The sequence below is a fragment of the Streptococcus oralis subsp. tigurinus genome, assembly GCF_002093545.1.
In the GTDB taxonomy this organism is placed as follows: Bacteria; Bacillota; Bacilli; order Lactobacillales; family Streptococcaceae; genus Streptococcus; species Streptococcus oralis_C.
Window position 1 is genome coordinate 1 of record NZ_LNVF01000007.1, and the last position, 57671, is coordinate 57671.

The following is a 57671-nucleotide window of genomic DNA, read 5'->3' on the forward strand; positions in this document are numbered from 1 at the left end:
CTCTACTCTACTCTCAGTGTACTCGCCTTCGGCGACGAATGTCAAGAGTTTTTCTCTAAAATATTCATACTGTTTTTGACGAAGTTCAATCTCCTTGGGTAGTCCGATGTTGAGGTCATTACAAACCGTATCAAAGTTGTCCAGAACTTGAACAATACGAGATTGGATTTCTAGAGAAGGGATTGGGATTTTGAATTTTTCAGTATCATTACTAGAAATTTGTGGCATCTGCATATTATTAGCGATGTTTTGAAAATGTTCTTTATTATGAACTAAGTAATGATAAATATATTTTAAGTTGATATTTTCATTATCTGAACTGTATGACCAAAATTCATTTTTAAAACTAAATGGTTCTGTACAGTATTCAAAATCAATAATTCCACGAGATTTTACAACAATTGCCTCTTCTGTATGAATATCTTTATCGGGAATATCTCCATAGTTCACATCAGCGTAAGTCTTTCCTCCTGCAAAGATACGGATTGGTGCACCTTCTTTGTGAAGTAATTTCATCTGACTAGCTGTAATTTTAGTTCCTTTCCCTTTTTTAAGAAACTCATTTAACCTCTTCCACTCAACCTGATAGACTTCATCCTCAAATGATAAGAGTTTATCTCGATAATAAGAATATTGCTTTTTACGTGAGGTCAATTCTGAGGTCAATTCTGTAACATACTCAGTCATTTTGTCAAGTTTTTGCACGATTTTTTCTTGAATTTTTTGAGGAAGTAACGGAACTTTTATTTTCTTAAATGCTACTTTAGAAATATTATACCTAGTTACACCACTTGCAGTTTTCTCAATCTGTTTTCTGAATTCAATACTTCTAAACAAATACTTAGTAAATTCTGGTAAAAGTTCAACATCTTCATTAAATCGTATTCCAAAGCTAAAACTATTTAGATAAATAGGTTCCTCAGGTACAAAAGTAACTACAGAAGACATGCCTACTTCTTCTTTGCTCTCTGAAGAACCTGTTATTAACACGTCTCCGTATTCTATAGAATTTTGCTTCTCATTTTCATCTACCTGAACATACTCCAATATATTTAATTCAACTCGTATATTATTAAAAATATTTTTATAAGTTACATACTTAGCATTTCCATTTTCAAAATCAGATTTTGTTTTTCCAGTTAAACCACCGTAAAAATGACTAACTTTCCCCAACTCTTTCCACTCAACGGGACAGTTTTGGATTTCTTCTAGGATGTTCATCAGTTCCCTCCTTCCTTGGCTAGATTTTCAATACCTTTGATTTCCTTGAGGTAATCTTTTTCAACTTGACTGAGGGTCTTGGCTTGGTAGCTCTTATATTCCTTATCTACCTTCTGCTTCATCTGTTCACGAGAGATCGAACCACTGTTAGCCAGCAAGTCTTCCCCCGTAGCCTGAAGGATACGATCCACATGCGTCACCCAGTCCGCCATAGTCATGACTTCCTCTCTCTCTGCCTGTCTTTCAGCAAAGTCTAGATATCCTGATACAAGCTGATTAAGCCCACGGAGTTCCTTTTCTGTCAGATAGTTCTTAGCAACTTTTGCTTCAGATAGAGTAGGAAGGTCTCCCTTAAAAGTGGTCAAGCCCATAAACTCCTTTTCGCTATCGACACGATGATAAATGAGTTCACTGGCAGTATTGTGGTGAATAGCATAATGCATCTTGTTTTGAACCGTCGCAAAGAATTTCTTTGCCTCTGGTGAGTTTGCATTGTAGTCACTTGATGTCGCAAAAAGATCCAAGACCTGACGGTAAAAGACTTTTTCACTTGAGCGAATGTCTCGGATTCTTTCCAGGAGTTCTTTAAAGTAAGAGCCTCCACCCAAGTTTTTCAAGCGCTCATCATCCATAGCGAAGCCCTTGATCAGGTACTCTTTCAAGACTGTCGAAGCATAGTGTCTAAACTGGACTCCACGAGGGGAGCGCACACGATAGCCAATCGCCAAAATCATATCCAGATTATAGTAGGCGACTTTTTTTGACTGAGTTTTACCAGCTATTGCACCGTGACGAGTGGTTGTCAACTGATAGTTGACAACCACTGTTTCATCCAACTCACCATCTTCAAAAATCGCCTTGATATGTTTACTAATGTTTTGCTTGGAAGTCTGAAAAAGCTCAGCTAGTTCCTGTTGGGTCAGCCAGACCGTTCCATTATCCAAGTGGAGTTCAATAGCGGACTCTCCGTCATCTGTTCTATAGAGAATCACATCATTTGCCATGGCTCAATTCCTCTACAATCTTATCTATCTCTGCACGCAAGTGGTCAATCTTGGCAACAGTCTCAGCGATTTCTTTATTGAGCACATCAATATCAATCTTCTCACGGGTATCTTCTTTTTCTACATAAGTGGACACTGAAAGATTATAATCTGCTTCTGCTACTTTTTCTTGTACCACCATACAAGAAAAGTAATCTTCATTTTCTTTCTTTTCAACACCGGCTAAGATTTTTTCGATATTCTCTTCTGTTAAGACGTTATTATTAATTTCTTTCTTGAACTGCTTACTTGCATCAACAAAGAGGATATCCGTCGTTGGCTTATTCTTTGCCAAAATAAGAATACAGGTCGCAATGGAGGTCCCAAAAAAGAGATTGTCTGGTAGCTGAATAACCGCTTCAACAAAGTTATTGTCTACTAGATATTGACGGATCTTTTGCTCAGCACCTCCCCGATAGAAAATACCTGGGAAAGTTACGATTGCAGCTCGTCCCTTATTCGACAAGTATGACAGGCTATGCATAATAAAAGCAAAATCAGCCTTAGATTTAGGCGCTAATACACCCGCAGGGGCAAAGCGGTCATCGTTGATGAGCGTCGGATCATCGCTTCCTATCCATTTGATAGAGTATGGTGGATTTGACACAATAGCATCAAAAGGCTTATCGTTTACATGCTTGGGATCAAGCAAGGTATTGCCACGCTCAATGCTAAACTTATCATAATTGATATTGTGTAAAAACATATTCATCCGAGCTAGATTATAGGTGGTCATATTAATTTCCTGACCATAAAATCCATCTTCAATTATGTGCTCATTAAACTGCTTTTTAGCTTGTAGGAGCAACGAACCCGAACCACAGGCAGGATCGTAAATTTTATTGATTTTATTTTTTTCATTCTTGCCCAGCATAACAATTCGCGCCAAGAGTCTCGATACACTTTGCGGTGTAAAAAATTCTCCACCAGATTTCCCAGCGTTAGAAGCATAATTAGAGATTAGATACTCATAAGCATCCCCAAAGAGATCAATATGGTTATCTTCAAAGTTTCCAAAATCAAGACTTGCAATTCCTTCAAGAATCAGAACCAAGCGCTGATTCCTCTCCGGAACTGTACTACCTAACTTGTTACTTCTGGTATCTACATCATCAAAAAGACCCTTAATGTCATGTTCACTCGCATAACCAATCGCACTAGACTCAATATCATCAAAGATATCTTTTAAATTTGTATTTAAGTGCTCATTTTGGCGAGCAGTTTTGACAACACTGGAAAACAACTGCGAAGGCATAATAAAATAACCCTTGGTTTTAATGGCATCATCTCGAACTTCAGGTGTAATTAAATCTTCAGAAATCTCTTCATAGTTAATTGATTCATCGCCGCCTTCGATATAGGTTTTGAAATTTTCACTAATAAAGCGATAAAATAGAATTCCCAAAATATACTGCTTGAAGTCCCAACCATCTACTGCACCACGAACTTCATCAGCAATTTTCCATATCTTTCTATGCAACTCCTGCCTTTGTACCTGTTCTGACATCTTATTTCCTCATTAACTTTTTATTCTTCTTATTATATCATTTTTCTCAACATTTAATTTCGTCAGAGTGAATTTCTCAAGAGTTTTTCCAAGCTAACTATCATCTTATTGATTACCAATCAAAAATCTACTTAGGTCTCGACAACAAAATTGAAACGACTAATCATTAGGTAAACTATCTTAAATCGATTTACAAGCATAAAAAAGAACATCCCGAAGGATGTTCCATGTAAATATAGCAACTCTCTCGAATTAACGTTTACTAAATTGTGATGCCTCTTAAGACCTGATTTTGGGAGATTTCTTCGCCTTCAACCAAGGACTAAATAAAATGGGTGACCAAGCACTTCCTTTTAAAATTCACCCTGAACATTTTGTATTTGCTGGAGTTCACGGTGGACAGGAAGTGAGGAGTTGATTGGAGAGTACGGTCAACCAACTTATCAAAAAATCTTTATCAGTCTAGATGCTGAAAAATCAGTCATTCCTGATGCTGATACAAAAATTTCTATGGCAGGTGATACAGCTACTCTCATGTCCGATCCAAGCCTTGATATCAAGATGTATGGCATGCACCAGTTCAAGATGAAAAAAGGTGGACTCCGCATCAAATTAGGCGTCTTTTCCCCAGAAGCAACCCCAAGCGAGATGGTACTCGGTCACCACGAACACCTAGCAGTTGAATTTTTCAATTCCCTTACAATCGCCTATCAAAACAAAACATTTAAGGGAAAACTACTCAATACCCTCTTAAAATTCAAGAAATTTAGGTAAACAAAAACGGGGAACTTAACAATTTAGTCTTTGAAAGCTACGATTATAAAACCACTCGTAAAATATAAATCTACGATACAAAAAGGATAACATTGCTCTTAGAATGCTATCCTTTTTTTGCTTATCCTTGTCCGCCAGGGGCTGGACCGCCACCTTGAGGGTCTCCATTTGGTCCACCGCCTCCAGGCATAGAGTTGACAATTTCCGTTTGTTTTTCGCCGTTGAGATAGATATCTCCACCTGTGTAGGTCGCTGTTCCATCAAAATCAAAACCTGTTTGCCCAGTCATTTTAATGGTTCCGCCTGTGACCGTGATATTGCCGTTCGAGTCGATTGGATCCGTATCCCCTTGACCAACTTCTACTGTCAGGTTACCACCGTTCATGGTAAAGAAAATCTCACTTTGTTGGGCGTTTTTATTAGCTGCATTGACTCCATCATCTGTCGAATAGATGGTAATGTCCCCACCGTTGATAGTGATGGACTTACCTTCAAGTCCTTCTGTCGAATTCTTGACGGTGTAGGTACCACTATCGATAACCAAATCACCTGATGCGTGGATGCCATCATCTCCTGCTGTGACTGTTATGGTATTGTTAGCCAAATACATATTGCCGACAGTCATATCGTCATCATTGTCGACCTTGACCCCATCCTCTTTGGCATCAATGGTCATGGTCGTACCAGTGATATTGAGTTCATCATTGACATTAAAGGCATCGCCAACTGCTGTGATGTTATAGGTTCCACCCGTAATGTGAAGAGTGTCGTTAGCCTTGATACCATTGTTCTTCTTGCCATCTACATTGAGGGTTCCTTTCCCGTTGATAGTCAAATCCACCTTAGAAAAGAGAGCTGCATCTGCTTTTTCGTCGCTGTTAGAGCTTGAGTCAGAGAGACTGTTGGTGGTTCCCTCTGCTAGAGTCAGGTAGACGTGGCCGGCTGATGTCGCAGATATCGCTGCATTGGTATTGGTCATGGTTGCACCTTTTAGGACTAGGTGAACTTCTGCCGACTCATCTGCCTTGACCTTGATCTGCACTCCTTCAGACTGACCTGAAATCACATAGGTGCCAGATTTTGTGATGGTCACTGTTGAGCCAGAGACTGTTACCCCATCTCCAAAGACATTTGCTGATGAGCCAGATAACTCAATCTTAGAAGCTGTGCTTTCATCATAAGAAGTATCATTGTCCTTCTCTGTAAAATAGGATGATTGATTTGTCTTTGTTGAAGTTGTTGTGGCACTATTTGTCGTTTCATTGGTAGTGGATGTAGTTGTTGACTGGGCACATGCTGCCATCAGCACCATTGCCGTTAAACTCGTTGCGAGTAGGGTCCACTTTTTTGATTTCATACCTTTTTCCTCTCCTTCGTATGATATAGCTAGACAGTCTACAGAAGATTCCTGAAACGAAACTAAAACTTTTCTGAAAGTTTCCTTAAATTCAGTTTGGATTAGATTTCGCCTAGTAATTTTTTAGAAAGGGCTGCTAAAACAATTTTTGAACTCTAGACTACCTTTAATAGATTTTTAAAACCAACATCCCTCAGTGCGATGTTTCCTTGACCAAGAAAGCAAAAAAGAAGAAAAATTTATAAGATTAGAGTTCATAAAAAGAACAGCCCAGGCTGTTCTTTTTAGTTTTCTTTTACTGGTATTTCCTTGATAACACGCGCAGGATTCCCACCTAGGACAACATTGTCTCCAAAGGACTTGGTAATCACGGCCCCTGCTCCCGCCACTACGTTATTGCCCAGTGTCACTCCAGGAAGGACGATGACGCCACCTCCAGCCCAGAAATTGTCTCCAATGGTGATGGGCTTGCCGTATTCGACCCCTGAATTGCGTTCATCCGGATCCAGTGGATGGAGTGGGGTTAAAAACTGACAGTTGGGACCAATCATGGCGTTGTTCCCGATGCGAATCGGACAAACATCCAGCATGGTCAAGTTCCAATTAGAATAAAAATTTTCCCCTAGATGGATATTGACTCCATAATCGACCACCAGGCGTGGATTGACATAGAGATTTTGCCCGGTTGAGCCAAACCAAGTCTTGATAATATCCGCTCCCTTCAAGGGATCTTCTTCCTTGTTAAAGGCAGCCTGTTTTTGGCGAGAAGCCTGAGCCAAGGCCCGTAATTCTGGGTTCGACAGACGGTAAGGCTCCCCTGCTATCATTTTCTGGTATTCGCTAGCCATCTTATCACCTCATACTTACTTTGGACCCATCATATCAAAAAGCCTTTGAAAGGTCAAGAATAGCCTGCTTTCTAAAATCTCAAAACCAAGCCCTCTCCCAAGTCAAAACAACTTGCTTGACAAAAGCTTGACTTCATGGTTTAATATACCCCATAAGGGTATGTTTGGAGGTGCCTATGTTTCACTTATTTACAAAAATTGACAGTATTTCTACCAGCGAGTTAGAAGCTAAACTCAGAGAACCGATTCAGCTACTGGATGTTCGGACGCCTACGGAATTCCATAGAGGTCATATCAAAAATGCCAAGAATGTCCCTCTATCCGAAATCGGATCTTATGCACCAACGACAAAAGAAACACTCTATGTCATTTGTCATTCTGGTGTGCGAAGCAAACTAGCTGCGAAGAAGCTAAAGAAAAAAGGCTACAATGTCATCAATGTCCGAGGCGGTATGAGCGCTTGGACAGGTAAGGTCATCTAAAAGCATAAAGGAGAAAGTCAATGAAAGTTATCATTGTTGGAGGAGTTGCAGGCGGTATGTCAGCAGCAACCCGCCTCAGACGTCTCATGGAAGACGCTGAAATCACTATTTTTGAGAAAGGTCCCTTTGTTTCCTTTGCAAACTGCGGACTTCCTTACTATGTTTCAGGAGAAATTTCAAACCGTGATAGTTTATTAGTCCAAACTCCTGAAAGTCTCAAAGCACGCTTTAATCTCGATGTGCGACCATTTCACGAGGTTATCCAGATTTCGCCAGAAGAACACACTGTGACCGTACGCCATGATGGACAGGAATTCACAGAAAGCTACGACAAGTTGATCCTCTCCCCAGGAGCTAAACCATTTGTTCCTACCATTGAAGGTTTGGCAGAAGCTAAGAATGCCTACACGCTCCGCAATGTTCCCGATCTTGATGAAATTATGGCGGCCTTGGACAATCATCCAAAAGAAGCTGTCGTCATCGGTGCAGGCTTTATCGGGCTTGAAATGGCTGAAAACCTGGCGAAACGTGGATTACAAGTTACCATCGTTGAGAAAGCACCCCATGTCTTGCCACCATTAGATCAGGAAATGGCGGCCTTTGTCCAAGCAGAATTGCTGGCAAATGGTGTCCGCGTTATCACTTCCCAGTCTGCAACTCGATTTGAAGACCAAGGAAAAGTCATCGCTCTCGAAAACGGTCAAAAGATCACTTCTGACCTCACCATCCTTTCTGTCGGTGTTGAACCTGAAAATGGACTAGCTAAGGCTGCAGGGATTGAACTGGGACTTCGTAGTGGGATCCTGGTCGATGAACATTATGAAACCAGTCAAAAAGATATTTTTGCAGTTGGGGATGCCATCGTCGTCAAGCAAGAGATTACGGGCCAAGACGCTCTCATCTCTCTTGCTTCTCCTGCCAATCGTCAGGGACGCCAAGTGGCGGACGTCATCGCAGGACTCGGTCGTACAAACAAGGGCAGCATCGGCACTGCTATCGTTCGTGCCTTTGATATGACAGCCGCTTCGACTGGTCTCAGCGAACGTATCCTTCGCATGAATCAACTCCCTTACAAGGTACTTCATGTCAGTGGAAAAGATCACGCTGGTTATTATCCAGGCGCTACTGATATGACCTTAAAACTCCTCTTTGACCCAACCACTGGAAAAATCTACGGTGCCCAAGGTGTTGGGAAGAAAGGTGTTGACAAGCGAATCGATATCCTGGCAACTGCTATCAAGGGAAATCTCACCGTCTTTGACTTACCAGAATTGGAGTTCACCTATGCGCCACCATTTGGCTCTGCTAAGGATCCCGTCAATATGCTGGGCTATGCAGCCTTGAACCTAATCGAAGGTTTAAGCGACAATATTCAATGGTACCAGCTCGAAGACGAACTGGCTGCTGGTAAGAAATTCTTAGATGTACGGACAAGTGGCGAATTCCAGAGTGGTCGACTCAAAGTCGATACCATTCATATCCCCCTAAACGAACTACGGGAACGCTTGGATGAACTAGACAAGAACCAAGCCTACATCGTTAGCTGCCACAGTGGTTTACGCAGCTATATCGCAGAGCGTATCCTCAAGCAAGCAGGATTTACCGTCCAAAACCTTGACGGCGCTTATTCCCTATACAAAATGGCTAAGCCAGAAGGAGTAGAATATGCTAACTAATATCAGCATGGATGACTTTTATGAAAAATATCAAAATGAGAATTTAGATCTTATTGATGTCCGTGAAGTACATGGATTCAAAGCAGGACATGCACCAGGTGCCAAAAATCTTCCGTTAAGTACCTTGGAGCAAGGCTGCAAAGAACTCAAACCTGACCATGAATACCATGTCATCTGTCAAGGTGGAGTACGTTCCGCCTCTGCCTGTCAATTTCTCAGCGCCCAGGGCCTCACCGTTACCAATGTAGAAGGTGGTATGAACGCTTGGCCCGGTCAAGTAGAATAAGCAAAAGAAGCTGAGCAACAACTCAAATTCAGGAGAAAATGAAATAATACTCAATGAAAATCAAAGTGCAAACTAGGAAACTAGCCGCAGGCTGTACTTGAGTACGGCAAGGTGAAGCTGACGTGGTTTGAATTTGATTTTCGAAGAGTATAAATCTCCCCACAATAAAACGCATACTATCAAGGCTTTTCAACACCTGATAGTATGCGTTTTTTAATTTTAAAGACTTTTTACCCAGCTTCTTTTGATTCAAATTAAACTATTCTATTAATAGTTAGATATGCCTTTGCAACTATCGTTTCAAAAATTTAGTTTATTTCCGTTTAATCAAGTATCGGATGGCCTTTTCTAGGCGTTCCTTTTGAGCCTCAGGGTCATCTAGTGGTTGGTTGATGCAGGCGGTGAGATTTTCCGTAATCATCATCTCAATCACGCGCTCCACACTCGATTTCACTGCTGTCAATTGCGTCACAATATCAGCACAGTCACGATCTTCTTCAATCATCTTTTGAATCCCACGCAACTGGCCCTCTGAACGTTTCAAGCGTGTTATATACTTTGAGTTTGTCATTTCTTTTTCCTTGCTCGATTTTTCTTCATTATATCTCGAATAAGGGGCTTTGTCAAAATTCTCATCCCATCTGTCTTTGTAGGAACTTATCTCATATCTGCGTTTTCATGATATAATAGTAAAAAAACTGTTCAGAATGGACGTTCTTATGAATTCTATCTATGATAGCTGTGAGGCCTATTTACCCACCATCTTGCAAACCTTTATTCAAGACATAGAAGAGGCCGCAGCCAATTACAAAAAAGAAACCAACCTCAAACTATATGAGCATTTGCATGCGCGCATCAAAACAGAAAAAAGCATGCGTGAAAAATGCCAACGCAAGGGCCTTCCTCAGACAAGTCAATCTGCTCTTAAAGAAATACGAGATGCTATTGGCGTTCGAATTATCACAGGCTTTACAGATGATATCTACCGCATCGTAGAGTATATTCGCCAGATGCCAAGCATCCATATTTTCAAAGAGAAAGACTATATCCGTCAGGTCAAACCCAACGGCTACCGTTCCTATCATCTGATTCTAGAGGTGACCACTCCCTACCCAGACTGTCTGGGAAATGACCAGGGTACCTATTTTATCGAGATTCAACTGCGCACAATTGCCATGGACTCCTGGGCTAGCCTCGAACACCAGATGAAATACAAGAAAAACATCCAAAATCCTGAGCGAATCACGCGCGAGCTCAAACGTTGTGCCGATGAGCTTGCTTCTTGTGACTTGACCATGCAGACCATCCGTGATTTGATTCAGCGCTCTGATCAAGACTAAGGAGAACCTATGAAAATCCTACTTGCCGAAGATGAAACCCAACTAAACCGTGTTATCACTGTTGCTTTAGAACGCGAAGGCTACAGCGTTGATTCTGTTTTTAACGGACAAGACGCTGTCGAAAAGGCTGAATCTAACCACTATCACCTCATGATTTTTGACATCATGATGCCAATTAAAACTGGAATCGAAGCCCTCAAAGAAATTCGCCAGGCAGGCAATACGACCCACGTTATCATGCTGACAGCCATGGCCGAAGTAGATGACCGTGTAACCGGACTCGATGCAGGTGCTGACGACTACTTGACTAAACCTTTCTCGCTCAAGGAGCTCTTGGCTAGACTCCGTTCTACTGCACGCCGCCTGGAAGACTATACTCCGGATACAGTCGAATTAGGAAATACCCGCTTGGATATTGATGAACAAGAATTGGCTGCTACAAACAGCATTCGTTTGGGGAAAAAGGAGACCCAACTCTTGACTCTCCTCATCCAGCACGCTAACCAACCCCTCAGTTGTCAACAACTACTAGAGCAGGTCTGGCCAGACGAGCTGGAAGAACAGGATCACGAGCTCGTCTTTCTCTATATCTCCTACCTACGCCAAAAACTCCAAAGTGTCCAGTCTAGTTTACAAATACTTGGGGCTGCAGAAGGCCCCTTCCAATTGACAGGAGGTGACTAGATGTTTCGAAAACTACGCATCAAATTTATCGCAACGGCTACTCTTACCATTGCTCTGATTCTAACCTTCTTTCTAGTCTTGATGAATAGTATCGTCTACACTCAGACGGAGGGTAACATCCACACCGTCCTCTCTATCTTAACCAAGAATGAGGGCGAACTTCCTATTACAGACGAAATCAAAGAAAGTCTGACTGAGAAAAATATCCAAGAAGGGATTGTCTATAATTTTCAATACTTCTCCGTCAGAGAAAAGGAAAATGACTACGCCATCTCCCTTACAAATGTCCAGTCCTTAACTGAGGCTGAAGTCAAAAGTTTTCTCCCAAACATCCTCAAAAAGCAAGAAACTTATGGTTCTATTACTCATAAGGGACGCTATTTTACCTACCAAGTGAGCCAATCTACGACTGGGAAACTACTGGTCTTCTTTGAGACGACTAACTATATCCGAGAACGAGATACCTTACTTCAGGTCTCTATCTGGCTGGCCTTGGCTAGCTTACTCCTCCTCATACTGCTCTTCACCTTGATTTCAGGGATTGTCATTCGTCCTTTTATCAAAAACTATGAAAAACAACGGATGTTTATCACCAATGCAGGACACGAACTCAAAACGCCTCTAGCCATCATTTCGGCCAATACCGAGCTACAGGAGTTAATAGAGGGAGAGACTGAGTGGAGTATTAGCACTAAAGAACAGACGGAACGACTCAACCACCTGATTGGAAGACTCATCCGACTTGCTCGGCTCGAGGAACAAGAGGATATCAAACTAGCTCCTCAAAATATCTCCGTTATCGCTGAAAAGGTTGCCTCAGATTTTGCTCCTCTCTTTACCAAAGAAGATAAAAAATTTGAAAGTTCTATTGAAGCAGACGTTGTAGAAAAAGTAGCCCAAGAAGAATTTTATGAGCTTCTTAGCATCCTTCTTGACAATGCCCGAAAATACTGCGATCCCGCTGGAACGATTCGCTTGACGCTCCAACGCAAAAATTACCTACTACGCAAACGAACTTGCATCACTATTTCTAATGATTATAAGGATGGACAAGCAGTTAATATTAAGCGTTTCTTTGATCGCTTTTATCGTGCAGAGACCTCTCATAACAACCAAACCATATCTGGACACGGAATTGGTCTCTCTATGGCCCAGCATCTCGTCAGTCTATTTAGAGGTAAAATATTTGTCACCTACAAAAAACAGGTGATTACCTTTACAGTCTGGTTATAGCTATAGCTCTTTTACTCTTTATCATTTCATAAAAAGCGAACAAGTCCGCATTCTAAAAACAGAATACGAGCTTGTCCGCCTTTTTCTATGTCTACGATGTGGTTTTCACATCTCATCGTTCCAAGCGAATGCGGGTCACAATGCCGTCTGGGTCTACAAGATCCAACTCACTCAAATTTAACCACTTGATCGGTGCTTCTAGCTCCTGTGCTTGCTTAACGATGGCTAGGAGTTCCTCCTTACTTTCGACCTCAAGGACGTAGTAGGCCAAGCCTGGCAAGCCTTGCTCACGCGGAGCCAGACCTTTTCCAGCCCATTCATTAACAGCCAGGTGGTGATGGTACTGACCAGCCGCTATCCAACTAGCACTAGGAATAGTAAATTTATCCTCTAGCCCCAACACCTTTTGATAAAACTGACTCGCCGCGTGACTATCCTTCACTGATAGGTGGATATGCCCCATTCCCGTCCCTTCAGCTAGGACAAAGGGATCCACCTTTTCCCCTAACTCATAGATATCCTGTGCCGCAAGGGCTTCGGTCACACCGATAATGCGGCCGTCTTCTCGAATATCCCATGAAGACATTGGCTTATCACGGTAGAGTTCAATGCCATTTCCTTCTAAATCCTCTAGATAAATGGCCTCGCTGTATCCATGATCTGCACCCCCGACCAGAGGAATCCGTAAGTCACTTAGGTGTTTCAAGACATCTGCTAAGGCTTTTCGTGTCGGCAACAAAATCGCCAGATGGTAGAGCCCATAATGCTCCCTTACTTCACCATCCTTTTCGGCCTGAATCAAGTGAACCAAGGCTTTTTTACCAAGTCCCAAAATCGCTTCTGTCTCCGTTTGCGATAAAATCTCCAAGCCAATAATCTGGTGATAAAAAGCCGTTTGACTCGTCACATCCTTGACATTTAAAACCGCCTCTGCTAGGTAAATGTGGCTTTTGTAAGCATAAGTCATAGGGTGTCTCCTTTTTGCTGTAACTTCATATATTACATCAATTATACACTGTTGAAATAAAATGTCAACGAAGACAACTCAAAAGAGCTGGAAACCAGCTCCTTATAAATCTAAGATTTCAAAAAATTTTATATTTTTGATTACGAAGAAAAAGACGGAAGAAGATACCCTCAAAAAGGATCTCCCCCTTAACTTTAGAGTATTTTTATATCATCATTTAGAAATTTTCTACTCCAAATGATTTTTAATAGATTACGAAAATTTACATTTTCAATACTAAAAACTATTATAAAACAACATACATTTAACAACTAGCAATAAAAGGCCGTTTTATTTACGGCCTTTGTTTCTACATTATATTTATCTAGCGCCTCTTCGCTTTCCTAGTTGGCGACCCCACCGATTTGACTAGATGAAATTAGTAGAAGACCTGAAAATAATGTCAAGTATATCACCTTATTTCTAATTGATTGATTTTCCCAAAAGAGATATTCAATAACTTTTTGGTATAAAATAGAAGTAATCATAACAATGCCATTAGTAATTAGAGCGAATGATGGGGGTAGGATTCGAACCTACATTACTAATTACTTTATTCAGGTATAAATATTATAGCACAAAACAATAAATTAAGGAAGATTGTTCTAATTGTTAATATAATTACTAACTAAATGTATATGTAATTGTAATATAATGTCTATCTACCGAAGAAGCATTTATTTTTCTAACACATCAGATAGAAAAATCTAATTCTTTTTATTTCACAACAAGCTCGTAACGAGTTTTGCTGGTGAAGGTTTCCCCTGCTTTGAGAATGACTTGGTCTTTGAGGTCGCTATGAATAGCATCTGGTAAAGCCTGCGCTTCAAGGGCAATCCCATTGTGCTGTACCATTGGCTGACCTCCTATGATGACACTCTCATCCACAAAGTTTGCTGTGTAGACCACAAGGCAAGGGGCCTCTGTCTTGAAAAGCAGGAAACGACCTGAGTTTTGATCATAAAGGAAACCAGCATTGTCATGACCTGCAGGGAGAGCAAATGGGTGATCCAAACCAGATACCAACTGGATTTGCTCATCGTTCTCTGCAAAGATGTCCTTCAACAAAGCTCCATTGTAGATGTGTTTCACCACATCGCGATCAGCATCTGGAGTCTTAGCTGGAACACCGTCTGGAGCGATTGGGTAAATGCCCTCCGTATTTAGCTGGAAGACATGGCGGTCAATTGTCTGCGTGAAATCACCAGATAAGTTGAAGTAGCTATGATTAGTTGGATTGACCAGCGTATCCTGATCTGTCGTCACCTTATAGCTGACTTCGTAGGCACCAGTTTCTTCCAAGTGGTAGCTAATCCAAATCTTGAGATTACCAGGAAATCCTCCTGTCCCGTCTGTACGCTCTGTGTAGAGAGTCAATCCATGGTCGCTCACCTCAACCAATTCAAACAAGCTCGAATCCCAACCTGTTGAACCACTATGGTTGCAGTTGCTAGCATTATTAACTTCAAGCTCATAGGTCTGGCCATTGAGTTCAAATGTCGCTCCAGCAATACGGCCTGCTACCGGCCCCACACTAGCTCCATGCTTGGGACTATTCCCCACATAACTCTCAAAATCATCAAAACCCAAGATGACATTAGCAAAATTACCAGCCTTGTCAGGTGTGACATAGCGCAAAATGGTCGCACCATAAGTCATAACTTCAAGCTGGTAACCACCATCAGTTTCAAAGCGATAGGCCAAGACATCCTTGCCCTCATGATTTCCAAATACACGCTCTGTGTATGCTTTCATTTTCATCTCCTTTTTTCTATTTCTATTAAGTAAACAAACCATAGAAAGTGTATGTACCATCTATGGTTGTAGTTTCTATTTTCAGAATCCTTTGTCAGAAAACCTTAAGTATTTTCTTAACAAAAGGGAATTCTTCTATTCTTATTTTATGCTTCTACACGTTCAGTCCATGAAGTCGCTGTTGTTTGAAGAACCTTGTTGAGTTCGTCAATGTTCTCAAATCCAGTTGTGCGAAGCCAGTCGCGAGCTGCTGCTTCACCATCTTTGATGTAAGCTTCAACTGATCCAGCCCATGTAGCACGGCCACAAAGAACACCATTGAAGTTTGCGCCTGATTCATGGGCAAATACAAGAGTATCTTGGAAGAGTTTAGCTGATACACCAGCACTCAAGTAGATGTATGGCAAGTTAGTTGCTTCATCTTGTGCTTTGAAGAAGGCTGCAGCTTCTTCGCGTGTATGGACGATTTCACCATCACCAAAGCCTTCAACGTATTTAATATTGACTGGAACTTCTACTTTCAAGACATCGATGTTAAAGCGTGGGTCTGAGAAGACCTTCATAGCACCGATAACCTTGTGTGGTTTTACTTTTGCGTATTCTGCAGAACCTGCGTCAGCGATTTTTTCATCGTAAGCCAAGATTTCAAGGAAGAATGGAATGTCTTCCGCCACACACTCTGAACCAATGCGTTCGATGTAAGCTTGTTTTTGTTGGTTGAGTTCGTCAGAGCTGTCTACATCGTAGTAAAGCAAGAATTTGACTGCATCCGCACCTTGTTCTTTGATGCGTTTTGCAGACCAAACATCCAAACAGTCAGGCAAGCGTTTGGTGCTTGTTGTGTCGTAGCCAGTTTTCTCATAAGCAAGCAGAAGACCAGCATTTGGAGCAAGCGCTTTTGTAGCTGGAAGTCCATACTCAGGGTCAAGGAGCATAGAGGATGCGTATTTAGTCAATTCATCTGCTACCAAGACTTTAAGTTCTTCCATTTGAGCAACTGTTGGTTCTTCCGTTTGGTATTGAGCCATGAGGCGTTTCAAAGCGCCACGTTGGTCAAAGGCAAGGGCTGAGATAATGCCGTTCTCGTCAGAGAGTTTTTGCAAGCAAGCTACTTTGTTCGGACTTAATTGTAATTTACTCATAGATACTTCCTTATTTTTGATAGTCATGAATGATAACACCTTGTACCACACGGTTTACTGTACCTGTAGGAGATGGTGTATCTGGTTTGTTTTCCACTTTAAGCGAAGTCAAAAGGGCAAAGAGTTGGGCATAAATGATGTAAGGGAAGACACGGTAAATGTCATTCAAGACTCCACCACAGCCAAGAGCTACTTCTTTGACATTTTCAAGACCAAAGGCTTGATCACTCAAAAGCACGACACGACGTGCAATCTGATCACCAGCAACCTCACGAACCAAGTCCAAATCGTACTTGCGAGTGTAGTCTGTCGTTGTACCAAATACCAAAACAACTGTATCTTGGTTAATCAATGATTTTGGACCGTGACGGAAGCCAACTGGGCTTTCATACATGGTCGCCACTTGACCAGCTGTTAATTCCAAAATCTTGAGCTGAGCTTCATGAGCAAGCCCAAAGAAAGGACCAGCGCCCAGGTAGATAACACGGTTAAAGTCAAGGTCAACCAGCTCCTTGACATCTGCTGCATTGTCTAGAACTTTACGCGCAAGGCTAGACACAACTTCAAAACGTTCAGCTTTCACAGCAAATTCTGTAGGATCAAAAACCAAGAGAGCTGTTAGCATCATGGACGTAAAGCTAGAAGTCATGGCAAATCCAGCGTCATTGGAAGCAGCTGGTTGCAAGAGCAAAAGATTGCGCTCATCGCCATGAGCTTGAAGAGCCAATTTACCATCTGCTGCACAAGTAATAGTCACTTGATAAAGCTCATCTACCAAGGCTTTAGCCAAATCAACTGTCGCCACACTTTCAGGTGAATTCCCACTACGAGCAAAGGAAACAAGAACAGTCGCCACATCTTTTTTCAAATAGGTTTCTGGATTGGCAACAATATCTGTTGTCGCAATAGCATTGAAATTCCATTTGCGTTCGTCATAGACTTCCTTAAAGTAAGGCACCAAGGTATCTCCCACATAAGCAGAAGTACCAGCACCCGTCAAGATGACCTTGATATAGTCATGCTTACCAGCGATTTCTTTCAGAAAGGCTGCAATTTCTTCACGTTTTGCTTGATAAGCTTCAAAAGCCTCTTTCCATACATCAGGCTGTTGGTAGATCTCACGAGTCGTGATTTCTGCACCCAGTTCAAGTAATTCTTCTTTTGTGTAATTTAGCATAGAGTTCCTCTAATCTATTGTTGTTTCATTCCTATTGAAAATATGGGAATGGGAGTGACTCCCATTCCCATGTATATTCTATATAAGATGCTCTAAGTCACATCTTATTCGTCTTCGTCATCATCGAAGCCAGCTAACAGGTCATTGACTTTTACGATGCTTTCTGCAGCACGGCTCTTGTAGTCCGCATCTGCACCTGTAAGGCTCGCATTGATAAATTCAATCACCATTGGAAGATTCATCCCTGCGTAGAGTTCAATGTCGCGACCTTCCATAATCAAACGGCTTACCACGTTACAAGGTGTTCCGCCGAGAAGGTCCGCAAAGACTAGGAAATCATCCAATCCTTCGATAGCAGCTTCAAATTTTGCAGTAAATTCTTCTGGACCATCTTCTGGAAGAAGAGCCACTGCATGAATGTTGTCCTGTGGACCCATGATCATTTCTGTGCTACCTTTAAGTTCTTCACAGAAACGACCATGACTCACCAAAATTAATGATTTACTCATAAATTATGCGCCCATTCCAAGCAAGAATTTACCGATGAATGAAAGACCTACTGCAAGAACGATAATGATACCGATCGCTTTAGTAGAGTTCATACCTTTCTTACCAAGCAACCAGAAGATAAAGGCAGTAAAGATTGCTGGAAGCAAGCGTGGGAAGATTGAGTTCAAGATGTCTTGGAAGTCAATCATCTTTTCACCGATTGGCAATTTGTAAGAAATGTCAAAGTTGATCATTGTTGCTACAAGAGCACCCATCATGAAGACACCAAGTACAGATGCAGCGTCAATCAAAGCTGTCAAAGTACTTTGCATGTTGTTGATAAGGTTAACCCCTTCTTTGTAGGCAAATTCCAATTGTTTCCAACGGAAGATGTCATAAGCAACTGCAACTGCGATCCAAAGGAAGATACCCCATGGTTGGCCGGCGATAGCCATAGTTGCTGCGATAGATCCCATGATAGCAGGTACAAGTGAACCAAAGATTGTATCTCCAAGAGGAGCAAATGGTCCCATCAAACCTGTCTTAATACCGTTAACGGCATCTTTTGAACCCACACCATCTTTTTCTTCCATGGCAAGGTCAAAACCAGCGATAATTGTGTGGAAGAATGGTGAAGTATTGAAGAATTGAGTATGAACTTTCATCATTTCTTTCAATTCAGGAGTTCCATCCCCATACATTTTACGCAATTGAGGCAAGATCATGTAAAGGTAACCAGAAGCTTGCATACGTTCGTAGTTCCAACCTAATTGGAAAGTAAACAAGCTACGTTTGTTGATTTGATTAAAATCTTCTTTTGTAAGTTTGTAATTAGAATTCGTCATCTTCGATTTCCCCACTTTCTGATGGTGTAGAAGGTGCTGCTACAGCTACTTTTTGGCTGTTCTTAAAGTGAACAACTGCAAGGAAGATACCTACGATAGAAACACCGATCATAGACAAACCTTTGAAGTTGTTAGCAAAGCCAATCTTTTCAGCAACATCAGCAGGAAGAGTACCAAGGATACCCGCAACAGCTCCACCAAGACCTGTTACATATGAGTAAAGAACAGTCAACATAGCTGTCAAACCAAATCCCATTGCAAGGTAGTGAAGGTTACGTTTAACTGGAAGGTAACGAAGCAAGATTGCAAATCCAAGACCTGGAAGCATACGTCCTGCAAGTGTCAAACCATCTGCAATCCATTGATATTCTTTAACAAGGTCTACTACTGATTGTACAAAAGCACCACCAAAAGCAAGAGCGAAGAATACTGGAAGGGCACGAGAAAGAGCCCAAGGCACTGCACCAAGTAGGTAGTTGCGTTCGATACCTTTGTAGTCAAAGCGTTCGATCGCAGCATCAATACGGTGTGCAAAGAAAGTAGTTGTCATACGTCCAAGAACGTCGAAGTATGTCAAAAGTGCTGCTACTGGTACAGCGATTGTTGTGATTGCAAGATCTGTATCAATACCTTGAGAGATAGAGAATGCTGTTGCAAGAACCGCACCAGAAGTTGCGTCGATACGAGAAGCACCACCGAAGGTACCAACCCCGAGAACGAACAACTGCAAGCTACCACCGATAAACAAACCAGTTGTCACATCTCCCATGATCAAACCAGTAATAAAACCAGCGAATACAGGAGAACCTGCAGATGAAACGATTGTCAACTCATCACAGATTTGATAAGCTGAGTACAAAGTGAGAAGTAAAATTTGCCACCATTGTATCATAACAATGACCTCCTAAAAATTTTTTCCTATTTTAATAAGCTCAAAAAGTCTGAAACTGGATCATTTGGAACCATTTGAGCAGTGAGTTTCACACCTTTGTCTGCTAGTTTGTGGAAATCTTCCACATCCTTGTCTACTACGTTGATAGAACGTGTGATAGAGCGAGTTTCTGGTGTTTGAGACATATTGCCGACGTTGAGTGTTTCAAGCGGAACACCTGCTTCGACCAAACCAAGGAAACGGTCTGGTTTACGTGCAACGATAAAGAGACGTTGGCTATCGTATTTACCAGCAAGGATATTGGCTGCTGCTTTCTCAACTGGCAAGATACTGAGTTTCACACCTGGTGGTGTCGCAAGTTTCAAACCACTCTTTTCAATATCGTTGTTAACAACTTCGTCGTCTACAACCATAATGCGTGAAACATTTAGTTTTCCAGCCCAAAGATTGGCTACTTGACCGTGGATCAAACGTCCATCGATACGGCATCCTACAATTGTCATAAGTTTTCCCCCTTTATGTGTTTTAGTGTAGGTTTACGAGTTAAATGGATCTCTTCTTTATATTCGCCCTCAGTTTCAAAGATGATGATGCGGTTAGTACCTTCCTTGAGATAGCTATGAGGGATATAAAGTGAGAGGGTCGGGCCGACATTCCAGAAACGCCCTAGGTGACGCCCGTTGACAAAGGCAACTCCCTTACCAAACTCAGACAAATCTAAGTAGGTATCCTTCGGCTCTTCAACAGTAAAGTCGAAAGCGTAAAAGGCTGGTTGTCCTTCTGTCCATCCTTTTGAAAAATCAATTTTCTCAGGATTATCCAGTGGAAGTGGATATTGTTTCCAATTCAGTAAGAAATGTAGATCTTTGCAGACACCTGTACGAATTCCTTTATGTTGCGTATCTGCTAAGAACTTGTGTCCATAGTTAACACGCCCCATATTTTCGATCAGGATATCAATCTCTGAAAAACCTTCTCGGTTTCCCTGACAGTAGATGTCTTCACCAATCTCTGTCTGGTATTGAGTAGCAATCCATTGACCATCTACAAAGAGTTGAGCTCGGTCACGTCCATCGATGATACGGAGGCGTTCCTCTTCTGCATCCCAACTTGCCTCAGTGCGGTAGAGAAGGTAGCCATAGCTTTGACCAAGTTCTTCCATCGCCTTTGGATAGAGGCTTTCAGTTGGACTAGAGAGACTATCCAGGGTTTCAAACAGGGAAACTTTTTCGGCCAATGGAACTGCCTCTATCTCCATGCTTTCCTTATAGAGTGGTTCCAACTGTGGATACTCTGGGAAGTGTGTTGCCATCATCTTCTTGACTGCTAGATATTTAGCAGTTGGATTTCCTTCTTCATCGAGAAGGGCATCATAGTCGTATGATGTGACTTGTGGTAAATCCAGAGTTCCTCGAGCTGAGCAACCATTCATGAAACCAAAGTTTGTCCCACCATGGAACATGTAAAGGTTGATAGAGCCTTGCTCCAATACCTCTCGAACAGCTTCCGCCAACTCTTTTGGATCGCGTGTGATGATGGGTTCTTTCCAACGGTTGAACCAACCATCCCAGAATTCCATACACATGAGAGGCCATTTCTTGCCATGCTCATCAAAGAATTCTTGCATTTGTGAAAAGTTGTAAGGAGCCTTAGAACCGAAGTTCCCTGTCACAAAGAGATCATCTTCGATCAAGGTCCCGGCTTTCAGAGTAGCCCTCCATGGGCCATCTGAAGTAAAGAGTGGGCAATCAATCCCTCGCTCTTCCATCAATTTCCGAATTGCTCGTAGATAAGACTTATCTTCTCCATAAGAACCATATTCATTTTCGACTTGCATCATGAGAATGTTTCCGCCATTATCCAACAAGCGAGGCACAAGCCTTGGCAATAATTGGTCATAATAGCGAGCAACTGCCTCGATGTAGGCCGGGTCGGACGAGCGGATTCGCATGTCCTTGGTCAAGAGCCAAGCCGGCAAGCCACCAAATTCCCATTCCGCACAGATAAATGGAGACGGGCGTACAATGGCATAGAGACCCAAATCTTGTGCTATTTGAAGAAATCTCTCCAAATTTCTGGCACCTTCAAAATCAAATTCCCCTTCAACGGGTTCATGTAAATTCCAAGCCACATAGGTCTCGACCGTATTAAAGCCAAGCGCCTTTAAGTTATAGAGAGAATGATACCAATCCTCTGCTGGAATCCTAAAATAATGAATGGCGCCAGACAAAATCTTGAACGGTTTCCCATCTAAATAGAAATCGTCCTCAATTTTAAATCTTGTCATGTTACCACCTCTGACGAATTAAGTTTGCGCTTTCATTTATTATAATATTAAATATAATCAAATATTTTGCATTTGTCAATAGGTTTTAGAAAATTCTTTAAAATTTTTCTATTTTTTTACTTACTATTTACCAAAATTATCTAAAAATAGCATGAAAGCGATATTTTAATGTATGATAATTCACAAGGTTATAAAATGGAATTTTTTACATGTAACATAACATTTTTAGTCTATTATTTTAATTTTTTTTACCTAAATACTACTATTTTGTCTGTATTTGTGGTAAAATCAAGGTTGGAGAAAGAGAATCGAGGTGAAATTTATGGCTATTCCTAAATACCAATATATTAAAGATGAATTAAAAAACAAAATCATCTCTGGTCAATTTGCAAGTGGAGATAAATTTTATACAGAAGCAGAATTGATCGCGATGTATGATGTTAGTTCAATCACTGTTGTACGTGCTTTGAATGACCTTGCAAAAGACGGCTATATTGTCCGCCAACAAGGGAAAGGGACTTTCGTTTCACGTGCCCGCAAGCACAAACTCGTTGAATTTTCAGATGTCGAAATCTTTGAAACAAAAGATGATAAAGTTACTGTCCTTTCTATCGAGCGCGGAAACAAGCTTGAATACCTAGAGAAACTTGGATTACGTGGAGATCAGTTCTACTACAAAATTGAACGTACCCGTCAAACAAATGGCGTAACTTACATCTACCACACATCCTATATTCCTGAACAATACATCAATGCCAACTATCCAAATCTTGACTATTATAGTTCTATCTATAAACGTTTCAAATTGGATTACCGCATTCACATGAACGATGAACATTTTGAGGAAATCAATGAAATCGCATTTCCAACACCAGAGCATGTTGCTTCTGTACTTGGAATCGATACGCAATTTCCAACAGTCTTCCAAACGAAGACTACAAAACTTGAGGCCACTGGCCAAGTCCTCGCCTATAGTGAAACGTATAAGCGAGCAGACTACTACAAAATTAAATTCCTCTCATGTAATCGAGGTCATTAAGAAAAAGCTTGAGCCTAGCTCAGGCTTTTTCTATATTCATTATAGCACGAGAAAGAAGTTGTGAGAACGCTATGGAGGACTCTTATTTAATTAGTAGCGTTTTTACTAAAAACAAGGTAAAATTTCGTTTAGTTTTTCCTCGGTTTTATCCCTTATTAGCAAATCTCTCCTAAATCTTATGATTTCCTCTATTTATTATAGTTCTTATATAAACCCACTTGACATTTTACCCCTTAGATAATAAAATAAAATTGGTTTTATGTAAACGCTATCATACGCGATAACAACAAGGAGGTTTTGTCATGAAACTAGAAAAGAATCAGCGCTTCTCCATTCGTAAATACACGGTTGGAGCAGCTTCTGTACTTATAGGATTTGCTTTTAGCGCACAAGTCGTAGCTGCCGACGGGATTACTCCGGCTCCAACAGCTGAGGAAACAGTTCAAACTGTCCAGGAGAGTCCGCAAACACCCGATGAGACGGGAGAGTCCAAGGCCCCAGAAAAACTGGAAGAAAAGGCTGAAGAACCTGTAAAAGAGGAGGTCAAAGAAGACACGGAGGCTCCTCATACAGTTACTCCAAAAACGGAAGAAACAACTGCACCAGCTGTGACAGAAAATGCTAGTCCAACTCCTACTGCTGAGAAAGAAAGTCCTGCTCCAACTGAAGTTCCTGCAGAAAACTCTCCTTCAGAAAAGAAAAATGAAGCAACCACACCTGCAGCAACTACTCCTAACACTGAACGAGCACCTCAGGTAAATGAAAAACTGGCTAAAAGAAAAATGATCTCAATTGATGCTGGACGCAAGTACTTTTCTCCAGACCAACTCAAGGAAATCATTGACAAAGCTAAACACTACGGCTATACGGATCTTCATTTACTAGTTGGAAATGATGGCATGCGTTTCATGCTAGATGACATGACCATCAAAGCCAATGGCAAAACCTATGCAAGTGACGATGTCAAACGTGCACTTGAAAACGGAACCGATGCCTACTACAAGGATCCAAACGGCAACCATTTGACAGAGAGTCAGATGACGGACTTGATCAACTATGCTAAAAACAAAGGCATTGGTCTCATCCCAACTGTAAACAGCCCTGGTCACATGGATGCCATTTTGCATGCCATGAAAGAACTAGGCATCCAAAAACCGAACTTCAATTACTTGGGAAAAGAATCTGCCCGTACCGTTGACCTTGATAACAAAGAAGCAGTTGAATTTACCAAAGCGTTAATCGACAAGTATGCAGCTTACTTTGCTGGAAAAACTGATATTTTCAATATCGGACTAGATGAATATGCCAACGACGCTACTGATGCTAAAGGTTGGACTGTCCTTCAAACACAAGGAAAATATAGTAAATTCATCACTTACGCTAATGACCTTGCTAACATCGTCAAATCTCACGGCCTTAAGCCAATGGCTTTCAACGATGGCATTTACTACAATAGTGATACTAGTTCTGGTACTTTTGACAAAGACATTATCGTTTCAATGTGGACTGGTGGATGGGGCGGATACGACGTCGCTTCTTCTAAACTTCTAGTTGAAAAAGGTCACCAAATTCTTAATACCAACGATGCTTGGTACTATGTTCTCGGACGAAATGCCGACGGACAAGGCTGGTACAACCTGGACCAAGGGCTCAATGGAATCAAGAACACTCCAATCACTTCTGTACCAAAATCTGAAGGAGCAGATATTCCGTTCATCGGTGGTATGGTAGCTGCTTGGGCAGATACTCCATCTGCACGCTATTCACCATCACGCCTCTTCAAACTCATGCGTAGCTTCGCAAATGCCAATGCTGAATACTTTGCTGCCGACTATGAATCTGCTGAGCAAGCTCTGAAAGAAGTCCCGACAGACCTTAACCGCTATACTGCAGAAAGTGTCGCAGCTGTCAAAGAAGCTGAAAAAGCCATTCGCTCACTCGATAGCAACCTCAGCCGTGCCCAACAAGACACCATTGACCAAGCAATCGCGAAACTCCAAGAAGCTGTTAGCAATTTGACCTTCACACCAGAAGCTCAAAAAGAAGAAGACGCGAAACGCGAAGTTGAAAAACTTGCCAAGAACAAGGTGATTTCTATCGATGCCGGACGCAAGTACTTCTCAGCTGAGCAACTCAAACGTATCATTGATAAAGCTAGCGAACTTGGATATTCTGATGTGCATCTCCTCCTAGGAAATGATGGACTTCGCTTCCTACTTGATGATATGACTATCACTGCTAACGGAAAAACTTATGCAAGTGACGATGTCAAAAATGCCATCATTGAAGGAACAAAAGCTTACTACGATGATCCAAACGGAACCACTCTTAGCCAGGCTGAAATCACTGAATTGATCGAGTACGGAAAATCAAAAGGGATTGGACTCATCCCAGCGATCAACAGCCCAGGTCACATGGATGCCATGCTTGTCGCTATGGAAAAATTAGGTATCGCAAATCCTCAAGCTAATTTTGATAAAGTCTCCAAAACAACCATGGACCTTGAAAACGAAGAAGCCATGAACTTTGTCAAAGCCCTCATCGGCAAGTACATGGACTTCTTTGCAGGCAAGACTAAGATCTTTAACTACGGTACAGACGAATACGCTAATGACGCTACCAACGCTCAAGGCTGGTACTACCTCAAATGGTATGGACTCTATGGCAAGTTTGCTGAATATGCCAACACTCTTGCTGCTATGGCTAAAGAAAGAGGCCTTCAACCAATGGCCTTCAACGATGGTTTCTACTACGAGGACAAGGATGATGTTGAGTTTGACAAGGATGTCATCATCTCTTACTGGTCTAAAGGATGGTGGGGCTACAACCTTGCATCTCCTCAGTACCTTGCAAGTAAAGGCTATAAATTCCTTAATACCAACGGAGACTGGTACTACATTCTCGGTCAAAAACCAGAAGATGGTGGTGGCTTCCTCAAAAAAGCTCTCGAAAATACCGAGAAAACTCCATTTAATCAACTAGCATCAACTAAATACCCTGAAGTTGACCTTCCTACTATTGGTAGTATGCTTGCTATCTGGGCAGATAGACCAAGTGCTGAGTACAAGGAAGAAGAAATCTTTGAACTCATGACTGCCTTCGCAGATCACAACAAAGACTACTTCCGCGCTGACTACAATGCTCTCCGTGAGGAGCTTGCTCAAATTCCTACTAACTTGGAAGGATACAGCAAAGAAAGTCTCGATGCTCTAAATGCAGCTAAAGAGGCTCTCAACTACAACCTCAACCGCAGCAAACAAGCCGAGTTAGACGCTCTCGTAGCTAAACTCAAAGCAGCCCGCCTAGGCCTCAAACCAGCGGCAACTCACTCAGGAAGCCTCGATGAAAATGAACTAGCTGCCAATGTTGAAACCAAACCGGAACTCATCACAAGAGCAGAAAAGATTCCATTTGAAGTTATCAAGAAGGAAAATCCAAACCTCACAGCTAAGCAAGAAAAGATTGTCACACCAGGTGTAGATGGCGAACGCACTCATTACATCTCTGTCCTTACTGAAAATGGTAAACAAACAGAAACCGTTCTAGATAGCCAAGTAACCAAAGAACCTGTGACCCAAGTGGTTGAAATCGGTGCCCCTATTACCCACAAAGGGGATGAAAGTGGCCTTGCTCCAGCTGCCGAAGCGAAACCAAGACTGGATATCCAAGAAGAAGATATTCCGTTCACTACTGTGACACGTGAAAATCCACTCTTGCTCAAAGGGAAGACTCAAGTCGTTACTAAAGGCGCTAACGGTCGTCGCAGTCATTACTACTCGGTGAGCACTAGTGCTGACGGTAAGGAAGTGAAAACTCTTGTAGATAGCCTTGTGACTCAAGAAGCAGTGACCCAAGTTATTGAAGTCGGAACCCTTGTAACCCATGTAGGAGACGAACATGGTCTTGCTCCAGCCGCAGAAACAAAACCAAGACTGAATATCCAAGAGGAAGAAATTCCATTCACTACTGTGACACGTGAAAATCCTCAATTACCAAAAGGACAAACGCAAGTTGTTACTAAAGGGGCTAACGGCCACCGTACTGCCTTCTACTCTGTAAGCACTAGTGCTGATGGAAAAGAAGAAAGAACGCTTGTCAATAGCGTGGTAACACAGGAAACGGTCACTCAAGTTGTTGAAGTCGGCACTGCCGTTGAGAAAACTGAGCCAACTGCATCAACTACTGCCAAAGCAGATGAAAAACAACTCCCTGCAACAGGAAGTCAAGACTCTGCAGGTTTGGTCGCAGCAGGACTTATGGCCACACTAGCAGCCTACGGACTAACTAAGAGAAAAGAAGATTAAACCTCTTCGACAAGAATACAAAAAAGCGAGATTGAATCTCGCTTTTTTATTTTATGATTAGTCACCAAGTCCGACACGTTCAAAGATATCATCTACTCGTTTGGTGTAGTATGCAGGGTTGAAGATTTCATCGATTTCTTCTTGAGTCAGACGTGAGGTTACTTCTGGATCGGCTTCCAGAAGCGGTTTGAAGTCTACTTGGTTGTCCCAGGAGTAGGCTGTTTTCGGTTGCACCAGGTCATAGGCTTGCTCACGGGTCATGCCTTTCTCAATCAAGGTCAACATGGCACGTTGGCTAAAGATCAAACCAAAAGTAGAGTTCATGTTGCGGATCATGTTTTCTGGGAAGACTGTCAAGTTCTTGACGATGTTTCCAAAACGGTTGAGCATGTAGTCGATTAAAATGGTTGTATCTGGTGTGATGATACGCTCAGCTGATGAGTGAGAAATGTCACGTTCGTGCCAGAGAGCGACGTTTTCATAGGCCGTCACCATGTGACCACGGATAACACGCGCCAGACCAGTCATGTTTTCAGAACCGATTGGGTTGCGTTTGTGAGGCATAGCCGATGAACCTTTTTGACCTTTAGCAAAGAACTCTTCCACTTCACGTTGCTCAGATTTCTGCAAACCACGGATCTCAGTCGCCATGCGTTCGATAGAAGTTGCAATGCTAGCAAGAACTGCAAAGTACTCAGCGTGAAGGTCACGAGGAAGCACCTGTGTAGAGATTTCCTGAGCACGGATGCCCAATTTGTCACAGACGTATTGCTCTACAAATGGTGGAATGTTGGCAAAGTTCCCAACCGCACCAGAAATCTTACCAGCTTCCACACCAGCAGCTGCATGCTCGAAACGCTCGATATTACGCTTCATTTCACTGTACCAAGTCGCCAATTTCAGTCCAAAGGTTGTCGGTTCAGCGTGCACACCGTGGGTACGTCCCATCATGATAGTGAACTTGTGTTCCTTAGCCTTATCAGCGATGATGTTTGTGAAGTTTTCAAGGTCACGACGGATGATGTCGTTGGCCTGCTTGTAGAGGTAACCATAGGCAGTATCCACCACGTCAGTAGAGGTCAAACCATAGTGAACCCACTTGCGCTCTTCACCAAGCGTCTCAGAAACCGCACGCGTGAAGGCAACCACATCGTGACGCGTCTCTTGCTCAATCTCCAAAATACGGTCTATATCAAAGTCCGCTTTTTCACGGATCAAAGCTACATCTTCCTTAGGGATTTCCCCCAACTCAGCCCATGCCTCGTCAGCCAAGATTTCTACCTCAAGCCAAGCACGGTATTTATTTTCTTCACTCCAAATATTCGCCATTTCGGGGCGAGAGTAACGGTTGATCATGTTGTTTCTCCTATTTTTACTGTTTCCTAAATTTTTATTAAAGTCTATAAGTCTTTTTATATGAATTAAAACGTCAGAATAGTAAACTCTTACTATTATTTTCTTTTTGCTACCTTTCTTTTTTTCCTTATTCTTTTTTTTAGTTTCTTTTCTCTGTTGCTCCCAGGTTTATTATTTGACATTACTTTAGAAATCTCATCACTTTTCATCCAGTAAATTGTAGGTATTATTCCATCTGTAATTAATTTTAATTTACGAAAAGTATAAATTATTTCTAATATATAAAATATAAGAGAAAGGTTGACTATACATAACTGCGCAAAATCAATAATAGAATATTTTTCTTGTCTAACTCTCCCTCCATATTTATCCTCAAAAATAATTTCATGACTATCGACATCTACATGAGAACTATAGTGTTGTATAGCATTTCTAATTTTATTATTAAGACTATTAACAGGTTTACTAAACTGTTCAGAAATATTAAGATACGCTTGTTCTGGAGTATGTTGGTTAACTTTTTGATATTTATTAGTAATTTTTTCTAAATCATCAATATAGTCTTTCCCATTATAGCATTGCTTATAATTCTCTCTCTCAAAAATATTATTAAGTGCTATAACGATATTAATGTTGTCAAGAATCCATTCATAACTCGAAGCATAAAATTCATTTAATTCTTTAAAATAAGCAACTGAAATACCATATTGTTTTTGATCCAAATCCTCAAAATTTCTGATATTCATTAATGTAACTACAGGAATTAGAATATGAGAAATTTTAGCAAAAGCTATAATTTTATCAAAAGCACTCTTCTCAATGGTATCCAATCTACTCTCAATATATTCTATATAATTAAGCAATTCTTCTCTCTTTTGCTCTTGTTTATATATTTGCTTGCTTAGTTCTGTAAATTCTGATAATGAATCTTCTCCAAGAATAATACTAATACCAGAAGTCGTCAGAAATAGCTGATGTAACACCATTGTGGCATCAGCGATATTTTTTACATCTGTTATTGGTGTCAATCCTTCATATTCTCGCAATAACTTTTTTAATTCAGAATATAAATATTTATCTTGTCGATTCCAATACAAATTATATAATCGTACAAAATTATCTAACTTTTTCTCTCTGACAAAATCTGCAAATTTGCCTGTTGCTTGCATTTTTTTTAAATCTGTCAAATCATTCTTTTTATCCATACGAACCATTTGAGCCATGAATGGTGAGAAGCCATCAAGTATATCTTTTCTGAGATGCATTTTTTTTGTGGGGAACTCAGCAGAAATTTCCAAACACCATATTGGAAAATTGGTTAATTCCTTGTAGTTAGGGGTATCTTCATTGATAACTTGTGCGTTGTTCAAATTAATATCAAATGGTTCAAACTCAATTTTACCACTAATCTCTGTTTTACACTTTGGACAATTTAAAGCAAAATCAACAGGATAACTTCCCATCTGAATTCTTAAATTAATACACTCTCCACAAGTTAAACATATGATAAATTCATTTCGCGTCATTTAATCTTACTCCCCAAACTCATCCACACCATCCGGCGCATCACTAAACAAAGTCACATGTCCCATCTTGCGGTTGTGCTTCGCTTCTATTTTACCATACATGTGGAGGTGGGCGCTTGGATTTTCTGTGACATATTTTTCAGCAACCTTGACATGCTGGCCGAGAACATTGAGCATAACAGCTGGGGCATGCAGTTTGACGGCTGGCAATGGGGCTCCGAGAACGCCGAGAAGATGGGTGTCAAACTGGGAAAAATCGCAGGCTTCGATTGAGTAGTGACCTGAGTTGTGTGGGCGGGGGGCAATCTCGTTGACAATGATGTCGTCAGCCGTCGCAAACATTTCCACGCAGAGAGTTCCAGACAAGTTCAGTTGTTCTGCTATTCGCACTGCCATGGCTTTGGCCTTGTCTGCTAGACTTTCTGAAATGCGTGCTGGGACAATGGTCTTAGACAAAATGTTGTTGCGGTGGATATTTTCCTGAACTGGGAAAACCGTCACGTCCTTGCCATTTCCTGATACGATGACAGAAATTTCCAGGTCAAAATTGACAAATTCTTCCAAGACACAGTCGGCTGAATCTGCTAATGCATAAGCTTCTTCCAAATCTTCTGCTGAACGAATAATTTTCTGCCCATGCCCATCATAGCCACCAGTCGCGGTCTTGAGGACATAGTTTTTCGACAGGTCGATATCTGTCAAGTCTTGGCTTGAGGTCACAATCTTGTAAGGAGCCACGGTGACTTGAGCCTTATTTGAGAGAAAGTCCTTTTCAAAGATGCGATTTTGAGAAATGCGAAGTAGGTCTGTCCCTTGAGGGAGTTGTCCCTCCTTGATAACAGCATCCAAGCCGTCAGCATCTACATTTTCAAACTCATAGGTCAGGACATCGCAACGCTCTGCCAACTGACGAAGGGCATCCACATCGTTATAAGGTGCCACGATGATTTCCGCGACACGAGAAGCTGGGCAATCCGCAGCTGGGTCCAACGCAATAACCTTATGGCCCATGTAGATAGCTGAGATTGCCATCATCTGACCCAGCTGACCTCCACCGATGATTCCGATTGTTTTAGATGAGCTCATTTGTAGACTCCTCTGCGATTTTTCCTTGTTCTTCTGCGAAATCTGCCAATGCTGTCGCAATAGCCTGATCTTCTACTGAAAGGAGACGGAGGGCAAAGAGGGCCGCATTGGTCGCTCCCGCTTCCCCAATAGCCATTGTCGCAACAGGCACACCACCTGGCATCTGCACAATCGAATAAAGCGAGTCCAGACCACTGAGAGCGCGTGACTTGACAGGTACGCCGATAACTGGAAGGGTAGTTTTGGCTGCTACCATTCCCGGCAAATGGGCTGCGCCTCCAGCGCCTGCGATGATAACCTTGATGCCACGGCTACGAGCTTCCTCCGCATGTTTGAACATGAGATCAGGTGTGCGGTGGGCAGAGACAACTTTCTTTTCGTAGGCTACACCGAAGCGGTCTAGGACTTCTGCTGTTTTTTGCATGGTTGCCCAGTCGGATTTTGAGCCCATGATGATGGAAATAATTGGTTTAGTCATAATTTTTCCTTTTCTTTCCTTTCTTTTTTCAATCACCTTAAGTTGTGAGGGACGGCAGCAGCCACCAAAGGTGTCTCATGCCTAAATCGGAAGCCCAAGGTCTTCCGATTTCCCTGAACGATTGGATTATCATCCAATCGTTCTTTCACAACGGCGACAATTATTCTATACTAGCTCGCTAACGCTCACAAACCATACGACCATTAACGTATTTTGTGAATTTTTATTTTTCTTTTTGATAATGGTCTTAGGTGGTGGGGACGGAAGCAAACCTTCGGTTTCATTCCTAAACTTTGAGCCTAAGGTCTCAAAGTTTCCCTAGACCAGAACAGATACTGTTCTGATCTTTTCACCACAGCGACCATTATCGTACTTGGCGACTTCGTCGCTTTATTCTTATATCTTTATCGAATCGCCTTGCTCCCGATATCGGTTCGGTAAAAGAGGCCTTCTGTGTTTTGTTGGGAGAGTTCTTGGTAGATGCTTTCTTGGGTTTCTTTGACGGTATCTGCTGTGGTGACGAGCATATAGACACGTCCGCCATTTGATAGCAGTGCTCTGCTATTTTCCTCAAACTTAGCCCCTGCATAGTAGGTGATGATATCGCCTTCTGTCTTAGCTGGCAACTCAACACCTTTTTCATAGTCTAGCGGATACCCCTTGGATGCGACAACTACACCCAGAGTCACACCCTTGTCTGTCCAGGTAATGGTTGGCTCCTTGCCATTGAGAATATCCGTAATATTTTGTGCAAAGTCAGATACCAAACGAGGCAAGATAATCTGAGTTTCGGGATCTCCAAAACGAGCATTGAACTCGATGACCTTAGGTCCGTCTGCTGTTAAAATAAGCCCTGCGTAAAGGACACCAAGATAAGGGCGGTCTTCTTTAATCATCCCGTCAAGGACAGGCTTGACAATAGTCTCAACCGCTGTATCTATTACACTCTGTGGCAAGTGAGGAACTGGTGCATATGCTCCCATACCTCCCGTGTTAGGACCCTTATCGCCATCGTAGGCACGTTTGTGGTCCTGAGCTGTTGGCATGATGTAGAACTTGTCCCCATTGACAAAAGCAAAAAGTGAAAATTCCTCTCCTTCAAGGAATTCCTCGATGACTACACGCGCACCTGAATCCCCGAATTTATTGTCCAAAAGCATCTCGTGAGCAGCTTCGACCGCTTGCTCGACTGTCTCAGCAACGACGACACCCTTACCAAGCGCTAAACCATCTGCCTTGACTACGATTGGAGCGCCTTTCTCCTCAATATAAGCCTTAGCTTCCTCGAAATCTGAAAATGTGCCATAGGCTGCTGTCGGAACGCTGTATTTGACCATTATTTCCTTAGCAAAATCCTTGGACCATTCCAGCTCCGCTGCAGCCCTAGTCGGACCAAAAGCCTTGAGGCCTGCTGCATTGAAATCATCCACTATTCCGGCGGCAAGAGCATCATCCGGCCCAATGAAGGTCCAAGCGATATCGTTGACCTTTGCAAATTCAATTAACTTAGAATGTTCGGAAATAGATATATTTACCAAATCAAGTCCATCTAAGGTCATCCCGTCATTCCCAGGTGCCACAAAAACTTGCTCAACGTCTTTAGACTCCAATAACTTCTTAGCAATCGCATGTTCACGACCACCTGAACCGACAACCAACAGTTTCATCTCTTAACCTCTTTTGCGAATTATTTACTAACATTATACCACAAACGTTCGTTTTAATCTTGTTTCACTTAGCATTTTAAGCCAAAAAAGGGAAAGAAACTGTTTTCTTCCCTTTTGCTTCTTAATGTCTAAAATGTCTCACTCCTGTAAAGACCATAGTCAAGCCGTATTTATCAGCCGCTTCGATTGACTCTTGGTCACGGACAGAGCCCCCTGGCTGGATGATGGCCTTGATACCTGCTTTAGCGATTTCTTCCACGTTATCCGCAAATGGGAAGAAGGCGTCGGAAGCAAGAACAGCACCATCAAGACGATCTTTAGCCTGATCAATGGCGATACGAACAGAAGCCACACGATTGGTTTGACCAGGGCCAACACCAAGTGTCATGTGGTCATTAGTCACGATGATACCGTTTGATTTGACGTACTTGATAGCTTTCCAAGCGAACTCAAGAGCAGTCGCTTCTGTCTCGGTCGGCTGGCGCTTGGTCACCACTTGCCAGTCAGCCGGGCTTTCCTTAACCACGTCTTGGTTTTGCACAAGAAGTCCACCAACCACGCCTGTGTATTCTGCCTCTACCTCACTAGCATCTTGAGCATCAAATGGTAAGGCAAGGATACGTAAGTTTTTCTTTTTGTTGGTCAAAATGGCCAGCGCTTCATCTGTATAGCTCGGTGCGATGATGATCTCGAGGAAAACGCCGTGCATCTTCTCAGCTGTCGCAGCATCCACCTCACGATTAAGGACGACAATTCCGCCAAAGATAGACACTGGGTCAGACTCATAAGCGTAATCCCAAGCAGTTTCGATGTCATCAGCCTGACCGATTCCACATGGATTCATATGTTTGAGGGCCACAACAGTTGGACGGTCTTTAAAATCACGAATGATACGGATAGCCGCATCAGCATCACGGATATTGTTAAAGGACAATTCCTTACCATTGAGCTGTTTCGCTGATGCAATTGAGTAATCCGTTGGAAAAGCTTTTTGATAGAAGTCCGCATCCTGTTGAGGATTTTCCCCATAACGCATTGGTTGCTTGAGGTCGTAGGTCAAAGTGAGCTTTTCAGGTTTGCTTTCTCCAACTTGAGCTGTGAAATACTCTGCAATCAAGGCATCATAAGCTGCTGTGTGACGGAAAACCTTGGCTGCCAAACGTTGACGAGTTTCATAAGTCGTTTCACCATTTGCTGCCAATTCGTCCAAAACCACTGCATAGTCAGCAGGGTCTACCACAACTGTCACGCTGGCATGGTTCTTCGCTGCTGAACGAAGCATAGATGGCCCACCGATATCGATATTTTCCACCGCATCAGCGTAAGTCACATCTGGTTTGAGAATCGTTTCCTTGAAAGGATAAAGGTTGACCACAACAAGGTCAATGAGCTCGATCTGATTGTCCTTAGCCGCCTCAAGGTGGCTATCGAGATCACGACGAGCGAGGAGCCCACCATGGATATTTGGGTGAAGGGTCTTGACACGGCCATCCATCATTTCTGGGAAGCCCGTCACATCATCAATTGCAATGGTCTCCACACCAGCATTATCAAGGGTAACCTTTGTCCCACCTGTCGAGATAATCTCCCAACCAAGTTTTTTAAGTTCTTGGGCAAATTCAACAATGCCCACTTTGTCTGAGACGCTGATTAAGGCGCGTTTAGTCATGTTATTTCCTTTCATTTACTTATCCAACAATTCTCTAATAACCTCTGGATACAACTTGTACTCAGCCTCATGAATGCGAGCTTCAAAGCTTTCGATGTCATCATCAGCGAGCCTTGGCACACGAACTTGTTTGATGACCTTGCCTGTATCCACACCGGAGTCCACCCAGTGAATGGTCACGCCACTCTCAGCGACACCAGCATCCCAAGCATCCTCAATCCCATGAGCTCCTGGAAATTCTGGCAGGTAGGCCGGATGAATGTTGATAATTCGACCTTCATAAGCCGCCAATAAGGTTGGGCCGACGATTTTCATATAACCCGCCAAACAAACCAAGTCAATCTGGTGTTCTTCCAAGAGCTCGACAAGAGCTGCTTCGTAGTCCGCCTTGTTCTCAAACTCCTTGAGTTCAAAAGCATAGGACAGGACGCCGAGCTTGTCTGCACGTTCCAGCACATAGGCGTCACGATGGTCTGAAAAAACAAACTCCACCGGAAATTCTTCGGCAATCACCTGAAAATTTGAGCCATTACCAGAGGCAAAAACCGCTATTTTTTTCATTTGATGATGACACTTTCGTTTTCTTTCTTGACGATGCGACCAATTTCATAGACTGGTTCATCCAGCAATTCCTCGACTCGACCTACATTTTCAGGGCTAACTGCCAACATGAGGCCCACACCCATATTGAAGATTTCAAACATTTCTTCGTGCTTGATCTGACCGTATTTTTCAAGGGCTTTGAAAATCGGAAGAACTGGAACTTTATCTTCTTCGATTTCTGCTGCTAGATCGTCTGCAAACATACGAGGGATATTCTCGATGAAACCACCACCTGTGATGTGGGCAATACCGTTTACCAAGCCTTCCTTGATGAGTGGCAGAACAGCTTTAACGTAGATACGAGTTGGTTCCAAAAGGACATCTTTCAGTTTTCTGCCTTCCAACTCAGGCAAGACTTCTTCGCCTGTGTAGTCGGCAAAGACACGACGAACGAGTGAGTAACCATTGGAGTGAATCCCACTTGAAGCAAGTCCGAGAAGAACATCACCTTCTGCCACCTTTGAACCGTCAATGATTTGAGATTTTTCAGCCACGCCGACCGCAAATCCAGCCAAGTCGTAGTCATCTTCGCCGTACATACCAGGCATCTCAGCCGTTTCCCCACCGATGAGGGCTGCACCAGCTTGCACACAACCTTCAGCCACACCAGCAACCACTTGTTCTAGTTTAGCTGGTTCATTCTTGCCAGTCGCGACGTAGTCCAGGAAGTAAAGAGGCTCCGCACCTGCAGCGATAATGTCATTAACACACATGGCCACACAATCCTGCCCAATCGTGTCATGCTTATCATACTTGATAGCCAACATGAGTTTGGTTCCGACACCGTCAGTCCCTGAAATCAAGACCGGTTCTTTTACACCTGTTTTTGAGAGGTCAAACATGCCACCAAAACCACCAAGAGCTCCCATGACACCCGCACGCTCCGTGCGAGCCACGTGCTTTTTGATCCGCTCAACAACTTCATAACCCGCTTCAACGTCTACACCCGATTGAGCGTATGCATTCTTATTTGTCATCTTTGTCTCCTCTTCCTTTCCTTTAATGGAGAGTCTTTATCCGTCTATTTGTAAAAACTGGTCTTTTCTTCCAAACTTCTTTGATAGTCTTCTTCATAGTCGTAGAGAGGCGTTGGGTAGTCACCGTCAAAGTAAGCGACACAGAGACCACCGTTCGGCGCATCTGTTTCGATGCCGATAGAATCAATCAAGCCATCAATCGAAAGATAGGTCAGGCTATCCGCACCAATGATTTGGCAGGTTTCTTCGACTGTATGATTAGCCGCAATCAACTCCTGACGCGTCTGGATATCAATCCCGTAGAAACATGGATAAGCCAGCGCTGGACTACCAATGGCAACGTGAACCTCAGACGCACCTGCTTCTTTCAAAAGCTGAACGATACGGCGAGAGGTTGTCCCACGAACAATGGAATCATCAATCATCACCACACGTTTGCCTTTGACAACACCCGAAACAGCAGACAGTTTCATCCGCACCCCTTGCTCCCGCAATTCTTGAGTCGGTTGGATAAAGGTGCGTTGGGTGTATTGGTTTTTGATCAGTCCCATTTCATTTGGCAGACCAGATTCTTCTGCAAATCCCATAGCTGCGCTCAGCGAGGAATTTGGTACACCAACCACAATATCCGCTTCATGCTTGAATTCACGCGCTAATTGGGCCCCCATACGTTTGCGAGCTGTATGGACATTGACCCCATGGATGTTAGAGTCAGGGCGAGCAAAATAGATATACTCCATAGAACAAATCGCCAACTGGGTATCATTCGTATAACTATCGTACTGGATACCATTGTCATCCACAATCACAATTTCCCCTGGTTTTACATCACGAATCCACTCGGCGCCGATGACCTCAAAGGCACAGGTTTCAGACGAAACCACCACTGCTCCGTTGGCCATTTTCCCGATTGAAAGAGGACGGAAGCCGTTTGGGTCGAGGGCTGCAATTAACTTATCTTCAAACATCAAGAGATAGGCGAAACCACCTTTAACAAGACTAAGTGCCTCCTTGATTTTACCCATCAAGTTTGGATTGTGACTCCGACGAATGAGGTGAGCCAAGATTTCCGAATCGGAAGTCGAACTGAAAATCGCTCCTCTTTGTTCCAATTCTTGCTTGAGAGATTCTGCATTGGTCAGGTTTCCGTTGTGAGCAAGTCCAAACTGCATATCATGAAAGCGAAAGAGGAAGGGCTGGATATTATCTACAGAAGCTTCTCCAGCCGTCGCATAACGAACATGCCCAATCGCGCTCGTGCCAGTCAATTTATCCAAATTAGCTGGATTTTTGAAGACTTCTGATAAAAGCCCCATATCACGATGACGCTTTAATGTCCCTTGGTCATTGGAGAGGATCCCTGCCCCCTCCTGACCACGGTGCTGAAGACTATGGAGACCAAAATAGGTCAATTTTGCAGCATCTGGATGCCCCCAAATCCCAAAAACACCACATTCTTCATTAAGAGATTTTACTTCGTATGTCATTTTTTATACCTTTTATTTCCCTGTGAAATAACGCACTGCTGACGCGAATAGGTGCTGGTCTTTATTTCCTGGGATGTTTTGGAAGAGACCGTCTTCATAACGTTCTGAGTGGCCCATCTTACCGATAATTTGGCCGTTCTTGCTGGTAATTCCTTCGATGGCGTTGACTGAACCATTTGGATTGTACTTAGAATCCATGCTTGGTTTGCCTTCGAAGTCCACGTATTGGCTAAAGATTTGGCCATTGTCACGGAGCTCAGCGAATTCCTCAGCCGTCACGACAAACTTCCCTTCACCGTGCGATACTGGAATAGCGTGGATATCACCAACTTGCACTCCAGCCAACCATGGCGAGTTGGTATTGGCAATTCGAGTTTCCACCATCTTGGCCACGTGTTGGTTGGCATCATTGTAGAAGAGGGTTGGGCTAGTGCTAGTGGCATCCTCAAAGTTTCCGTATGGAAGAAGACCTGATTTGACCAAGGCCTGGAATCCATTACAGATACCGATAATCAAGCCCCCACGAGCGATAAAGCCATCAATGGCCGCACGCACTTTTTCATTGAGCAGGATATTGACAATAAACTTAGCTGATCCATCTGGCTCATCCGCAGCTGAGAATCCACCTGCAAAAAAGAGGATGTTAGCCTTGCCAATATTGTCAACCATGGTTTCAACTGACTTGACAATGGCTTCTTCATTCAAGGTCACAAATGGCACCAAGTTGACCTCTGCACCTTCTTTTTCAAAGGCCTTGGCTGAGTCATATTCTGAGTTGGTTCCTGGGAATACTGGGATATAAACCACTGGTTTTTCAATAGTTTCTTTAGCTTTAATGACTGCGTCAGAAGCGACAGCTGGCACTTCTGCCAGTTCTTTAGCTTGAGCAAATTCAGTAGGATAAACTTCTTCCAATTTTCCTTGGAAGGCACTGTCAAGTTTCTGTCCATCTAGCTTCACACTGTTGACAAGGAGTGTAAAGTCTGCTTTCGTTTGTCCAATCTTCTCTACTCCAGCGATTTCTTCAGGAGATGTGAAGACAAATCCGCCTAATTGAGCTGTCAAGGCTGTTTCAAGTTCAGGCAAGGTCACCTCTGCACCGATATGGTTCCCAAAGGTAGCAAGGGCCAAGCTTTCAAGGACACCACCGTATTTGACAGCTGATGCAGATGTTACTTTGTGTTCAGCTTGGATGGCTTCAAAGTGAGCAAAGTTAGACTTAATCAAGTCAAAATCAATCTCTTGTGCCAAGGATTGACCTGGGATGTAGTAGATGTTTTCACCAGCAGTCTTGAACTCAGGAGAAAGCACCTTACGGCTATCTGCTGTTGTCACCCCAAAGGCAACCAAGGTTGGCGGTACAGTCAATTCTTCAAAAGTACCAGACATGGAGTCCTTACCACCGATAGATGGCAAACCAAGTTGGATTTGTGCTTCGATAGAACCTAGAAGAGCGGCTACTGGCTGACCGAAACGTTCAGCTTGTTTGTCCATACGCTCGAAGTACTCTTGATAAGAGAATCGAGCCTTGGACCAGTTTGCACCAGCAGCCACCAAACGAGCAGTTGCTTCGATAACCGCATAGGCAGCGCCATGATATGGAGACCATTCTGCCACATATGGATTGAATCCTTGGGCCATAACAGACGCAGTATGAGTCACACCGTGTTGAACTGGCAATTTCTGCACAGAAGCCTCAGTCGGTGTCAATTGGTAACGACCGCCAAGTGGGTGATTGACCGTAGAACGACCGACCGAGCAGTCAAAGATGGTCTGCAAGCCTTTTTGACTGGCATGGTTCAAATCAGACAGAACCGCAAGGGTATCCGCTTCAAGTGTCTCTGAATTTGTTGTACGTTCTTCTGGGAGTTTGGCATTCTTGTCCACAACCTTGGCATCAACGACTACACGCACACCATTGGTATCAAGGAAACGGCGTTCTAAGTCCACAATTGTCTCACCATTCCAGTGCATGACTAGATTTGGTTTTTCAGTCACTGTCGCGACCACAACAGCATCAATATTTTCTTTATTACATTCTGCAACGAAGGCATCTACATCCTCAGGACGAACCACCACAGCCATCCGTTCTTGTGATTCAGAGATGGCAATTTCTGTACCGTTCAAACCTTGGTATTTAAGAGGAACCTTGTTGAGGTCAATTTCAAGACCGTCTGCCAATTCACCGATAGCTACACAGACACCACCTGCACCAAAGTCGTTAGATTTCTTGATAAGACGAGTGACAGCGCCATTACGGAAAAGACGTTGAATCTTGCGTTCTTCGATAGCATTCCCTTTTTGAACCTCAGCACCAGCAGTCTCTACAGACTCAACTGTTTGAACCTTAGAAGAACCTGTCGCGCCACCGACACCATCACGTCCAGTCTTACCACCGAGAAGGATAATGACATCCCCCGCTTCCGGTTTTTCACGGACAACATTGCCCTTTGGAGCCGCACCGACAACAGCGCCCAACTCCATGCGTTTAGCTACAAAGCCCGGGTGGAAGTACTCACGAACATAGGTCGTCGCAAGCCCAATCTGATTCCCGTAAGAAGAATAACCATGAGCCGCTGTTTTAGAAATGACTTGTTGTGGCAATTTCCCAGCACGAGTTTCTGAAATCGGTGCTGTAATATCACCTGCACCAGAGATACGCATGGCTTGGTAAACGTAGGAACGGCCTGACAACGGGTCACGAATGGCTCCACCGATACAAGTAGCAGCCCCACCAAATGGTTCAATTTCCGTTGGGTGGTTGTGAGTTTCGTTTTTAAACATGAGGAGCCAAGGTTCCTTGACACCATCAACGTCCACTTCTATTTCGACCGAGCAGGCATTGATTTCGTCAGACACCTCCATATCGTCCAAACGTCCATTAGCACGCTCATAACGACCGAAAATAGTCGCCATATCCATCAAGGTTTGTGGTTTCTCCGAACGCCCCAACTCATCACGCATGGCAATATACTTGTCATAAGTCGCTTGCAATTGCTTTTGGAATTTAGAAGCTGAGAAATCAATGTGTTTCAACTCGGTCTCAAAAGTCGTGTGACGGCAGTGGTCAGACCAGTAAGTGTCCAAAACCTTGAGCTCCGTCTCAGTTGGCACGCGCCCGATTGACTTGAAGTAGTCTTGGATAAAGAGCAAATCGTCCACTTCCATGGCCATCCCTTGCTCTGCCTTGTAGCGGGCAAAGTCTTCTGCTGTATAGCTTTCAAAGAAAGTCAATTTTGGAATGGTCTTGTCTGACTCTGAAAATTCCTGTTTGGCAATCCCTGTCGCGATGTCCTTAAAACGAGAATCCACTGGATTGAGCAGGTAGTTCTTGACCGCTTCTAACTCAGCAGCATCAATATCTTTATTAACCAAGTAAAGTTGGGCTGTATTGACCGTCACGTCACTCGAACTTCCCAGCAAAAGCAAGGCTTCCTGTGAAGAAGCTGCACGCTGGTCAAACTGTCCTGGCAAACTTTCAATGGCAAAGAAAGCATAATTGGCAAGATCCGCCTGCACAGCCGCTTCATCCAAGACATGGTCTGTCACCTGCTCAGAGAAGATGTGCTTCTCTGCAGGTGCAAACAAGTCCTCTGCTAAATCAAAGACATCATAAACTTGCACAATGCGAATACTTTTCAAAGTTGAAAGTCCCAAGTTAAGCTGGAGCTCCCTTACCAAACTCTCTGACTTGACCTGAAAATCAGCCTTTTTTTCAACAAAAATACGTTTATCCATCAATTCTTATTCCTTTATTTCAGTTCTTGCAATGTTCCCAAATAACCTTGAAGGTGTTATTTTAAACCTTGCAACTTTTCCCAGACAATCTCGTAAACATCTGTTAATTCACCTAGTCCTCTACGGAAAACATCCTTGTCCATGTGGTTGCCATCCGCATCCCACAAACGGCAGTTATCTGGTGAAAATTCGTCTGCCAAGATAATCTTGCCATCCTTGTCAAAACCAAATTCTAGCTTAAAATCAATCAATTTAAGACCAATTTCAGCAAACCAAGCTTTCAAAAGTTCATTGATACGACGCGTTTCTTCCTTCAAGTAAGCAATCTGCTGGTCATCCGCAATTTTAAGGAATTTCACATGCTCATCATTGATAAAGGGATCATCCAAATCATCATTTTTATAGTAAAATTCGACAATCGGAGTCTCAAATGCGATGCCCTCTTCCACGCCAAAACGTTTTGAAAAGGAACCAGCCGTGTAGTTGCGGAGCACAACTTCTAGAGGAATAATCTCAACCTTTTTATTGAGCTGTTCCGTGTCTGAAATTTTCTCCACAAAGTGAGTCGCTACACCAGCCGCATTTAATTTCTCAAAAATAAAAGATGAAATCTGATTATTTAACACTCCCTTGCCCGCAATCTGCTCCTTCTTGACACCGTTGAAGGCAGTCGCCTGGTCCTTGTAAGTTGAAATAATGAGATTTTCATCCTCAGTTGTATAGATATCCTTAGCTTTTCCCGAATAGATTAGTTGTTTTGACATTTTAAAGTTCGCCTTTCGTTTTACTTGAGCACATTCTAACATAAAAGCATGAAAAATTCAAGGTTTTTACGAATAAATAACGTTTTTCCTATTTTAAGCGTAAAGAAAAACTGCAAGATAAGCTCCTCTTACAGTTTTAAAATCATTTATCCTCTGAAAAACACGAATATTACCCTCTATTTAAAAATTGATCCCAAAAATAACGGAGATAGCTTTTCTTTCCCGTAATCATCTGCAGGCGACCTTCTAAGCCATAGCGAAGTGTTGTAGCCTGCTCAGAAGTCAGATGGGTCTCCACCTCAATTTTAAAGAAATTTCCTTTTTCAGTCTTGGTAGCTGTCGCATCAATACTTGTAATCGTAGAATCTAGGAAAATTTGATTCTTCGCATCATTAGTTGTAGTATAACGAACAGAGTCCCCAATCTTGACTCTAGCAACATCTTTTGAACTGAGATAGGCTGTGAGTTTGATTTTTCCTTCTTTCTCCAAGGATGGGTAGAGTTGAGCTAGCAAGCTTCCTTCTGCGACCATGGTAGAATTACTGGTCTCAGAATTGAGGTGAATCACTCCATCCTCACTTGCTGTAATTTTCCCCTTGTCCAGCAGACCTCCTTGGACTTTCTTACCAGACTCCGCCTCCAAAATTTTCTGATCCAAAAGGGTTAATTCCTGACCAACCTTTGCCAAGTGTTGGGATTTAAGGGATTCCAATTGACTGCTTAAGCCTGACGCATAGGCTTGCTGGGTTCCGGAACCTGCATACTGGACACGGTAAGTAGCAAGACTTGATTCTAACTGAGAAAGCTGTGCTTCAACCTGTGCAACAGCCTGAACTTTAGCTTGGGAATTTTCCTCACTCTGAGACTTGTAGGACTGGTAAATAGAATAAGCTAGATTCTGACTGGTCAAAGGAGCACCTGTTTCAATCGCTGACTTAGCTGTCTGGTAATCGCGAATTTTAGCCTCTGTTTGACTGATGAGGTTCCCGATTTCAGCTTGGGTTTGACTTGCTGCTGCATTCTGGGACGCGATGGTCTCATTTTGCTGAGAAACATTGCTCCTAAGACCATTCGCTTGGCTGAGATAGTCTCGAAACATCTCCTGATATCCAAACTTATCCGCCTCTGGAAATTGATCACTCCCCTCTTTCAAACTGGATTGCAAATAACCCAACTGCTTTTTTTGATCCTTTAACATCTCCAACTGATTGGCGTATGCTTCAGCTTGAACAGCTTCCGCCCCTTGCTGATACTGAACGAGCAGATCCCCCTGCTTGACTAGTTTGTTTTCTTCCAGATAGTTGGCCACAATCCGTTGATTGCTAGTTGACTGGATGTTGGCAATGATCCGACTAGGTTCGACAGTTGCTCGGGTAGACAAACTAATCTCTTTCTCTGCAAAAACTGCAAATCCTAACAGAAACACGAGCAGAAGCGACATAGGTAAAATCACCCGACTGGAAAAATTATGGTAACGGCGATGGTAAAACTCCGCACTTTCTAAAAATTCTGGTTTCATCTTCTCCTCTTTCTAGCTATTGACCAAATGGGCGTAAAAGCCATCCTGTGCAAGCAAGTCTGCATGGGTGCCTTCTTCGACAATCTTGCCCTGATCCAGGACAACAACCTTCTCTGTCCTCTCAGCAATAGTCAAGCGGTGGGCAATGAAAATCAAGGTCTTGTCCAAGGCCATAAGATTATCCACAATCCGCTTCTCTGTCAAAATATCCAAACTGCTGGTCGCCTCGTCCAATATCAAAACAGGTGCATCCGTTAAAAGAGCACGCGCCAGAGCAATTCTCTGACGTTGTCCACCTGAAATCCCTGCCCCATCCGAAGTTAATTCTGTTTGGTAATTCAGGGGCATGCGCTCAATATCCTCCCGAATCTCGGCCAACTCAACCGCCCGTAAGATGTCTTCCTGAGTCGTCCCCTCCTTGGCTCCAAGGAGAAGATTCTCCAAAATCGTTCCGTTAAAGACATAGGGCTGTTGAGGCAGGTAGTTGATGTACTGGCGCAGGGCTTTTTTATCAATCTGATTGAGATTGACACCACCCAGACTAATCTCTCCCTGACTAGGGTCGTAGAAATTAACCATCATCTTTGCCAAGGTGGTCTTACCCGAACCTGAAATCCCCACGAAAGCCATCTTAGACCCTTGGGGAATCGTCAAATTGATATCTGACAAGACGTCACGACCATAGCCATACTTATAGTGAACCTGCTTAAAGGTCATATCTCCCTTCATCATGCTCAAATCCTCAACTGTTTTCTTCTCCTCAAACTCCGAAGCGACCAGATAGACCTCGTTCAGACGATTATTGGCAACCTGCGCTGTTTGAAGTTTGGTTTGCAGATTGATGATATTTTCCAAAGGATTGGTAAAGTAAACAAGCAAAGTATTATAGGTAATCAATTGCCCCAAACTCATCTTCCCATCCATGACCAGAACTGCTCCCAGCCAGAGAACGACAACATTGAGCAGGAGCTGAGCAACTTTTTTCAGTGCCTTTTGCTGGCTTTCTGCCCGACTGTAGGTAAAGGATTTTTTCAGATAAGCCACAAATTCCTTGTCAATTTTTTGGTAACGCTGACTCTCACTGGTCAAGGACTTGATAGTCTCAATACCGTTGATGTCCTCAATGATAGAAGAAGACAGAGCGGCATTGGCTTCCATAGTGTCCCGATTCATCTTTTCAAAAGGCTTCATAAAGGCAAAGATAATCACTGTATAGATGGGAAGCGCAAGTAGACTAATGAAAAAGAGTGTCATATTTTGTGAAAACAAGACAAGCGAGATAATCAAAATCGTCGACACATCTAGGAAAATCGATAGAATGGTCGACGCCAGCGCATCGATGATACTATTGGCATCTGTAAAACGGGATACGATTTCCCCTGTCCTGCGTGTCGCGAAAAAGGACATCGGCAGGTGAAAAACATGCTTGATGTAGGACAAAATCACATCGATGGACAACCGTTGCCCCAGAACAAGTAAGAGGTATTCCTGCGCATACGATAAAATCTGCTGGAGAATATAGACAATGACTAGTCCCATTGAGATAATGCCCAAGGTTGAACGCATCTGGTCTGGTACGTAACTGTCAATGATAGACTGCAGATAATAAGAACCCACGATATTGATCAGGGTCACCAAAAGTGTCGCTAGGACAATATTGGTAATTAAGCCACGCTGTTTGAGCAAGATTGGCAAGAAGGATAATAGTCCTTGTTTTTTCTCCCTGTGGGGTTTATAGTCTGGAGACGGAGCCATAAAGAGACTGACTCCTGTCCATTCTTGCGCAAATCGCTCACGGGAAATCTTAGTCAGCTTGACACCCGGATCCGGATCAGCGATATGAATGTGCTTTTTATCCTGACCTATCACCACATAGTAGTGGAGCAATTTCCCTTCCTTGAGCACATGAGCCGCAAAAGGAAAGGTCAAATCAGGCAGATCAAAGAGCGTCATATCCGCCTTGATAGCCCGCGTTTCAAAACCAATTTCCTCTGCCACTTTTACAAGACCCAAAGCAGTCGTCCCATCCATAGTCGTCTTAGCTAGTTCTCGTAGATGAGCTAAGGAGTAATAACTACCATAGTAGCCAAAGACCATAGCCAAGGAAGCCACGCCACAATCCATCTGATCCACCTGGGGACGATAGTGCCTTTTCCCAAATTTCATATCCATCTCCTTTTTTCTAATAATCTCTTAAAAACTTTGTAAGATTATTTTAACCAAACAAGGAAGAAACTAGGAAATTATTCCTGAATAAACTATTTTTACGCCTAAAACGCACTTTAAAAAGCATAAACTATCATTTAAATGTAAAAAAGCAGAACAAAAGTTCTGCCTGTTTAAAGTAACCGTTAAAAAATGAATGCCTAGAAATAAACTATTCTGAAATGATATTTTCTTTACTTTTATAAAGTAAGATAAAGGTCATCAAAAATAATGAAATCGTAGGTATATCAAAACATTCAAACCATGTAGGTAAATTTATTTTGTTTACATCAGCCACAATTCTAATCATTAGATAAGCCATTGAACTAAACAATACAATAAACTCTGGCCAAGCTTTTTGTAGTAATTGAACGACTTTCATCTCAAACTCCGATCTGATGGTTCATCAATTCCCTATCTTACTTTCTTTTGTTTTGTACTTGTATACTAGATAAAACAGACCAAGTAGAATTGGATAGGTTTCTGGATAAAACAGGGTATTAATCGGATTTTTCATAATCAAATACGTTGCGATATAAATAATGATCGATACGACAAAATACCCCTCAGCAAATCCTAATAAGAATTTTTTCATGATAGACTCCTATTTACCTGAAAAGAAAGGCGGGAAAACTCCACCATTTACATGCATAAAATCCTTTTCATTCAGATTGATCTTTTATAGTTTTGATTATTTTTCGTCAAATCCTTACAAAAAATACCAAAATAGCCCGAAGCAAGTAAACCAACTACAGTCCATTGCCAATCAAAGGATACTAATGAACCTGTACGAATCACATGAAGTACAAGATTGAGAGCTATAGCCAAGAAAGGAACTATAGTAGCTAATTTGGGTAAGAGTGTATTGAGATTAAGGTTCCGATTGTTCATAGTCTAACGCCCTCTGTATCCATTATAGACTCCCAATCCAAGTGTACCTCCTGCTACAGTAGCCGCTGCTCCATAAGCTGCTACTGCTTTCCAGCCTACAAGCACTGCCGTACCTATCGTTAATGTAATAACACCGCCTTGAACCTCTTCAAGTTCTTGAAAAGATAATTCTTGAAATTGTTTCATTGTTAAGCCTCCTTTCTAATCATATTAAGGTCGCAATGCTTTTCCAATAGCATATCCTGCTCCATAAAGAGCTCCTCCAATTGTAACCACAGCACCTGCTACTTTTCCTGCTAAAATAATTCCAGCTGCTGTAATAATCAATCCCCCATTCACATCCGTCAACTCTTCTTCTGTAAGAGCTGCAAAGTTCTGTTCCATTTTGTCAAAGTTTGTCATCTTTCTTCTCCTTATTTTTTTCTATATATCTAATCTTTAACCTCTAAGCCACTTAAATAGCCAGATTGGGTAAATTACTGAAATCATTTTCTTATCTCCTTCCCTTTTTCCTTACCTATCTATTCGAAAAACAATTCGAAAATGAACAATTCATTCATTTTTATTTTAAAAACCACTTAATGAACCACGGATAAAGACCGGTCACATACATAAACATTCCTCCTTTTATCTTTCTCATCTCTTTATTCGCAATTTCTACTAAAAATTTTTCTTTTTTCTGCAAACAAAAAAGCAACATGCAAATCATGTTGCTTTTTGCTATTCTTTACTTTTGACAACTGCTACCACATCTCCTACACTTTGCAGTTGGTCAATTTCCTCATCACTGATTTCAATTCCAAATTCATCTTCTAGTGTCAAGATGAACTCCATCAAGTCCACTGAGTCCGCATCTAGGTCATCTTTCAAACTCAAGGCCTCTGTTACGACAAAGTCCTCTCCCTGTCGCTCTTGGATAATGGTTACAATACGGTCAAAAATTTCTTTTTCTGTCATCTTTTTTATTCTCCTGAAAATTCACGCGCAGTCTGGGCAACTACGTCTGTTTCTAGCATAGTACGAATCTGGCGAATCGTACTATACACAGCCTTGGCATCACTTGAGCCATGAGTCTTGACAACCGGTGCCTTAACACCAAACAAGACTGCTCCACCAACATCTGAATAGTTGAGTTGCTTTTTCAAACCTCTAAGGCTATCCTTGAGAAGAAGAGCACCTAGTTTCGCTCGAAGACCACCACCTGTGATAGCTGTCTTAAGCAAGCCCATGATACCCATGGCTGTCCCTTCAATAGATTTGAGCACAGCGTTTCCCGTGAAACCATCTGCCACAACAACATCCGCAACGCTATTCATCAAATCACGCGCTTCCACGTTTCCGACAAAATTCAAACTTTCATCCGTCGCTAGCAAGGCGTAGGTTTCCTTACGAAGAGGGTCACCCTTGCTACTTTCTGTTCCATTATTGAGCAAACCAACACGTGGTTTCGAAATCCCACGAACATTTTTCGCGTAAAAGGAACCCAAAACAGCGTATTGGTGCAGATGATGAGCTGTATTTTCTGCATTGGCTCCAAGGTCTAGCATGTCAAAGCCCTTGCCATCAATGGTCGGTAAGGTCGACATGAGTCCAGGACGGTCGATATTCTTGATACGACCGACAATGAAAAATCCTGCAGCCAACAAGGCACCTGTATTCCCAGCCGAGAGGACAGCGTCTGCCTCTCCTTCTTTGACTGCCTTAGCCGCTAATACCATACTGGCATTTTTCTTCTTACGAATAGCTTTTGTCGGCTCATCATCAAAATCAATCTTCTCATCCGTATGAATAATGCTGACGCGTTCTGTCGCTGTTAGATATTGCTTGATTTTGCTTTCGTCTCCATAGAGTTGAATCTCAATATCTGAAAAGTCAGCAAGGGCTTGATTGACACCCTCAACGATGGCTTGAGGTGCGTAATCGCCCCCCATAGCATCTACTGCAATTTTTTTCATTTATCTTCCTCTTTTAGTAATTGTCCCCAGTCTGCTAGGGAATCAATAAATTTCTTTGATTTTAGGTGAATTCCAACATACTCTTCGTAGATTTGGTCTATAAACTTGCGCAAGTCTTGCTTGATTTCAGGCTTGAGCGAAATAGTCTCCAAGGTCTCAAAATCAATAGCTTGAAATTGATTGAGCAGATAAGGGATATTGGGATTCAGATGACAACGTCTCTCATCTTCATGATAATGCTCTGGGCAGAGGCAGGCTCCATATTTAAAAGAAAAGTCAAAAGCCTGACCGACCCGATGGCAAAAGACACACTCATTAAAATTGAGCCCAATTCCAAATCGGGTCAAGATTTGAATTTCAAAAATATTGGTCAAAACCTGATAATCCAATCCTGCTTCCATCAACTCCAAAGTCTTTTGCAAAAAAGCAAACAAGGGAACATCCTGCTGATTATCCTGCAAACTAGCATCTGCAAGGGCAGCCACATAGGTCGCATAGGCCATGACAAAGAGATCACTATTAATCTTGGGAAAGGTCATGACCTCATGATAGTCCTCGATGTAGCTAAGCCCGTCATCATTGATGCGCAAGAGAAACCGAGCCAATACCAAGGGCTGAATAACAGGGGCCAGTTTGGACTGACCAGCGTGTTTGACGAAAAACATGCGCTTGCCCGCTTGCTCGGTAAAAATCTTGACTAACTTGTCATCCTCACGAAAGTTACGATTGTAGAGCACCAAGCCTTGACTCGTGATAGACTGAATCATGCTTCTCTCATGTACTCCTCAAGTCGTTTCATAGCCTCTCTGATCGTTTCCATGCTGGCTGCATAAGACAGACGCACATAGCCTTCTCCATACTGACCAAAAGCAGCACCCGGAATAAAGGCAACAGCCTTCTTCTGAGCAAAATCCTTCAGAAAAGCAAAGGAGTCTTGATTGTAACCTGCTGGAATCTTAGCAAAGATATAGAAGGCTCCGTCTGGTTTGATAATCTCAAAACCAAGAGCAGTCATCTTCTCGATGATATAATCTCGACGCTGGATGTATTCCTTCTTCATAGGCTCTGCGTCGTTTTTACCAGCGGTCAAAGCCTCCACCGCAGCATGTTGAGCCATAGTGTTTGCGGCAGTTACCAAGTACTGGTGACTCTTGATTAACTGAGCTGTAAAGGCCACAGGAGCAAAGATAAAGCCTAAACGCCAACCTGTCATAGCATGAGACTTAGATAAACCATTGATAATAATAGCCTGGTCTCTCAGCATAGTTCCCAAAGATACATGGGCTTCGCCTGTATAGGTTAATTCTGAGTAAACCTCATCACAGACAACAAAAATCTCATACTTGCGTAAAACGTCTGCCAAGGCTTCCAACTGCTCCCGACTATAGGTAATTCCTGTCGGATTAGCCGGATAGTTGAAAATGACAGCCTTGAGCTTGTCGCCTTGATCCAAAATGGCCTTTTCCAACATTTCAGGAGTCAAGACAAAGCCATTTTCAGTCGTATCAATCTCGACAATCTCTGCCCCAACTAGATTGACAATCGGCTCATAGCCTGGATAGGCAGGGGCTGGCAAGAGAACCTTGTCTCCCTCTTCCAAAATAGCCGTCAAAGTAGCAGATAAAGCCTCTGTCGCTCCGATAGTAACCAAGATTTCATTTTCAGGATTGTAATCTAGCTGGTATTTTTCTTTTACAAAATCACTGGCTGCCTGACGTAATGTTAACAGACCACTCATGCCTGTATAGTAGGATTGGTTCTGGTCGATGGCCCGCTTAGCCGCTTCCTTAACATGATCTGGCGTTGTAAAATCAGGTTCCCCCAAGGTCAAACGCAGGACCCCAGGAATCTCCGAAATAGCCTGGTCAAACTGGCGAATCAACGAAACTTGAATCTTATCTAATTGTTTATTAAAGCGCTTAGTTAACTCCATAGATACCTCCTACTCTCAAACCGTATCTCTATTATACTACAAAAGCCCCCCGACCGCAAAAATACATTATAGAATAGCTTTCCACTTTCTATTTTACTTTTCCCGTTTACAGGTCTATAATGGTAACAGATTATGATTGGAGGTTTTTATGTCATTTCTATCAAAAAATGGAGCAGGCATCTTGGCCTGCCTTCTCATTTCTATCATTTCTTGGTTTCTAGGAGGACTTTTCCCCGTCGTGGGTGCACCCGTTTTTGCAATCTTTATAGGAATGCTCCTACACCCCTGGCTCTCGCCCTACAAACAACTAGATGCAGGTTTGACCTTTAGTTCCAAAAAATTACTCCAGTATGCCGTCATCTTGCTTGGTTTTGGTCTCAATATCTCGCAAGTCTTTGCAGTCGGACAAACCTCACTCCCTGTCATCCTTTCCACCATTTCGATTTCCTTAATCGTCGCCTACCTCTTCCAGCGTTTCTTTGCACTAGATACAAAACTGGCTACCTTGATTGGAGTGGGGTCTTCGATCTGTGGTGGCTCTGCCATTGCGGCGACAGCGCCTGTTATCCATGCTAAGGAAAAGGAAGTCGCCCAAGCCATTTCCGTTATCTTTTTCTTCAATATCTTGGCTGCGCTCATCTTTCCAACTCTAGGAACCTGGCTTCACCTATCTAATGACGGCTTTGCCCTCTTTGCAGGAACTGCGGTCAATGATACTTCTTCTGTAACGGCCACAGCTAGTGCCTGGGACAGTCTTTATCAGACCAATACCCTCGAGTCTGCAACCATTGTTAAACTCACACGCACCTTAGCGATCATTCCCATCACTCTCTTTCTCTCCTACTGGCAAAGTCGCCAACAAGAAAATAAACAAGGCGTACAACTGAAAAAAGTTTTCCCACTTTTTATCCTTTATTTTATCCTGGCCTCTCTCTTAACGACTCTACTTACCTCTCTTGGTGTGTCCAGTAGTTTCTTTACCCCTCTCAAACAACTCTCTAAATTCTTTATCATCATGGCCATGAGTGCTATCGGTCTCAAAACCAATCTAATTGCCATGGTTAGATCCAGTGGTAAATCTATTGTCCTCGGAGCTCTTTGCTGGATTGCCATCATCCTCACCAGTCTTGGTATGCAAGCATTGATTGGTACTTTATAATACAAAAGGTAGCCCATGGCTACCTTTTTATTGCTCAAGAATTAAGCGAGTATGTTCTCTCTTGATACAGCGATTCATCACGATGTCATCGCATCCTCCAGCACGCAAGATTTCTTCCGCTTCTAGATTTTCAAGTCCTAATTGCGCCCAAAAAATCTTGGCATCAGCCTTGAGAAAATCACGCGCCACATCTGGCAAAAACTCGCTCCGTCGGTATACATTGACAATATCCACAGGAAAAGGAATCTCAGCTAGACTCGTATAAGCCTTTTCTCCCAGGATTTCCCCACCTGCAGCCTTGGGATTAACTGGAATGATTTTATAGCCCCGAGCCTGCATTTCCTTGGTCACTCGATTGCTAGTTGTTTCCTCACGATCGGACAAGCCCACTACCGCTAACGTTTTACTGGTCGCCAGATACTGACGGATCACACCATCACTTGGATTGATAAATTCTTGGCTCATAGAAATCCTCCTTTTTTCTCAGTATAGCATATTTTGAAAAGGCTTGCAGATTTTAACTACAAAAAATTTCCTAGCAAGAGGAAAGTCTGCTAGGAAATTCGTTTATTCAAGTGAAAGTTTAGATTTTTTTCTCAATACTAAATAATGGAGAAAGAGGACGTTTTTCATGGATACGTACAATAGCATCACCTAGGAGATGAGCGATAGAAATTTGTTCAATCTTATCAATCAAGCGCTCTTCTGGTAGGTAGATGGTATCTAAAACAACCAATTTTTTAATGGCTGATTTTTGGATATTGTCCATAGCTGGCCCTGAAAGAACTGGGTGCGTACAGCTTGCATAAACTTCAACAGCTCCTGCTTCTGCTAGAGCATCAGCCGCATGACAAATGGTTCCAGCTGTATCAATCATATCGTCAATCAAGATACAAGTCTTACCTTCTACCTTACCAATGATGTTCATCACTTCACTGGTATTCATCTTGTCTACACTACGGCGTTTGTCAATAATCGCAATCGGAGTTTTCAAAAACTCTGCCAATTTACGAGCACGAGTTACCCCACCATGGTCTGGGCTGACAACCACGTAGTCAGAGCCAACCATGCCACGACGTTCAAAATAGTCCGCAATCAATGGAGCACCCATCAAGTGATCTACAGGAATATCAAAGAATCCCTGAATCTGTGCAGCGTGCAAATCAATCGTCAACAAACGATCTACCCCAGCAACTTCTAGCATGTTTGCAACGAGTTTTGCAGTGATTGGCTCACGCGCGCGCGCTTTTCTATCCTGACGTGCATAGCCATAGTAAGGCATGACAACGTTGACAGATTCTGCACTAGCACGCTTCAATGCGTCCACCATAATCAAAATTTCAAGTAAATTATCATTTACAGGTGAACTCGTTGATTGTAGGATAAAGACGTGTTTTCCACGGATTGATTCTTCGATGTTGACCTGAATCTCCCCATCTGAAAATTGGCGAACAGTCGATTTCCCCAACTCTATCCCAATTTCTTGCGCCACACGCTCTGCCAATTCTCTATTAGAAGAAAGGGCAAACAGCTTTAAATCAGAAAAAGACATGATTTCCTCCGGTATTTATGTATCACTTGTTTTTACACAACATTTTCCATCTACCATTGTAGCGCTTTTTCCTTTATTTTTCAATCAAAAATAAAACAAGAGCAAACATTTATACCCTTGTTTTATGCTATTTTATATTAGCTATATTAAAACTAAAAATCCTACATTTTAACAATCGATTTTATGCTAGGATGAGATTTTTTCGAGACAAAGTTAGTATACTTCTCTCATACTTCCTGTATCCACATCATAGACAGCACCTGAAATAACCACATCATCAGGAATCAGTGGAGACTCTCGAAGCAATTGCATATCCTCTCTCACACTCTCTTCAACATCCTGGAATGGTAAAAAATCTTGATCAGATACATCAACTCCGAGCTCGTGTTTCAAATGTTCATGAAAACTTTCATTTTGAAAGGTTTGAGCTCCACAGTCTGTATGGTGAAGCACCACGATTTCTCTTGTCCCCATTTGTTGCTGGGAAATCACCAGTGAACGAATCATGTCCTCAGTTACTCGACCACCCGCATTCCGCAAGATATGAGCATCCCCAAGGGCCAAACCTAGAGCTTGCGCAACGTGCAGACGTGAGTCCATACAGGTCACGATAGCTACTCTGGTTTTGGGTTTAAGTGGCAGATTTAACTGCCCATGTAGGGCAACATAAGCCTGATTGGCTTGCATAAACTGTTCAAAATACGACACGATTCCCTCCTCAAAAATTTGATAATCAAATATTTCTCCTATCTTATCATTTTTAAGAGGATTTGTCACGGATTATGCAAAGACCTTTTTCAAAACTTCCTGAATCGTCGTCACACCAATGACTTCAATTTCCTTGGGTGGAGTAATTCCTGTCAAGGAATTCTTAGGTACATAAATCTTAGTAAAGCCTAGTTTTGCCGCTTCATTTATGCGTTGTTCGATACGATTCACGCGTCGAATCTCTCCCGTCAAACCAAGTTCTCCCACAAAACATTCCTGAGGATTGGTAGGCTTGTCCTTGTAACTCGAAGCAATAGCCACTGCAACGGCTAAGTCAATGGCAGGTTCATCCAATTTGACACCGCCAGCAGATTTGAGATAGGCATCCTGATTTTGCAAGAGAAGCCCTGCACGTTTTTCCAAAACAGCCATAATTAGACTTGCACGATTGAAGTCAAGCCCTGTCGTCGTACGCTTGGCATTTCCAAACATGGTCGGTGTCACCAATGCTTGAACCTCCGCCAAAATCGGACGGGTACCTTCCATGGTTACCACGATGGATGAACCAGTGGCCCCATCCAAACGCTCTTCTAGGAAAACTTGACTCGGATTGAGCACCTCAACCAAGCCACCTGACTGCATCTCAAAGATGCCAATCTCATTAGTGGATCCAAAACGATTTTTGACTGCTCTCAAGATACGGAAGGTATGGTGGCGTTCCCCTTCAAAGTAAAGCACCGTATCTACCATATGCTCCAACATACGCGGACCAGCCAGGGTACCTTCCTTGGTCACATGCCCTACGATAAAGATGGCAATGTTATTAGTCTTTGCCAGCTGCATGAGCTCAGCTGTCACCTCTCGCACCTGAGACACAGATCCTTGTACCCCTGAAATCTCAGGAGACATGATAGTCTGGATGGAGTCGATAATGAGAAAGTCTGGTTGAATGCGCTCCACCTCAGCTCGAACACTCTGCATATTGGTCTCTGCATAGAGATAAAACTCGCTATCAATATCTCCCAAGCGCTCTGCTCGTAACTTAATCTGCTGGGCAGACTCCTCCCCACTGACATAGAGAACAGTCCCTACTTGAGACAGCTGGGTTGAAACTTGTAGGAGAAGGGTTGATTTCCCGATTCCTGGATCCCCACCGATGAGTACGAGACTTCCTGGTACCACTCCGCCTCCAAGTACACGATTGAATTCCTCCATCTCCGTCTTGGTTCGATTGACATTGATTGAAGTCACCTCAGCCAGTTTCATGGGCTTGGTTTTCTCGCCTGTCAGGGACACACGTGCATTCTTGACCTCGGCAACCTCAACCTCTTCTACAAAAGAAGACCAAGATCCACAGTTTGGACAGCGTCCTAGGTATTTTGGGGAGTTATAAGCACAATTTTGACACACAAATGTCGCTTTTTTCTTTGCGATGATAAACCTCTTTCTAAATTTCTATCTCACATTCAATCACTTGGCAAAAATTAATCTTCTCGTCTGGTACAAATTGGCGCATGAGCATTCGATGAGCGACAACTAGCACTGTCTGGTAGTCTCGGTACTTTATCATAGTTTCCAAAAAACGCACCTTCATCTCTTCAGCTGTCTCATACTGAATAGGACTATTAGGAAGCAACTCCCCCTTGTTTTCTAAAAACAGAGTACGTGCTTTTTCAAAATTCTCTATACCACTTTCGTAAACCTGCCATTCATGCAATAAAGGCTCTACTCTTAAAGGAAGGCCCGTAGCACAAGTAAGATAAGAAGCCGTTTCTAATGCTCGCGTCACTGCAGAAGACACCAGTATATCAGCTGAGCCAAGCAAAGGATTTTGGCAAAGTTCCTGAGCTTGTCGCCTTCCTTTCTCAGACAAAGGAGCCAAATCTAATCCAAAGCCAGTGTAGGAACACTCCTCTAACTCACGGTAGTCTGGCTCCCCATGACGTACAAAGATTATCTTCATCTTAATACCCTGTCGATCCAAATCCACCTGTTCGAACACCATCCGCCTCATCTCCATCTGCAATTAAGAAAGGAGCAAAGACAGCCTGGACAACACGTTCCCCAACTTCAAGAACCGCTTCCTGGTCAGTAATATTCTTCATCTGCGCAAAAATATGTCCCTCATTCCTAGGATTTCCATAATAATCCCCATCAATGACCCCCACAGAGTTGATCAAGACCAAGCCCTTCTTGCGAGGGTTTGATGAACGGTCATAGAGATAGAGCACTTCTGTCGGCTGCATGTAGGCCTTAACACCTGTCGGAACCAAGACAATCTCTCCTGGCGCAATAACAGTGCGTTCCGCAACCTTTAAATCATAGCCAGCCGCATGAGCTGTCTCTCGTTTCGGCAATAAATTTTCATCTGTAAAACTCGAAACCAATTCAAAACCACGAATTTTCATATTTTTCTCTTTTCTATAATCATTTATTCTAGGCTATTTTATCTTATTTATTCGAAAAAAGCACGAAAAAAGAGCACACAACAGTTATAGGCGATACGATAATTTACACTGTTTCACAATACGTTGAAATTTAGAGCTTTAAAGCGAGGGCAAAGTTGATTTTTTGCATCATTTTACAGAGGTTTACGACATTTTTGCCCCTTTTTTGCCCCTTTTTGCAAACAAAAAAACCGCAAGCCTTAGCCTGCGGTCTAGTGTAATCTATTTTGAAATTCTTTCTGTTTTTTTATTTTTCTTCTTTTGGTTTGTCAATTATAGTGATAAGCCCGTCTGGTTCGGTTTTGAAAGCTGGATCTGTGTGAAGTTCACCGTTGGCTTTCAAATAGTACCAGCCATCACCAGATTTTATGAATTGCTTAGATAGCATATAGCCATCTTTTTCTTCCATGAAATACCAGGTTTCACGGTATTTCACCCAACCAGTGGCCATGCGCCCGTCTGATTTGAAGAAGTACCAGCGATGGTTGAGGAACATCCAGCCTGTGACCATTGCCCCACGCTTATCAAGATAGAACCAGTCTTTACCATCGTTGAACCAACGGT

General features: G+C 42.6%; 55 protein-coding genes (1 of these 55 running past the window's edge). 10 read left to right on the top strand and 45 right to left on the bottom strand.

Annotation, left to right across the window (positions count from 1 at the left end; translation table 11 throughout):
• The 3 genes from ATE34_RS07710 to ATE34_RS07720 all read right to left on the bottom strand — a co-directional run.
• A partial coding sequence (locus ATE34_RS07710; RefSeq protein WP_084911494.1) for a restriction endonuclease subunit S occupies positions 1-1221 on the bottom strand: 1221 nt, incomplete at its 3' end.
• Complete coding sequence (locus tag ATE34_RS07715) at positions 1221-2225, bottom strand: virulence RhuM family protein (RefSeq protein WP_084911496.1); 1005 nt, start codon at positions 2223-2225, stop codon at positions 1221-1223. The genes ATE34_RS07715 and ATE34_RS07710, both read right to left, overlap by 1 nt.
• Entirely contained in the window at positions 2215-3771 is a 1557-nt protein-coding gene (locus ATE34_RS07720; RefSeq protein ID WP_084911497.1) for a type I restriction-modification system subunit M, read from the bottom strand. The genes ATE34_RS07715 and ATE34_RS07720 overlap by 11 nt, the downstream gene beginning before the upstream one ends.
• A 414-nt stretch (positions 3772-4185) precedes the next feature.
• On the opposite strand from ATE34_RS07720, the gene ATE34_RS11185 reads away from it, so the two are divergent.
• A complete protein-coding gene (locus ATE34_RS11185) occupies positions 4186-4545 on the top strand; it encodes a hypothetical protein (RefSeq protein ID WP_241500540.1) in 360 nt (119 codons plus the stop codon).
• 121 nt (positions 4546-4666) lie between these two features.
• On the opposite strand, the gene ATE34_RS07730 is transcribed toward ATE34_RS11185, so the two are convergent.
• Positions 4667-5902: a carbohydrate-binding domain-containing protein gene (locus ATE34_RS07730; protein ID WP_084911499.1), complete on the bottom strand. Its 1236-nt coding sequence runs from the start codon at positions 5900-5902 to the stop codon at positions 4667-4669.
• A 284-nt stretch (positions 5903-6186) separates the two neighbouring features.
• Complete coding sequence (locus ATE34_RS07735; RefSeq protein WP_084911501.1) at positions 6187-6750, bottom strand: sugar O-acetyltransferase; 564 nt, start codon at positions 6748-6750, stop codon at positions 6187-6189.
• A 176-nt stretch (positions 6751-6926) separates the two neighbouring features.
• Here ATE34_RS07735 and ATE34_RS07740 point away from each other — a divergent pair, with 176 nt between their 5' ends.
• Genes ATE34_RS07740 through ATE34_RS07750 form a run of 3 tightly spaced genes read left to right on the top strand, consistent with a single transcriptional unit; the run spans position 6927 to position 9194 of the window.
• Positions 6927-7232, top strand: a complete 306-nt coding sequence (locus ATE34_RS07740; RefSeq protein WP_084911502.1) for a rhodanese-like domain-containing protein — start codon at positions 6927-6929, stop codon at positions 7230-7232.
• Positions 7233-7252: 20 nt separating this feature from the next.
• Positions 7253-8908 carry an FAD-dependent oxidoreductase gene (locus ATE34_RS07745; protein WP_084911504.1) on the top strand — a complete coding sequence of 552 codons (1656 nt, stop codon included), beginning with the start codon at positions 7253-7255 and terminating at the stop codon, positions 8906-8908.
• Complete coding sequence (locus tag ATE34_RS07750; RefSeq protein ID WP_084911506.1) at positions 8898-9194, top strand: rhodanese-like domain-containing protein; 297 nt, start codon at positions 8898-8900, stop codon at positions 9192-9194. Before ATE34_RS07745 ends, ATE34_RS07750 begins: the two co-directional genes overlap by 11 nt.
• A 313-nt stretch (positions 9195-9507) precedes the next feature.
• Here the strand turns inward: ATE34_RS07750 and ATE34_RS07760 are convergent, their stop codons facing one another.
• Positions 9508-9765, bottom strand: a complete 258-nt coding sequence (locus tag ATE34_RS07760) for a metal-sensitive transcriptional regulator (protein WP_000185161.1) — start codon at positions 9763-9765, stop codon at positions 9508-9510.
• Between the two features lie 148 nt (positions 9766-9913).
• On the opposite strand from ATE34_RS07760, the gene ATE34_RS07765 reads away from it, so the two are divergent.
• From ATE34_RS07765 to ATE34_RS07775, 3 genes are read left to right on the top strand one after another with little or no spacing between them, the layout of a single operon-like run.
• Complete coding sequence (locus ATE34_RS07765) at positions 9914-10534, top strand: GTP pyrophosphokinase (protein ID WP_084911508.1); 621 nt, start codon at positions 9914-9916, stop codon at positions 10532-10534.
• A gap of 9 nt (positions 10535-10543) precedes the next feature.
• Positions 10544-11218 carry a response regulator transcription factor gene (locus ATE34_RS07770; protein ID WP_009729518.1) on the top strand — a complete coding sequence of 225 codons (675 nt, stop codon included), beginning with the start codon at positions 10544-10546 and terminating at the stop codon, positions 11216-11218.
• Positions 11219-12451 carry a sensor histidine kinase gene (locus ATE34_RS07775; RefSeq protein ID WP_084911509.1) on the top strand — a complete coding sequence of 411 codons (1233 nt, stop codon included), beginning with the start codon at positions 11219-11221 and terminating at the stop codon, positions 12449-12451.
• 112 nt (positions 12452-12563) lie between these two features.
• On the opposite strand, the gene ATE34_RS07780 is transcribed toward ATE34_RS07775, so the two are convergent.
• The 9 genes from ATE34_RS07780 to ATE34_RS07825 form a co-directional block, all read right to left on the bottom strand.
• A complete protein-coding gene (locus ATE34_RS07780) occupies positions 12564-13418 on the bottom strand; it encodes a VOC family protein (RefSeq protein WP_084911511.1) in 855 nt (284 codons plus the stop codon).
• A 756-nt stretch (positions 13419-14174) separates the two neighbouring features.
• On the bottom strand, positions 14175-15212 hold the full coding sequence (locus ATE34_RS07790) for an aldose epimerase family protein (RefSeq protein WP_033583570.1): 1038 nt from the start codon (positions 15210-15212) through the stop codon (positions 14175-14177).
• 146 nt (positions 15213-15358) lie between these two features.
• Positions 15359-16354, bottom strand: coding sequence for a tagatose-bisphosphate aldolase (lacD, locus tag ATE34_RS07795; protein WP_084911585.1), 996 nt, complete (start codon positions 16352-16354; stop codon positions 15359-15361).
• A 10-nt stretch (positions 16355-16364) separates the two neighbouring features.
• A complete protein-coding gene (locus ATE34_RS07800) occupies positions 16365-17531 on the bottom strand; it encodes an SIS domain-containing protein (protein WP_084911515.1) in 1167 nt (388 codons plus the stop codon).
• A gap of 104 nt (positions 17532-17635) precedes the next feature.
• A complete protein-coding gene (locus ATE34_RS07805) occupies positions 17636-18040 on the bottom strand; it encodes a PTS sugar transporter subunit IIA (RefSeq protein ID WP_000045700.1) in 405 nt (134 codons plus the stop codon).
• A 3-nt stretch (positions 18041-18043) separates the two neighbouring features.
• On the bottom strand, positions 18044-18865 hold the full coding sequence (locus tag ATE34_RS07810) for a PTS system mannose/fructose/sorbose family transporter subunit IID (RefSeq protein WP_000185284.1): 822 nt from the start codon (positions 18863-18865) through the stop codon (positions 18044-18046).
• Positions 18852-19757: a PTS mannose/fructose/sorbose/N-acetylgalactosamine transporter subunit IIC gene (locus ATE34_RS07815; RefSeq protein WP_000616992.1), complete on the bottom strand. Its 906-nt coding sequence runs from the start codon at positions 19755-19757 to the stop codon at positions 18852-18854. Before ATE34_RS07815 ends, ATE34_RS07810 begins: the two co-directional genes overlap by 14 nt.
• Positions 19758-19783: 26 nt before the next feature.
• Positions 19784-20260 (bottom strand): PTS sugar transporter subunit IIB, encoded by a 477-nt coding sequence (locus tag ATE34_RS07820; RefSeq protein WP_000156965.1) that lies wholly within the window; start codon positions 20258-20260, stop codon positions 19784-19786.
• A complete protein-coding gene (locus ATE34_RS07825) occupies positions 20257-22044 on the bottom strand; it encodes a glycoside hydrolase family 35 protein (RefSeq protein WP_084911516.1) in 1788 nt (595 codons plus the stop codon). Before ATE34_RS07825 ends, ATE34_RS07820 begins: the two co-directional genes overlap by 4 nt.
• Positions 22045-22366: 322 nt before the next feature.
• Between ATE34_RS07825 and ATE34_RS07830 the strand changes: the two genes are divergently transcribed.
• Positions 22367-23083 carry a GntR family transcriptional regulator gene (locus ATE34_RS07830; protein WP_001007186.1) on the top strand — a complete coding sequence of 239 codons (717 nt, stop codon included), beginning with the start codon at positions 22367-22369 and terminating at the stop codon, positions 23081-23083.
• 302 nt (positions 23084-23385) lie between these two features.
• Positions 23386-27387 (top strand): LPXTG-anchored beta-N-acetylhexosaminidase StrH, encoded by a 4002-nt coding sequence (gene strH, locus ATE34_RS07835; protein ID WP_084911518.1) that lies wholly within the window; start codon positions 23386-23388, stop codon positions 27385-27387.
• Positions 27388-27444: 57 nt separating this feature from the next.
• On the opposite strand, the gene purB is transcribed toward strH, so the two are convergent.
• The 23 genes from purB to ATE34_RS07950 form a co-directional block, all read right to left on the bottom strand.
• On the bottom strand, positions 27445-28743 hold the full coding sequence (gene purB / locus ATE34_RS07840) for an adenylosuccinate lyase (RefSeq protein ID WP_084911519.1): 1299 nt from the start codon (positions 28741-28743) through the stop codon (positions 27445-27447).
• Positions 28744-28838: 95 nt separating this feature from the next.
• Complete coding sequence (locus tag ATE34_RS07845) at positions 28839-30269, bottom strand: hypothetical protein (protein WP_142357487.1); 1431 nt, start codon at positions 30267-30269, stop codon at positions 28839-28841.
• Between the two features lie 6 nt (positions 30270-30275).
• Entirely contained in the window at positions 30276-31355 is a 1080-nt protein-coding gene (purK, locus tag ATE34_RS07850) for a 5-(carboxyamino)imidazole ribonucleotide synthase (protein ID WP_084911522.1), read from the bottom strand.
• Entirely contained in the window at positions 31342-31833 is a 492-nt protein-coding gene (gene purE, locus ATE34_RS07855; RefSeq protein WP_084911524.1) for a 5-(carboxyamino)imidazole ribonucleotide mutase, read from the bottom strand. Before purE ends, purK begins: the two co-directional genes overlap by 14 nt.
• Positions 31834-31865: 32 nt before the next feature.
• On the bottom strand, positions 31866-31982 hold the full coding sequence (locus ATE34_RS11230; RefSeq protein WP_084911526.1) for a phosphoribosylaminoimidazole carboxylase: 117 nt from the start codon (positions 31980-31982) through the stop codon (positions 31866-31868).
• A 255-nt stretch (positions 31983-32237) separates the two neighbouring features.
• Positions 32238-33500, bottom strand: a complete 1263-nt coding sequence (purD, locus tag ATE34_RS07870) for a phosphoribosylamine--glycine ligase (RefSeq protein ID WP_084911527.1) — start codon at positions 33498-33500, stop codon at positions 32238-32240.
• A gap of 121 nt (positions 33501-33621) precedes the next feature.
• Positions 33622-35169, bottom strand: a complete 1548-nt coding sequence (purH, locus tag ATE34_RS07875) for a bifunctional phosphoribosylaminoimidazolecarboxamide formyltransferase/IMP cyclohydrolase (protein ID WP_009729528.1) — start codon at positions 35167-35169, stop codon at positions 33622-33624.
• A 15-nt stretch (positions 35170-35184) separates the two neighbouring features.
• A complete protein-coding gene (gene purN / locus ATE34_RS11005; RefSeq protein ID WP_000717477.1) occupies positions 35185-35730 on the bottom strand; it encodes a phosphoribosylglycinamide formyltransferase in 546 nt (181 codons plus the stop codon).
• Positions 35727-36749 (bottom strand): phosphoribosylformylglycinamidine cyclo-ligase, encoded by a 1023-nt coding sequence (gene purM, locus ATE34_RS07880; protein ID WP_009729529.1) that lies wholly within the window; start codon positions 36747-36749, stop codon positions 35727-35729. Before purM ends, purN begins: the two co-directional genes overlap by 4 nt.
• 44 nt (positions 36750-36793) lie before the next feature.
• Positions 36794-38236 carry an amidophosphoribosyltransferase gene (gene purF / locus ATE34_RS07885; protein WP_084911529.1) on the bottom strand — a complete coding sequence of 481 codons (1443 nt, stop codon included), beginning with the start codon at positions 38234-38236 and terminating at the stop codon, positions 36794-36796.
• A gap of 12 nt (positions 38237-38248) precedes the next feature.
• A complete protein-coding gene (locus tag ATE34_RS07890; protein ID WP_084911531.1) occupies positions 38249-41974 on the bottom strand; it encodes a phosphoribosylformylglycinamidine synthase in 3726 nt (1241 codons plus the stop codon).
• 56 nt (positions 41975-42030) lie between these two features.
• Positions 42031-42738: a phosphoribosylaminoimidazolesuccinocarboxamide synthase gene (purC, locus tag ATE34_RS07895; protein ID WP_007522563.1), complete on the bottom strand. Its 708-nt coding sequence runs from the start codon at positions 42736-42738 to the stop codon at positions 42031-42033.
• A 169-nt stretch (positions 42739-42907) separates the two neighbouring features.
• Complete coding sequence (gene comB / locus ATE34_RS07900) at positions 42908-44257, bottom strand: competence pheromone export protein ComB (RefSeq protein WP_084911534.1); 1350 nt, start codon at positions 44255-44257, stop codon at positions 42908-42910.
• A gap of 12 nt (positions 44258-44269) precedes the next feature.
• On the bottom strand, positions 44270-46423 hold the full coding sequence (gene comA / locus ATE34_RS07905; protein ID WP_084911536.1) for a peptide cleavage/export ABC transporter ComA: 2154 nt from the start codon (positions 46421-46423) through the stop codon (positions 44270-44272).
• Positions 46424-46634: 211 nt separating this feature from the next.
• On the bottom strand, positions 46635-46844 hold the full coding sequence (locus tag ATE34_RS07910; RefSeq protein ID WP_000869800.1) for a hypothetical protein: 210 nt from the start codon (positions 46842-46844) through the stop codon (positions 46635-46637).
• Positions 46845-46868: 24 nt separating this feature from the next.
• On the bottom strand, positions 46869-47057 hold the full coding sequence (locus ATE34_RS07915) for a hypothetical protein (protein WP_000714130.1): 189 nt from the start codon (positions 47055-47057) through the stop codon (positions 46869-46871).
• Between the two features lie 71 nt (positions 47058-47128).
• Positions 47129-47353, bottom strand: a complete 225-nt coding sequence (locus ATE34_RS11235; protein WP_080585587.1) for a bacteriocin immunity protein — start codon at positions 47351-47353, stop codon at positions 47129-47131.
• A gap of 3 nt (positions 47354-47356) precedes the next feature.
• Positions 47357-47539, bottom strand: coding sequence for a Blp family class II bacteriocin (locus tag ATE34_RS07925; RefSeq protein ID WP_000808856.1), 183 nt, complete (start codon positions 47537-47539; stop codon positions 47357-47359).
• A 24-nt stretch (positions 47540-47563) separates the two neighbouring features.
• A complete protein-coding gene (locus ATE34_RS07930) occupies positions 47564-47755 on the bottom strand; it encodes a class IIb bacteriocin, lactobin A/cerein 7B family (RefSeq protein ID WP_000180812.1) in 192 nt (63 codons plus the stop codon).
• A 318-nt stretch (positions 47756-48073) separates the two neighbouring features.
• Positions 48074-48310 carry an acyl carrier protein gene (locus tag ATE34_RS07935; RefSeq protein ID WP_061599065.1) on the bottom strand — a complete coding sequence of 79 codons (237 nt, stop codon included), beginning with the start codon at positions 48308-48310 and terminating at the stop codon, positions 48074-48076.
• 5 nt (positions 48311-48315) lie between these two features.
• Entirely contained in the window at positions 48316-49308 is a 993-nt protein-coding gene (gene plsX / locus ATE34_RS07940; protein WP_084911537.1) for a phosphate acyltransferase PlsX, read from the bottom strand.
• On the bottom strand, positions 49305-50075 hold the full coding sequence (gene recO / locus ATE34_RS07945; protein WP_084911539.1) for a DNA repair protein RecO: 771 nt from the start codon (positions 50073-50075) through the stop codon (positions 49305-49307). Before recO ends, plsX begins: the two co-directional genes overlap by 4 nt.
• Entirely contained in the window at positions 50072-51241 is a 1170-nt protein-coding gene (locus ATE34_RS07950) for a pyridoxal phosphate-dependent aminotransferase (protein WP_084911541.1), read from the bottom strand. The genes recO and ATE34_RS07950 overlap by 4 nt, the downstream gene beginning before the upstream one ends.
• Positions 51242-51389: 148 nt before the next feature.
• On the opposite strand from ATE34_RS07950, the gene ATE34_RS07955 reads away from it, so the two are divergent.
• Positions 51390-52400 carry a YeiH family protein gene (locus tag ATE34_RS07955; protein WP_033605809.1) on the top strand — a complete coding sequence of 337 codons (1011 nt, stop codon included), beginning with the start codon at positions 51390-51392 and terminating at the stop codon, positions 52398-52400.
• A 27-nt stretch (positions 52401-52427) separates the two neighbouring features.
• Here ATE34_RS07955 and ATE34_RS07960 read toward each other — a convergent pair whose 3' ends face one another.
• The 7 genes from ATE34_RS07960 to ATE34_RS07990 all read right to left on the bottom strand — a co-directional run.
• Entirely contained in the window at positions 52428-52865 is a 438-nt protein-coding gene (locus ATE34_RS07960) for a CoA-binding protein (RefSeq protein WP_061599058.1), read from the bottom strand.
• 118 nt (positions 52866-52983) lie between these two features.
• On the bottom strand, positions 52984-53952 hold the full coding sequence (locus ATE34_RS07965; RefSeq protein ID WP_000010178.1) for a ribose-phosphate diphosphokinase: 969 nt from the start codon (positions 53950-53952) through the stop codon (positions 52984-52986).
• 213 nt (positions 53953-54165) lie between these two features.
• Positions 54166-54660 carry a beta-class carbonic anhydrase gene (locus ATE34_RS07970; RefSeq protein WP_002876632.1) on the bottom strand — a complete coding sequence of 165 codons (495 nt, stop codon included), beginning with the start codon at positions 54658-54660 and terminating at the stop codon, positions 54166-54168.
• A 72-nt stretch (positions 54661-54732) separates the two neighbouring features.
• Positions 54733-56094 (bottom strand): DNA repair protein RadA, encoded by a 1362-nt coding sequence (radA, locus tag ATE34_RS07975; RefSeq protein ID WP_080585586.1) that lies wholly within the window; start codon positions 56092-56094, stop codon positions 54733-54735.
• A 13-nt stretch (positions 56095-56107) separates the two neighbouring features.
• Positions 56108-56665, bottom strand: a complete 558-nt coding sequence (locus tag ATE34_RS07980; protein ID WP_180382689.1) for a histidine phosphatase family protein — start codon at positions 56663-56665, stop codon at positions 56108-56110.
• Positions 56625-57068, bottom strand: coding sequence for a dUTP diphosphatase (locus tag ATE34_RS07985; RefSeq protein ID WP_061599056.1), 444 nt, complete (start codon positions 57066-57068; stop codon positions 56625-56627). The genes ATE34_RS07980 and ATE34_RS07985 overlap by 41 nt, the downstream gene beginning before the upstream one ends.
• A 286-nt stretch (positions 57069-57354) precedes the next feature.
• Positions 57355-57671, bottom strand: the final stretch of a protein-coding gene (locus ATE34_RS07990; protein WP_084911543.1) for an N-acetylmuramoyl-L-alanine amidase family protein. It continues 649 nt past the right edge of the window; 317 of the gene's 966 nt are visible here — the last part of the coding sequence; the start codon falls outside the window, past its right edge; it ends in the stop codon at positions 57355-57357.

Coding starts and splice junctions, on each gene's coding strand:
- ATE34_RS07715 (WP_084911496.1), bottom strand. CDS start 2,225: ATGGCAAATGATGTGATTCTCTATAGAACAGATGACGGAGAGTCCGCT.
- ATE34_RS07720 (WP_084911497.1), bottom strand. CDS start 3,771: ATGTCAGAACAGGTACAAAGGCAGGAGTTGCATAGAAAGATATGGAAA.
- ATE34_RS07730 (WP_084911499.1), bottom strand. CDS start 5,902: ATGAAATCAAAAAAGTGGACCCTACTCGCAACGAGTTTAACGGCAATG.
- ATE34_RS07735 (WP_084911501.1), bottom strand. CDS start 6,750: ATGGCTAGCGAATACCAGAAAATGATAGCAGGGGAGCCTTACCGTCTG.
- ATE34_RS07740 (WP_084911502.1), top strand. CDS start 6,927: ATGTTTCACTTATTTACAAAAATTGACAGTATTTCTACCAGCGAGTTA.
- ATE34_RS07745 (WP_084911504.1), top strand. CDS start 7,253: ATGAAAGTTATCATTGTTGGAGGAGTTGCAGGCGGTATGTCAGCAGCA.
- ATE34_RS07750 (WP_084911506.1), top strand. CDS start 8,898: ATGCTAACTAATATCAGCATGGATGACTTTTATGAAAAATATCAAAAT.
- ATE34_RS07760 (WP_000185161.1), bottom strand. CDS start 9,765: ATGACAAACTCAAAGTATATAACACGCTTGAAACGTTCAGAGGGCCAG.
- ATE34_RS07765 (WP_084911508.1), top strand. CDS start 9,914: ATGAATTCTATCTATGATAGCTGTGAGGCCTATTTACCCACCATCTTG.
- ATE34_RS07770 (WP_009729518.1), top strand. CDS start 10,544: ATGAAAATCCTACTTGCCGAAGATGAAACCCAACTAAACCGTGTTATC.
- ATE34_RS07775 (WP_084911509.1), top strand. CDS start 11,219: ATGTTTCGAAAACTACGCATCAAATTTATCGCAACGGCTACTCTTACC.
- ATE34_RS07780 (WP_084911511.1), bottom strand. CDS start 13,418: ATGACTTATGCTTACAAAAGCCACATTTACCTAGCAGAGGCGGTTTTA.
- ATE34_RS07790 (WP_033583570.1), bottom strand. CDS start 15,212: ATGAAAGCATACACAGAGCGTGTATTTGGAAATCATGAGGGCAAGGAT.
- lacD (WP_084911585.1), bottom strand. CDS start 16,354: ATGAGTAAATTACAATTAAGTCCGAACAAAGTAGCTTGCTTGCAAAAA.
- ATE34_RS07800 (WP_084911515.1), bottom strand. CDS start 17,531: ATGCTAAATTACACAAAAGAAGAATTACTTGAACTGGGTGCAGAAATC.
- ATE34_RS07805 (WP_000045700.1), bottom strand. CDS start 18,040: ATGAGTAAATCATTAATTTTGGTGAGTCATGGTCGTTTCTGTGAAGAA.
- ATE34_RS07810 (WP_000185284.1), bottom strand. CDS start 18,865: ATGACGAATTCTAATTACAAACTTACAAAAGAAGATTTTAATCAAATC.
- ATE34_RS07815 (WP_000616992.1), bottom strand. CDS start 19,757: ATGATACAATGGTGGCAAATTTTACTTCTCACTTTGTACTCAGCTTAT.
- ATE34_RS07820 (WP_000156965.1), bottom strand. CDS start 20,260: ATGACAATTGTAGGATGCCGTATCGATGGACGTTTGATCCACGGTCAA.
- ATE34_RS07825 (WP_084911516.1), bottom strand. CDS start 22,044: ATGACAAGATTTAAAATTGAGGACGATTTCTATTTAGATGGGAAACCG.
- ATE34_RS07830 (WP_001007186.1), top strand. CDS start 22,367: ATGGCTATTCCTAAATACCAATATATTAAAGATGAATTAAAAAACAAA.
- strH (WP_084911518.1), top strand. CDS start 23,386: ATGAAACTAGAAAAGAATCAGCGCTTCTCCATTCGTAAATACACGGTT.
- purB (WP_084911519.1), bottom strand. CDS start 28,743: ATGATCAACCGTTACTCTCGCCCCGAAATGGCGAATATTTGGAGTGAA.
- ATE34_RS07845 (WP_142357487.1), bottom strand. CDS start 30,269: ATGACGCGAAATGAATTTATCATATGTTTAACTTGTGGAGAGTGTATT.
- purK (WP_084911522.1), bottom strand. CDS start 31,355: ATGAGCTCATCTAAAACAATCGGAATCATCGGTGGAGGTCAGCTGGGT.
- purE (WP_084911524.1), bottom strand. CDS start 31,833: ATGACTAAACCAATTATTTCCATCATCATGGGCTCAAAATCCGACTGG.
- purD (WP_084911527.1), bottom strand. CDS start 33,500: ATGAAACTGTTGGTTGTCGGTTCAGGTGGTCGTGAACATGCGATTGCT.
- purH (WP_009729528.1), bottom strand. CDS start 35,169: ATGACTAAACGCGCCTTAATCAGCGTCTCAGACAAAGTGGGCATTGTT.
- purN (WP_000717477.1), bottom strand. CDS start 35,730: ATGAAAAAAATAGCGGTTTTTGCCTCTGGTAATGGCTCAAATTTTCAG.
- purM (WP_009729529.1), bottom strand. CDS start 36,749: ATGACAAATAAGAATGCATACGCTCAATCGGGTGTAGACGTTGAAGCG.
- purF (WP_084911529.1), bottom strand. CDS start 38,236: ATGACATACGAAGTAAAATCTCTTAATGAAGAATGTGGTGTTTTTGGG.
- ATE34_RS07890 (WP_084911531.1), bottom strand. CDS start 41,974: ATGGATAAACGTATTTTTGTTGAAAAAAAGGCTGATTTTCAGGTCAAG.
- purC (WP_007522563.1), bottom strand. CDS start 42,738: ATGTCAAAACAACTAATCTATTCGGGAAAAGCTAAGGATATCTATACA.
- comB (WP_084911534.1), bottom strand. CDS start 44,257: ATGAAACCAGAATTTTTAGAAAGTGCGGAGTTTTACCATCGCCGTTAC.
- comA (WP_084911536.1), bottom strand. CDS start 46,423: ATGAAATTTGGGAAAAGGCACTATCGTCCCCAGGTGGATCAGATGGAT.
- ATE34_RS07910 (WP_000869800.1), bottom strand. CDS start 46,844: ATGAAAGTCGTTCAATTACTACAAAAAGCTTGGCCAGAGTTTATTGTA.
- ATE34_RS07915 (WP_000714130.1), bottom strand. CDS start 47,057: ATGAAAAAATTCTTATTAGGATTTGCTGAGGGGTATTTTGTCGTATCG.
- ATE34_RS11235 (WP_080585587.1), bottom strand. CDS start 47,353: ATGAACAATCGGAACCTTAATCTCAATACACTCTTACCCAAATTAGCT.
- ATE34_RS07925 (WP_000808856.1), bottom strand. CDS start 47,539: ATGAAACAATTTCAAGAATTATCTTTTCAAGAACTTGAAGAGGTTCAA.
- ATE34_RS07930 (WP_000180812.1), bottom strand. CDS start 47,755: ATGACAAACTTTGACAAAATGGAACAGAACTTTGCAGCTCTTACAGAA.
- ATE34_RS07935 (WP_061599065.1), bottom strand. CDS start 48,310: ATGACAGAAAAAGAAATTTTTGACCGTATTGTAACCATTATCCAAGAG.
- plsX (WP_084911537.1), bottom strand. CDS start 49,308: ATGAAAAAAATTGCAGTAGATGCTATGGGGGGCGATTACGCACCTCAA.
- recO (WP_084911539.1), bottom strand. CDS start 50,075: ATGATTCAGTCTATCACGAGTCAAGGCTTGGTGCTCTACAATCGTAAC.
- ATE34_RS07950 (WP_084911541.1), bottom strand. CDS start 51,241: ATGGAGTTAACTAAGCGCTTTAATAAACAATTAGATAAGATTCAAGTT.
- ATE34_RS07955 (WP_033605809.1), top strand. CDS start 51,390: ATGTCATTTCTATCAAAAAATGGAGCAGGCATCTTGGCCTGCCTTCTC.
- ATE34_RS07960 (WP_061599058.1), bottom strand. CDS start 52,865: ATGAGCCAAGAATTTATCAATCCAAGTGATGGTGTGATCCGTCAGTAT.
- ATE34_RS07965 (WP_000010178.1), bottom strand. CDS start 53,952: ATGTCTTTTTCTGATTTAAAGCTGTTTGCCCTTTCTTCTAATAGAGAA.
- ATE34_RS07980 (WP_180382689.1), bottom strand. CDS start 56,665: ATGGTGTTCGAACAGGTGGATTTGGATCGACAGGGTATTAAGATGAAG.
- ATE34_RS07985 (WP_061599056.1), bottom strand. CDS start 57,068: ATGAAAATTCGTGGTTTTGAATTGGTTTCGAGTTTTACAGATGAAAAT.